Origin of the sequence: Paenibacillus algorifonticola (genome assembly GCF_000971975.1) — a bacterium.
Classification (GTDB): Bacteria; Bacillota; Bacilli; order Paenibacillales; family Paenibacillaceae; genus Pristimantibacillus; species Pristimantibacillus algorifonticola.
The window spans coordinates 64082-121752 of record NZ_KQ040782.1 but is presented as its reverse complement, the minus strand read 5'-3'; the positions used below and the strand labels follow the sequence as shown (position 1 = coordinate 121752).

At 49.8% G+C, this 57671-nt stretch carries 55 protein-coding genes, 1 tRNA gene, 1 riboswitch and 1 other annotated feature (1 of these 58 cut by a window edge); of the genes, 53 read left to right on the top strand and 3 right to left on the bottom strand.

Going from position 1 to position 57671, the window contains the following annotated elements; translation table 11 throughout:
* Positions 1–712, bottom strand: the 5' portion of a protein-coding gene (gene asnB / locus WH37_RS04725) for an asparagine synthase (glutamine-hydrolyzing) (RefSeq protein WP_046229412.1). It extends 1136 nt beyond the left edge of the window; the window shows 712 of its 1848 coding nt (coding positions 1–712); it begins with the start codon at positions 710–712; its stop codon lies beyond the left edge, outside the window.
* Between the two features lie 160 nt (positions 713–872).
* On the opposite strand from asnB, the gene WH37_RS04720 reads away from it, so the two are divergent.
* The 5 genes from WH37_RS04720 (at position 873) to WH37_RS33350 (ending at position 4839) form a co-directional block, all read left to right on the top strand.
* Positions 873–1253, top strand: a complete 381-nt coding sequence (locus WH37_RS04720) for a hypothetical protein (protein ID WP_046229411.1) — start codon at positions 873–875, stop codon at positions 1251–1253.
* A complete protein-coding gene (locus WH37_RS36990) occupies positions 1237–1371 on the top strand; it encodes a hypothetical protein (RefSeq protein WP_269431271.1) in 135 nt (44 codons plus the stop codon). The genes WH37_RS04720 and WH37_RS36990 overlap by 17 nt, the downstream gene beginning before the upstream one ends.
* Before the next feature lie 261 nt (positions 1372–1632).
* Positions 1633–1755, top strand: coding sequence for a hypothetical protein (locus tag WH37_RS36985; protein ID WP_269431270.1), 123 nt, complete (start codon positions 1633–1635; stop codon positions 1753–1755).
* Between the two features lie 16 nt (positions 1756–1771).
* On the top strand, positions 1772–3031 hold the full coding sequence (locus WH37_RS04715; protein ID WP_046229410.1) for a TraB/GumN family protein: 1260 nt from the start codon (positions 1772–1774) through the stop codon (positions 3029–3031).
* A 215-nt stretch (positions 3032–3246) separates the two neighbouring features.
* On the top strand, positions 3247–4839 hold the full coding sequence (locus WH37_RS33350) for a stalk domain-containing protein (RefSeq protein WP_197091340.1): 1593 nt from the start codon (positions 3247–3249) through the stop codon (positions 4837–4839).
* 46 nt (positions 4840–4885) lie between these two features.
* Positions 4886–4985: riboswitch (guanidine-I (ykkC/yxkD leader) on the top strand.
* A 188-nt stretch (positions 4986–5173) separates the two neighbouring features.
* Here WH37_RS33350 and WH37_RS04705 read toward each other — a convergent pair.
* A tRNA-Arg gene (locus WH37_RS04705) sits at positions 5174–5247 on the bottom strand.
* Between the two features lie 291 nt (positions 5248–5538).
* Here WH37_RS04705 and WH37_RS04695 point away from each other — a divergent pair.
* The 37 genes from WH37_RS04695 to WH37_RS04515 all read left to right on the top strand — a co-directional run bounded on the left by WH37_RS04695 (position 5539) and on the right by WH37_RS04515 (position 46925).
* Positions 5539–6447: a hypothetical protein gene (locus WH37_RS04695; protein ID WP_414811811.1), complete on the top strand. Its 909-nt coding sequence runs from the start codon at positions 5539–5541 to the stop codon at positions 6445–6447.
* A gap of 88 nt (positions 6448–6535) precedes the next feature.
* Entirely contained in the window at positions 6536–7843 is a 1308-nt protein-coding gene (gene tig, locus WH37_RS04690) for a trigger factor (RefSeq protein ID WP_046229407.1), read from the top strand.
* Between the two features lie 217 nt (positions 7844–8060).
* Positions 8061–8645 carry an ATP-dependent Clp endopeptidase proteolytic subunit ClpP gene (gene clpP / locus WH37_RS04685; protein WP_046229406.1) on the top strand — a complete coding sequence of 195 codons (585 nt, stop codon included), beginning with the start codon at positions 8061–8063 and terminating at the stop codon, positions 8643–8645.
* Positions 8646–8668: 23 nt separating this feature from the next.
* Positions 8669–9925, top strand: coding sequence for an ATP-dependent protease ATP-binding subunit ClpX (gene clpX / locus WH37_RS04680; protein WP_046229405.1), 1257 nt, complete (start codon positions 8669–8671; stop codon positions 9923–9925).
* A gap of 94 nt (positions 9926–10019) precedes the next feature.
* Complete coding sequence (gene ispG / locus WH37_RS04675; RefSeq protein ID WP_046229404.1) at positions 10020–11132, top strand: flavodoxin-dependent (E)-4-hydroxy-3-methylbut-2-enyl-diphosphate synthase; 1113 nt, start codon at positions 10020–10022, stop codon at positions 11130–11132.
* Between the two features lie 233 nt (positions 11133–11365).
* Positions 11366–13069: an ATP-dependent protease LonB gene (gene lonB / locus WH37_RS04670; RefSeq protein ID WP_046229403.1), complete on the top strand. Its 1704-nt coding sequence runs from the start codon at positions 11366–11368 to the stop codon at positions 13067–13069.
* A 37-nt stretch (positions 13070–13106) separates the two neighbouring features.
* A complete protein-coding gene (lon, locus tag WH37_RS04665) occupies positions 13107–15638 on the top strand; it encodes an endopeptidase La (RefSeq protein ID WP_046229402.1) in 2532 nt (843 codons plus the stop codon).
* Entirely contained in the window at positions 15635–16222 is a 588-nt protein-coding gene (gene yihA / locus WH37_RS04660) for a ribosome biogenesis GTP-binding protein YihA/YsxC (RefSeq protein WP_046229401.1), read from the top strand. The genes lon and yihA overlap by 4 nt, the downstream gene beginning before the upstream one ends.
* 275 nt (positions 16223–16497) lie before the next feature.
* Positions 16498–17088, top strand: coding sequence for a hypothetical protein (locus WH37_RS04655; RefSeq protein ID WP_046229400.1), 591 nt, complete (start codon positions 16498–16500; stop codon positions 17086–17088).
* The gene (locus WH37_RS04650; protein WP_046229399.1) at positions 17078–17299 is read left to right on the top strand and encodes a hypothetical protein; all 222 of its coding nucleotides are present in this window, start codon (positions 17078–17080) and stop codon (positions 17297–17299) included. The genes WH37_RS04655 and WH37_RS04650 overlap by 11 nt, the downstream gene beginning before the upstream one ends.
* Before the next feature lie 18 nt (positions 17300–17317).
* Positions 17318–17623, top strand: a complete 306-nt coding sequence (locus tag WH37_RS04645; RefSeq protein WP_231594124.1) for a DUF4309 domain-containing protein — start codon at positions 17318–17320, stop codon at positions 17621–17623.
* Between the two features lie 296 nt (positions 17624–17919).
* Positions 17920–18318: an adenosylmethionine decarboxylase gene (speD, locus tag WH37_RS04640; RefSeq protein WP_046229397.1), complete on the top strand. Its 399-nt coding sequence runs from the start codon at positions 17920–17922 to the stop codon at positions 18316–18318.
* Between the two features lie 189 nt (positions 18319–18507).
* Positions 18508–19890, top strand: coding sequence for a glutamyl-tRNA reductase (gene hemA, locus WH37_RS04635; RefSeq protein ID WP_046229396.1), 1383 nt, complete (start codon positions 18508–18510; stop codon positions 19888–19890).
* A gap of 46 nt (positions 19891–19936) precedes the next feature.
* Entirely contained in the window at positions 19937–20749 is an 813-nt protein-coding gene (gene ccsA / locus WH37_RS04630; RefSeq protein WP_046229395.1) for a cytochrome c biogenesis protein CcsA, read from the top strand.
* A 16-nt stretch (positions 20750–20765) separates the two neighbouring features.
* The gene (locus WH37_RS04625) at positions 20766–21410 is read left to right on the top strand and encodes a precorrin-2 dehydrogenase/sirohydrochlorin ferrochelatase family protein (RefSeq protein WP_052736806.1); all 645 of its coding nucleotides are present in this window, start codon (positions 20766–20768) and stop codon (positions 21408–21410) included.
* A complete protein-coding gene (hemC, locus tag WH37_RS04620; protein ID WP_046229394.1) occupies positions 21411–22382 on the top strand; it encodes a hydroxymethylbilane synthase in 972 nt (323 codons plus the stop codon).
* Between the two features lie 5 nt (positions 22383–22387).
* Positions 22388–23935, top strand: a complete 1548-nt coding sequence (cobA, locus tag WH37_RS04615) for a uroporphyrinogen-III C-methyltransferase (RefSeq protein ID WP_177217927.1) — start codon at positions 22388–22390, stop codon at positions 23933–23935.
* 119 nt (positions 23936–24054) lie between these two features.
* Complete coding sequence (gene hemB / locus WH37_RS04610) at positions 24055–25053, top strand: porphobilinogen synthase (RefSeq protein WP_046229392.1); 999 nt, start codon at positions 24055–24057, stop codon at positions 25051–25053.
* A gap of 3 nt (positions 25054–25056) precedes the next feature.
* Complete coding sequence (gene hemL, locus WH37_RS04605; protein ID WP_046229391.1) at positions 25057–26358, top strand: glutamate-1-semialdehyde 2,1-aminomutase; 1302 nt, start codon at positions 25057–25059, stop codon at positions 26356–26358.
* Positions 26359–26412: 54 nt separating this feature from the next.
* A complete protein-coding gene (locus WH37_RS04600) occupies positions 26413–27387 on the top strand; it encodes an RluA family pseudouridine synthase (protein ID WP_052736805.1) in 975 nt (324 codons plus the stop codon).
* A 117-nt stretch (positions 27388–27504) separates the two neighbouring features.
* Positions 27505–28980 carry a LysM peptidoglycan-binding domain-containing protein gene (locus WH37_RS04595; RefSeq protein ID WP_046229390.1) on the top strand — a complete coding sequence of 492 codons (1476 nt, stop codon included), beginning with the start codon at positions 27505–27507 and terminating at the stop codon, positions 28978–28980.
* A 159-nt stretch (positions 28981–29139) separates the two neighbouring features.
* Positions 29140–29372: a binding site (T-box leader), on the top strand.
* A gap of 76 nt (positions 29373–29448) precedes the next feature.
* Positions 29449–32109: a valine--tRNA ligase gene (locus WH37_RS04590; protein ID WP_046229389.1), complete on the top strand. Its 2661-nt coding sequence runs from the start codon at positions 29449–29451 to the stop codon at positions 32107–32109.
* A gap of 29 nt (positions 32110–32138) precedes the next feature.
* Entirely contained in the window at positions 32139–33512 is a 1374-nt protein-coding gene (locus WH37_RS04585; RefSeq protein ID WP_046229388.1) for a bifunctional folylpolyglutamate synthase/dihydrofolate synthase, read from the top strand.
* A gap of 7 nt (positions 33513–33519) precedes the next feature.
* Entirely contained in the window at positions 33520–34920 is a 1401-nt protein-coding gene (murC, locus tag WH37_RS04580) for a UDP-N-acetylmuramate--L-alanine ligase (protein ID WP_046229387.1), read from the top strand.
* A 335-nt stretch (positions 34921–35255) separates the two neighbouring features.
* Positions 35256–36731, top strand: coding sequence for a hypothetical protein (locus WH37_RS04575; protein WP_046229386.1), 1476 nt, complete (start codon positions 35256–35258; stop codon positions 36729–36731).
* 63 nt (positions 36732–36794) lie between these two features.
* The gene (locus WH37_RS04570; protein ID WP_046229385.1) at positions 36795–37037 is read left to right on the top strand and encodes a DUF4321 domain-containing protein; all 243 of its coding nucleotides are present in this window, start codon (positions 36795–36797) and stop codon (positions 37035–37037) included.
* 25 nt (positions 37038–37062) lie between these two features.
* The gene (locus WH37_RS04565; protein WP_046229384.1) at positions 37063–37671 is read left to right on the top strand and encodes a Maf family protein; all 609 of its coding nucleotides are present in this window, start codon (positions 37063–37065) and stop codon (positions 37669–37671) included.
* Between the two features lie 40 nt (positions 37672–37711).
* A complete protein-coding gene (gene radC / locus WH37_RS04560; protein WP_046229383.1) occupies positions 37712–38401 on the top strand; it encodes a RadC family protein in 690 nt (229 codons plus the stop codon).
* 42 nt (positions 38402–38443) lie between these two features.
* The gene (locus WH37_RS04555) at positions 38444–39478 is read left to right on the top strand and encodes a rod shape-determining protein (RefSeq protein WP_046229382.1); all 1035 of its coding nucleotides are present in this window, start codon (positions 38444–38446) and stop codon (positions 39476–39478) included.
* 99 nt (positions 39479–39577) lie between these two features.
* The gene (gene mreC, locus WH37_RS04550; protein ID WP_231594123.1) at positions 39578–40411 is read left to right on the top strand and encodes a rod shape-determining protein MreC; all 834 of its coding nucleotides are present in this window, start codon (positions 39578–39580) and stop codon (positions 40409–40411) included.
* Positions 40408–40941 carry a rod shape-determining protein MreD gene (mreD, locus tag WH37_RS04545; protein WP_231594122.1) on the top strand — a complete coding sequence of 178 codons (534 nt, stop codon included), beginning with the start codon at positions 40408–40410 and terminating at the stop codon, positions 40939–40941. Before mreC ends, mreD begins: the two co-directional genes overlap by 4 nt.
* Before the next feature lie 62 nt (positions 40942–41003).
* The gene (locus tag WH37_RS04540) at positions 41004–41672 is read left to right on the top strand and encodes a septum site-determining protein MinC (protein ID WP_414811812.1); all 669 of its coding nucleotides are present in this window, start codon (positions 41004–41006) and stop codon (positions 41670–41672) included.
* A gap of 3 nt (positions 41673–41675) precedes the next feature.
* Positions 41676–42467: a septum site-determining protein MinD gene (minD, locus tag WH37_RS04535; RefSeq protein WP_046229380.1), complete on the top strand. Its 792-nt coding sequence runs from the start codon at positions 41676–41678 to the stop codon at positions 42465–42467.
* 7 nt (positions 42468–42474) lie between these two features.
* The gene (locus WH37_RS04530) at positions 42475–43620 is read left to right on the top strand and encodes an FtsW/RodA/SpoVE family cell cycle protein (protein ID WP_046229379.1); all 1146 of its coding nucleotides are present in this window, start codon (positions 42475–42477) and stop codon (positions 43618–43620) included.
* 158 nt (positions 43621–43778) lie between these two features.
* Positions 43779–44717, top strand: coding sequence for a M23 family metallopeptidase (locus tag WH37_RS04525; protein WP_046229378.1), 939 nt, complete (start codon positions 43779–43781; stop codon positions 44715–44717).
* A complete protein-coding gene (locus WH37_RS04520) occupies positions 44710–45591 on the top strand; it encodes a M50 family metallopeptidase (RefSeq protein WP_046229377.1) in 882 nt (293 codons plus the stop codon). Before WH37_RS04525 ends, WH37_RS04520 begins: the two co-directional genes overlap by 8 nt.
* An 86-nt stretch (positions 45592–45677) precedes the next feature.
* Positions 45678–46925 (top strand): Rne/Rng family ribonuclease, encoded by a 1248-nt coding sequence (locus WH37_RS04515; protein WP_046229376.1) that lies wholly within the window; start codon positions 45678–45680, stop codon positions 46923–46925.
* A 188-nt stretch (positions 46926–47113) separates the two neighbouring features.
* Here WH37_RS04515 and WH37_RS04510 read toward each other — a convergent pair whose 3' ends face one another.
* Entirely contained in the window at positions 47114–47989 is an 876-nt protein-coding gene (locus WH37_RS04510) for an AraC family transcriptional regulator (protein WP_046229375.1), read from the bottom strand.
* 363 nt (positions 47990–48352) lie between these two features.
* Here WH37_RS04510 and rplU point away from each other — a divergent pair, with 363 nt between their 5' ends.
* The 11 genes from rplU to WH37_RS35340 form a co-directional block, all read left to right on the top strand.
* On the top strand, positions 48353–48664 hold the full coding sequence (rplU, locus tag WH37_RS04505; RefSeq protein WP_046229374.1) for a 50S ribosomal protein L21: 312 nt from the start codon (positions 48353–48355) through the stop codon (positions 48662–48664).
* 10 nt (positions 48665–48674) lie between these two features.
* Positions 48675–49010: a ribosomal-processing cysteine protease Prp gene (locus WH37_RS04500; protein ID WP_046229373.1), complete on the top strand. Its 336-nt coding sequence runs from the start codon at positions 48675–48677 to the stop codon at positions 49008–49010.
* Positions 49011–49024: 14 nt separating this feature from the next.
* The gene (gene rpmA / locus WH37_RS04495; RefSeq protein WP_046229372.1) at positions 49025–49336 is read left to right on the top strand and encodes a 50S ribosomal protein L27; all 312 of its coding nucleotides are present in this window, start codon (positions 49025–49027) and stop codon (positions 49334–49336) included.
* Between the two features lie 126 nt (positions 49337–49462).
* Complete coding sequence (locus WH37_RS04490; protein ID WP_046229371.1) at positions 49463–50200, top strand: Spo0B domain-containing protein; 738 nt, start codon at positions 49463–49465, stop codon at positions 50198–50200.
* A gap of 13 nt (positions 50201–50213) precedes the next feature.
* Positions 50214–51533, top strand: coding sequence for a GTPase ObgE (gene obgE, locus WH37_RS04485; protein ID WP_046229370.1), 1320 nt, complete (start codon positions 50214–50216; stop codon positions 51531–51533).
* Between the two features lie 398 nt (positions 51534–51931).
* Positions 51932–52393 (top strand): hypothetical protein, encoded by a 462-nt coding sequence (locus WH37_RS04475; protein ID WP_046229368.1) that lies wholly within the window; start codon positions 51932–51934, stop codon positions 52391–52393.
* Between the two features lie 216 nt (positions 52394–52609).
* Complete coding sequence (locus WH37_RS04470) at positions 52610–53047, top strand: ACT domain-containing protein (RefSeq protein ID WP_046229367.1); 438 nt, start codon at positions 52610–52612, stop codon at positions 53045–53047.
* 45 nt (positions 53048–53092) lie between these two features.
* Positions 53093–54379 (top strand): homoserine dehydrogenase, encoded by a 1287-nt coding sequence (locus WH37_RS04465; RefSeq protein WP_046229366.1) that lies wholly within the window; start codon positions 53093–53095, stop codon positions 54377–54379.
* A 35-nt stretch (positions 54380–54414) separates the two neighbouring features.
* Positions 54415–55392, top strand: a complete 978-nt coding sequence (gene thrB, locus WH37_RS04460; protein WP_046229365.1) for a homoserine kinase — start codon at positions 54415–54417, stop codon at positions 55390–55392.
* The gene (gene pheA, locus WH37_RS04455; protein WP_046229364.1) at positions 55389–56282 is read left to right on the top strand and encodes a prephenate dehydratase; all 894 of its coding nucleotides are present in this window, start codon (positions 55389–55391) and stop codon (positions 56280–56282) included. Before thrB ends, pheA begins: the two co-directional genes overlap by 4 nt.
* A gap of 265 nt (positions 56283–56547) precedes the next feature.
* Positions 56548–57671 (top strand): LysM peptidoglycan-binding domain-containing protein (locus WH37_RS35340; protein ID WP_156182225.1); only part of this gene is annotated, 1124 nt, incomplete at its 3' end.

Below are 57671 nucleotides of genomic sequence, written 5' to 3'. Positions count from 1 at the left end.
CTTGAACGTTTTCCGTATGGGGCGAGCTTTCCAGACTCCAATATTTCGTTCGGCGAATGCCCGCTTGCGAAACGGTCATACATTCGGCTGGCAGCAGCTCGGAAATATGCTTGTATACGCCTTGGCCCGGTGTTCTTGCCGGTCCCAAAATAAACAGCTCGGCAAGTCCCTCGGCGCCAACCTCCGGCTTTACAGCAGGATGGGCCAAAATCGCTTTGGGCTCGGAGCCGAACAGGAATAGTCCATTAGCAAAGCTAATAAACAATGGCTTGACGCCAAGTCTGTCGCGAGCCAAAAAAAGCTCCTGCTCTTCCACATTCCATATCGCAAAGGCGAAAATGCCATTAAAACGCTCCACGCAAGCTTTGCCCCATTCCATGAAAGCAAGGAGCAGCACCTCTGTATCGCAGGTCGTCGTAAATTTGCTTCCAGCAGCCTCCAATTCCTTGCGCAGCTCGGCTGCGTTGTATAACTCGCCATTATAGACGATGACAAATAGATCATCGTCTTCGGTGCGCCGAATCATCGGCTGGGCGCCATTTTCCGGATCGATGACGCTAAGCCGCCGGTGTCCAAGCGCACAATGCGCTGATATCCATGTGCCTGAGGCGTCAGGGCCGCGAAGCTCAAGTGTTTTTGTCATTTTTTCCAAACTGTTGCTGTCCTGGGTCAGATCGCGCGTCCAATCAATCCAGCCGGTTATTCCACACATTGCCCTCATCCCTCTCTTCTGCAGGACTCCAGTCGCGATAATAATAGTCATATGCTGAAAAAAGGCATAAAATGTCTGTCCATCTGGGGAAGCTAGGGATGGCGGCGTGGCAAGCAGCTGTGTTTGCGGCATAAATTCGGAAGGGAGTGTCAGCTTGCAAATGAGACAAGGCGATGGATTGGATCAAACCCGCCGAAAATATTATGTATCCGTCCAGGCTGGGCAAATTCTTGAAGATCAAGGAGCTGCGGCCTATGAGCTGGAAATTATGGCAAACGAGCATGAGTTTATTCGGCTGCAGGAGCTTTTCGAGGAGCTTTCGAGCATGGATGAATTGCAGACGTTCCATTTTGCCAAAACGCCGTTCAGCCCAGCCAGCGATGAAGAAATGAACTATGGGTACGATTCTTTAATCGTCCAAATTTATCGGCTGCTGCATGAGTACGGCACAGAATCAACGAAACGCCATATTGAGCAGATGGGGCTACCGCTTCACGAGGCGACGATGGGAGGAGGAGCAGAAGATGAGTCAATCACCTAAGGATAAAAGCCTGAAATTTGACGTAGACCCGAAGTTTGCCGAGCAGGTCGTCGATAAAAATCCCCAGCAAGATGCGCAAAATAACCCGACTGGCAAACGTCGCGGCAATCAAAGATAAGCCATTTTTTTGATGTTAGCTGGCCCAAGGCTGTATGCGACTATTTTAATAACCTGATAGCGAATGCTTTACTGCTTCGCCTTACGGATTCGTCAATAAGCGAACCGATAAGGCGCTTACAATGCGGTAAGCATTCGCTTTTTATTTTATAAAGAAGACCATGTACTTTCATTTGTTTGAATTTGGAATTAATTTACAAATGGAGCGGGGCGGGTATTGAAACCTGTGGGTGAAGAGGGTAAACTTACCAAGAGGGATTGAATGATTGCATACATCCATGCAGCAAAGCGATTGATCGTGGCAGCTTTGTTGCTGATCGTTCGCAGAGTATGGAAGGGGGAGTTTTTACAACGAGCAAGCAGCATTCTTCTCTACTACTACTGATTTATAAGGAGTCCAAATGAAAAAAATTAGCGCTTTACTCATGTCATTATTTGTAGCTTTTTCCCTGTTTACTCCTGTACATGCGGCTGAGAAGCCAATAAGCGTCGTAATTAATGGCAGCGAAGTCAAATTTGACAATTTCGAGCCTGTTATTGAGAAGGGCAGCACGCTCGTTCCTATGCGTCCGATTTTGGAAGAGCTTGATGCGAAGGTCGTGTGGAACAAAAGCACGCAAACGGTAACCGCTACCAAAGAAGGCGTAGACCTGTCGCTGCAAATTGGCAACAAAACAGCTACGGTCAATGGCGAGAAAAAACAGCTTGGGATTGCTCCAAAAACAATCAAAAACGTAACGTATATCCCGCTTCGTTTCATTGGCGAGGCAACTGGCTATCAAGTAGATTGGAGCAAAGCGCTTCGCACGATTACCTTCACGGTTAAGGTAAATGCTGAAGGCAGCAAAGGCTTCCTGTGGAAAGTAGAAAAGAATGGCAACACGGTTTACCTGCTTGGTTCGATTCATGTGGCGAAAGACAGCATGTATCCGCTTCGACCGGAAATTGAAGAGGCATTCAAAGAAGCACAACATCTGGCGGTAGAAGTAGACTTGACGAAGCTGGATGCAACAGCATTGCAAGCTTATGCAAACAAGCTGGGCACTTACTCGGATGGCACGACGCTGAAGGATCATGTGTCGGCTGACACGTATGCGAAAATCGTTGCCTTGTTGAAGGCTAACAAATTACCAGAAAATGCGTTTGATCCTTACAAGCCTTGGGCGGTGACACAAGCCATTTCTGCGCTGCAAATGCAGGGCACTGGTTATGATAGCAGCAATGGCATAGATCTTTATTTTACAGAAAAAGCGAATAAAGCGAATGTCCCTGTCATTTCCCTTGAGACAGCAGAAGGCCAACTGTCCATGTTTGATGGTTTCTCAAAAGAATTGCAGGAGAAACAATTGGTTCAAGCTCTTGATGCAGTAAGCCAGCAAGCACCTTCGGAGCCTACTGGTATTGATGCTTTAACCGATATGTGGGTCAATGGCAGCGACGATGTGCTTGTTGCTCTGACAGATGAATTGGCGAAAGAGCCTGAATATTACGATGGCCTGATTAAAGACCGCAACAAAGGCATGACGGATCAAGTGAAGGGCTTTTTGAACGGAACTGACAAATCGACATATTTTGTAGTCGTTGGCGCCTTGCATATGCTGGGACCTGACGGTATCGTGACTCAGCTTGAAAAGGATGGCTTTACAGCTGAAAGGCTGTAATAAATCGTTGCTATAATTGGATGATTAGGGATTATAGACATCTCTTCGCCCGATAATTCGGGATGAAGGGGTGTCTTTTTCATTCTCTGATTGCAAAATGAATGCTATAATTCGTAAAATTTATTTTAAAGCAGAAAATTAATCTTTTACTTGGATGGTATTGTTGTAATATACTTCAATAAGCAGGAAGCATATAAACTGAAGGGATGTTGAAAGTGAAGAAAATAGTATTTTTTATCCTTATGATTTCGTTATTAATTCCAAGTGCTACAACAAGTTATGCAGCAGAAGGAAAATGGAAAGTATATTTGGATGGTACAGAGCTGACATTTAGCAATTCTCCATTTGTTAGTGAAGGCACAACGCTAGTTCCCTTCCGTAACTTGTTTGAAGCGTTAGGGGCAACGATCAGCTACAATGGCAAAACGAAAACGATCAATGCCAAGAAAGATAATACGGAAATTATTTTAACTATTAATAATCCGGTAGCCTATTCGAACGGGGCATCCTTTAAATTAAATGTGGCACCTAAGGCGATATCGGGTGTAACTTATGTGCCACTGCGTTTTGTAAGTGAAACGTTAGGCTATGGTATTGAAGTGAAAAGCAAAAAAATATATTTGAATGCTGGTAGTACAACGACGGCAACTCCTGCTCCGACTACTACGCCAGCACCTACGTCTACCCCTACACCTACCCCAACAGATCCTACTAAGACTCAGGATTTAACGATTGAGCAAATAGGCGAGCTGTCCGACCGGGTTGTGTATATTGAGGTAGTCGATCAGAATAATAAGGCGATTGCAAGCGGCAGCGGCGTAATTGTCGGTGCAAAGGGCGAAATTATAACCAATTATCATGTTATTGAAGGTGCTCATAATGCTGTCATTTATACAAGTGATGAAGCGAAGTATGTATCCAGCACCGTTTTGAATGTGGATAAGGATAGAGATCTGGCTTTGATCAAAATAGACTCGGCTAGTTTGAACTTGCCAACCGTTACGATTGGCGATTCTTCCAAGCTGAAATTGGGCGAATCTGTCGTGGCAATTGGCTCACCGCTTGGTTTTACCAATTCCCTTACTTCCGGCGTTGTTAGTACGAAGAGCAGAGTCGTTGATGGCCAAAATTATATCCAAATTTCAACACCTATCGATCATGGAAGCAGCGGCGGAGCCTTGTTTAATTTAAGAGGCGAGCTGGTAGGCATTACAACTGCGCTTGTAGAAAGCTCTGCAGCTATCAATTTAGCTATTCCTTCTACAGATGTAAGCACTTTTCTGAAGAAGCCTCAGCAATCCAAAACCTATGCAGCCGCAGCTCCAGGTGAAACAGCGTCTGAAACAACGTCGCTAGCTGCAAAAGCGGAAGCAATAGAGGATTATTTAAATGAGGAGTATAGCTATTTTACCTTTGAGGGCTTGGAATTGGAATTTGAATGGTTTACTACGCTTTCCAAGGATAAACAAGATATTTTAATTGGTGGGGCCATGACTGATGCTGCGTCTTACTCGAGTTTGATGAAGCTTCAGAAAAAGGATGATACGAATATACCGTATATTGTTCAATATATTGCTGAAGACCTATATGATACCCTGGATGTCGATAATGCGATATTCGGCTTATATTTTGATACCTATTCCCAAAGCTACCCTAGCAGCTACCCAGCTGATTCTATTGAACGGGAAGGATCAGGTTATCGCGTATTCCACAATTTTATGCTTGCAATCGTTGATTATAATGAGGGGGAAATGTATTATACTTTAGACCCTTATGGAGATGATGACCTTATAACCATCCAGATTTAATGGGCACCATCTAGCTGCAAATGGTAATTTTATGAGAAGAATACCTGTTGAAATTTTCTAGGGTTCCGCGATATCTATAGCGGCTGGTCCGAGAGAAAACGCACAGCCTAAAGGTTGTGTCACGGAGGGATAAAAGCCTGGGAGAAAACTTGAAAAACAGTTTGTTTCCCAGGCTTTTTTATATTTTTGCTACATGTAGTAAATACTTCATATATATTGATCTGTATTCTCGAAAGACTACTCGTAATGCAAAAATCCCCCTGCAAACGCTGGTATATCAACGTCTGCGGGGGGTTCTGATTTATCAAAATGATTGTTTTTTTGTTTTAGGGAACGTCCCAGGAGAGATTCGAACTCCCGACCGACGCCTTAGAAGGGCGTTGCTCTATCCAGCTGAGCTACTGGGACACGTAAGAATGAGTATAGCATGGCAGCCTGTATTTACGCAATAGGCAATTTTATGTTTCTGCCTGAAAAAACTTGGGTAAAAAAGCCACATGAATTAATATACACATTTTCAATGTGCAGGGCAAGCTTTTTTATAAAATTGCTGCTGGATAAACGTATATTTTTATATTGCTCGCTTCCATGGTATAATCTATCGCAAGCAATGGACAGACGAAGCTGGAGCTTGACCGACAAGGTGGTGGTACCATTACAACTCCCAATGACTCGCATAATGAAGGCACAGGAAAAAACGTGTATTTGTTCCCGCGAATGTTGGATCAGTATCAAATTCAATTGACCCGGATGCTTGAAGCCGAGCAATACGGTGAAGCCAAGCGACTGCTGCAGTTCCTGCTTTCCTGCAAAGGTGAGGACGAGCGTCATTATGAGGAATGGGAAAGCTTGCTTTCCTGGCTCGACATGGCTTTTCCGGAATATCGCATTCCAGGTGAAGAGGAAGCTTTAAATCCAGCAGAGCAGGAAGCGGATGAGCAAGCGATACGGGAAGATCTGCTCAATCCTGCTGAACAAGATGAAGGCTATGTGAAACAGGTGCTCTACATTATGAAGCATCACCCGATGATTGATCAGCAGATATTGGCGCTGGAGCGGGCGGTATTCATCCGGGCAACCGAGGTGGATGACATCATTTCACAGTGGCTCACTACGGCGTCAGACGTTCATCCTATCGTGCAGTTCAAGGCGCTGCAATGCTTGCGCAAGCGAGGGGCGACCGGACGGCTCGTTATGGAGCGGCTAGGCGAGCAGGCAGAGCTGGAGATCGAGGCAACACCGCTTGCAATGGATGATTTTCCGCAGCCCGTCAATCGCATTTTGGAGCGCGTGGAGAGCATTACGGAGGCGGATGATCCAACGCTTCCACATTTTGCAAGAGAGCTGTGGAAAGATAGCCTGCAATTTTTATACGGCACGACCGCTTACACTTGGATGCTGCGGGATGATGAGGAGACGGTGGATTGCTACGCAGGAGCGCTGCACCAGACTTTGTTAATTACCGTATACGGCACCGTCAATGATGATGATATTCGAGATACATACGGCATTACAGAAGCACTTAGATTCCGTTACGAACAGGCCTGCCGGACGCTTCGTCAGGTAGCCGTTGTACAGCAGCCAGGGGATGAAGATCCCGAGCCTTGATTAAAAAGCTCAATACTATTATAATAGAATGGTTTATGAAACGTGAAATCTACGGATGTATGCGTATTTTTGGAGGGGAAAGCATAAAATGAAAGCAACTTGGGAAAAAATAGACAAGAACATCATCTCCATCGATGTTGAGGTTGGTGCTGAGAAAGTAGCAGTAGCACTGGATGAAGCGTTTAAGAAAGTCGTTCAAAAGGTTAACGTTCCTGGATTCCGTAAAGGTAAAGTTCCACGGGGCATGTTTGAATCGCGCTTTGGCGTAGAGAGCCTTTATCAGGATGCAATCGACATTTTGCTGCCTGAAGCTTACACAAACGCAATCGAAGAAAACGATCTTCAGCCGGTTGACCGTCCTGAAATCGATGTTGAGCAATTTGGCAAAGGCCAAACGTTCAAATTCAAAGCTAAAGTTATCGTTAAGCCAGAAGTTGAGCTTGGCGAGTACAAAGGCCTTGAAGTTACAGCTGCAAGCACAGAAGTTAGCGAAGAAGAAATCGCTGCTGAACTGGAACGCCTGCAGCAACGCCATGCTGAGCTGACTGTTCTTGATGAAGGTCCAGCTGAGAACGGCGATACAACTGTCATTGATTTTGACGGTTATGTAGATGGCGAGCCATTCGAAGGCGGCAAAAGCGAAGGTTATTCGCTAGAGCTCGGCTCGAACTCGTTCATTCCAGGCTTTGAAGATCAAGTAGTCGGCATGCAAATCGGCGACTTCAAAGATGTTGAAGTGACGTTCCCGGAAGCATACCATGCTGAAAACCTTGCTGGTAAGCAAGCTGTTTTCAAAGTGAAGCTGCACGAAATCAAACGCAAAAGCCTGCCTGCTCTTGACGATGAGTTCGCTAAGGATGTCAGCGAATTTGATACGCTTGAAGAGTACAAGCAAGATCTTGCTGGCAAGCTGAAAGAAAAGAAAGCTAAAGATGCAGAGCAAGCGCTTGAAGTTCAAATCGTTGAAAAAGCAAGCGAAGCTTCGCAAGTGGAAATTCCACAGCCGATGGTTGATACGGAAGTGGATTTCATGCTTCGCGATTTCGAAAACCGTCTTCGCATGCAAGGCATGACGCTGGACCTGTACTACCAGTTCTCTGGCCAAGACGAGTCCGTGCTTCGTGAGCAAATGGCAAGCGATGCGGCAAAACGCGTTCGCAACAACCTGGTTCTTGAAGCGATTGCTAAAGCTGAAGGCATCGAAATTACAGACGAGGATTTGACAGCTGAGCTTGAAACACTGTCGACTTCGTACAACCGTCCGGTTGAAGAGCTGCGTGAACTTTTCACGAAGAACGGCAACATCGACAGCCTGAAGCAAGATGTTCAACTGCGTAAAACAATCAAGTTCCTGAATGACAACAGCAAGATCGTTGAAGCGGCAGAGGAAGCTTAATCAATCAACTGAATATAAGCATTAACCTGAGAATAAGGCACGTCTACCCACGTGCCTTATTTTCAAACTACATATTGGTACATGAAGGCGCGGGGCAGTTCTCCGTACATATCAAGCATCGCCGTTCGCATAAGGTAGTAGTGAAAAATGACAGTGAGCTTTTGGCGTGTTACAATAAAGTTGGAAATTAAGCCATAAACGAAAAGAGGTTGGTCGGATGAATCTGGTACCTATCGTAGTCGAACAAACGAATCGCGGGGAGAGGTCTTACGATATTTACTCGCGTTTGCTCAAGGACAGAATTATATTTCTCGGAAGTGCGATTGATGACGATGTTGCAAACTCTATCATTGCACAGCTGCTTTTTCTAACGGCCGACGATCCTGAGAAAGACATCCATCTGTACATTAATTCCCCTGGCGGTTCCGTAACGGCTGGCATGGGCATTTTTGATACGATGCAATATATTAAGCCCGACGTCTCCACGATTTGTGTGGGTATGGCTGCGAGCATGGGTTCCCTTCTGCTGACAGCGGGAGCCAAGGGCAAGCGTTTTGCGCTGCCTAACAGTGAAGTTATGATTCATCAGCCGCTCGGCGGTGTAAGAGGTCAGGCAACGGATATTAAAATTCATGCCGACTGGATTCTTAAAACCAAGCATAAGCTGAATAATATTTATGTGGAGCGTACCGGCCAGCCTTATGAGAAAATCGACCGCGATACAGATCGCGATTATTTTCTTAGTGCGCAGGAAGCGCTGGAATACGGCTTGATTGACAAGGTTATTACCACGCCGGTATAAGATTTTGATGAAGGGGTGATTCCATGTTTAAATTCAACGATGAGAAGGGCCAGCTGAAATGCTCATTCTGCGGTAAATCGCAGGAGCAAGTGCGTAAATTGGTTGCCGGTCCTGGCGTCTATATATGCGATGAATGTATCGAGCTCTGCACGGAGATTGTAGAGGAAGAGCTAGGTCATGAAGAAGAGCTGGACCTGAAAGACATTCCGAAGCCGCAAGATATTCGCGGTATTCTTGATTCCTATGTTATTGGACAGGAGTTTGCGAAGAAGTCGCTTGCAGTTGCGGTTTACAACCACTATAAGCGGGTAAATTCGCAAAGCAAAATTGAAGATGTTGAGCTGCAAAAGAGCAACATTTTGCTGGTTGGCCCTACAGGCTCCGGTAAAACGCTGCTGGCGCAGACGATGGCTAAAATTTTGAACGTTCCTTTCGCAATTGCTGATGCAACTTCGCTTACTGAAGCGGGTTATGTAGGCGAGGACGTAGAGAACATTTTGCTCAAGCTTATTCAGGCGGCAGATTATGATGTTGAGAAAGCAGAACGCGGCATTATTTATATCGACGAAATTGATAAGGTTGCTCGTAAATCCGAGAACCCTTCGATTACACGCGATGTATCGGGTGAAGGCGTGCAGCAAGCCTTGCTGAAAATTCTTGAAGGTACGGTTGCATCTGTACCGCCACAAGGCGGACGCAAGCATCCACATCAAGAGTTTATCCAAATTGATACGACGAACATCTTGTTTATTTGCGGCGGCGCCTTCGATGGCCTGGAGCAGTTAATCAAACGTCGTATCGGCAAAAAAGTGATCGGCTTCAATTCCACTGGGGAAGTACAGAAGGACTTGAAAGCAGGCGAATACTTGTCGATGGTTTTGCCGGAAGATTTGCTCAAATTCGGTCTTATCCCCGAGTTTGTCGGCCGTCTTCCTGTTATCTCGACTTTGGAGCCGCTTGATGAGCCAGCTTTGGTACGGATTTTGTCCGAACCGAAAAACGCGCTCGTTAAGCAATACCAGAAGCTGCTTGAGATGGACAATGTAAAATTGGACTTCGAAGAAGGCGCTCTGGAGGCGATCGCTAAGGAAGCAATCAAGCGCAATACGGGTGCTCGCGGCCTTCGTGCCATTATTGAGGGCATTATGCTTGATGTGATGTATGAAATTCCATCGCGCGATGATGTCAATACTTGCCTTGTTACGGAGCAAGCGGTTCGGGACAAAATTATGCCTGAGCTGACTGCGAAGAAGGGTAAGAAGAAGGAAGAAAGCGCCTAAATAATATTCATCACCGTCACTGTTCCACCCGCTGGGCGGCTTCATAGCTCGCATCAAGAGGGTGGACTTTGACGTTCATGGGAGAGATCACTGTATGTATACACGTAAAGATACGGTGCCTGTCAAAGTCGGAAACTTGACGATTGGCGGCAGCGACGAAGTCATCATTCAAAGTATGTGCACGACCAAAACGGCAGACGTTGAGGCAACTGTTGCGGAAATACTTCGGCTCGAGGAAGCGGGCTGTCAGGTCGTTCGCGTGACCGTCAACAATAAGGAAGCGGCGGAAGCGATTAAGGAAATAAAGAAGCGGATTCATATTCCTCTTGTTGCCGATATCCATTTTGATTATAGGCTCGCGCTTGCTGCAATTGAAAACGGCATTGACAAGGTTAGAATCAATCCCGGCAATATCGGCCGCCGCGAGCGTGTTGAAGCGGTTGTGAAGGCTTGTAAGGAAAAAGGCATTCCCATTCGTATCGGCGTAAATGCAGGCTCCTTGGAAAATCATTTGCTGGAGAAATACGGCTATCCGACGCCAGAAGCAATGGTTGAGAGTGCTTTATTCCACATTGGTATTTTGGAGGAGCTTGATTTCCACGATATTATTGTGTCGCTCAAAGCATCTGATGTACCAATGGCCATTGCCGCTTACAAAATGGCTGCTGAGAAAATTCGTTATCCGCTGCACCTTGGCATCACGGAAGCCGGAACCCTGCATACCGGAACGATCAAAAGTGCTGCCGGTATTGGCGCGCTGCTGACGCTCGGTATTGGCAACACGGTGCGTATTAGTCTAAGTGCTGATCCAGTGGAAGAAGTAAAGGTAGCTCGTGAGCTGCTGAAAACGTTTGGACTTATTACGAATGCGGCAACGCTCGTCTCATGTCCAACTTGCGGTCGGCTTGATATTGACTTGTTCACCATCGCTAACGAGGTGGAGGAATATATTTCGAAAATCAAGGTGCCGATCAAGGTGTCTGTGCTTGGTTGCGCCGTCAACGGTCCTGGCGAAGCGCGGGAAGCAGATATTGGTATTGCTGGAGCAAGAGGCGAAGGGATGCTGTTCCGTTATGGAGAGCTGGTTCGCAAAGTACCGGAAGCTGAGCTGCTCAGCGAGCTTAAGAAGGAAATTGATATTATTGTTCGAGCTTTTGAAGAGACGGGAGAAATTCCTGGCCGCAAGCATCATACGCCTGCCTTATAAACATGGCCGTGCTGTTGTTCATGTGAACGACGGCACGGTTTTTTTGAAAATATAAGTAGTTATAAGTTTTTTTATAAATATGCTTTTATTTCACCACGAAACAGGCGCTGCCTTCGAAGGACGGCAGCGCCGTTTACGCTTATATCGACGGTTATTTTTCTTCTGATGAGGCAATACTACCAGTTATGAACTTTATTGCCGGATAGTGTGCCTTTGAGAGGAGCGGGTAACGAATGAGTTTAAGTATTATTTTGATGCTGATTCAAGTGTTTTTTGCGGTGGTTATCGGTTTGTACTTCTGGAATTTGCTGCGCAATCAAAAAACGAATCGATCTGCGGTTGACCGAGAGTCCCGCAAGGAGATGGATAAGCTGCGCAAGCTGCGTTCCATCTCGCTGACGAAGCCGCTGGCCGAGAAGACGAGGCCACAGGCGATGCAGGATATCGTTGGCCAACTGGATGGCCTGCGTGCGCTGAAAGCTGCGCTGTGCAGCGCAAATCCGCAGCATGTCATTATTTATGGCCCGCCGGGCGTTGGCAAAACAGCGGCCGCTCGCGTCGTGCTCGAGGAAGCGAAGAAAAACGCAGCCTCCCCGTTTTTGCCTGAAGCGAAGTTTACGGAAATTGACGCGACAACCGCGAGATTCGATGAGCGCGGAATTGCTGATCCTTTGATTGGTTCTGTTCATGATCCGATTTATCAAGGCGCGGGGGCGATGGGCGTTGCCGGTATTCCTCAGCCGAAGGCTGGCGCAGTAACGAAGGCGCATGGCGGTATTTTGTTCATTGACGAAATCGGGGAATTGCATCCCGTCCAAATGAATAAGCTGTTAAAAGTACTCGAGGATCGCAAAGTATATTTGGAGAGTGCCTATTATAATTCCGAGGACGTTAACATTCCTTCGTATATCCATGATATTTTTCAAAATGGGCTGCCTGCCGATTTCCGTCTTGTCGGTGCAACGACACGTTCGCCGCAGGAACTGCCGCCCGCGATTCGCTCGCGCTGCATGGAAATTTTCTTTCGTCCGCTGCTGGCGGGTGAAATTGCTTCCATTGCCGAAAATGCGATTCGGAAAATTGGTTTTTCCCCTTGCCCTGAGGCTGTTGAGGTCGTACAGCGATATGCGACAAATGGCCGTGAAGCGGTAAACGTCATTCAGCTGGCAGCAGGCGTTGCTTTATCCGAGAAGCGGGATCGCATTACAGCTGCCGATGTAGAATGGGTTGTGAACAGCAGCCAAATTCCACCGCGTCCAGAGCGGAAGGTGCCAGATGCGCCGCAAGTGGGAATCGTTAACGGTCTTGCTGTCTATGGCCCAAATATGGGCATGCTGCTCGAAGTCGAGGTCAGCGCTATTCCCGCTGCAAGCGGTAAAGGACAATATACGATTACCGGAGTAGTCGAGGAGGAAGAGCTGGGCGGAGGCTCGCGTACGCTGCGCCGCAAAAGCATGGCGAAGGGCTCTGTCGAAAACGTCCTGACGATGCTGCGCCGGTATGGTCTCAATCCGCAGGATTATGACTTGCATATCAACTTCCCAGGCGGAACGCCGATCGATGGCCCGTCTGCTGGAGTTGCGATGGCGACGGCAATTGCTTCAGCGATCAAAAACGAGACAATCGACAACAAGCTGGCGATGACTGGAGAAGTGGGCATCCATGGCGACGTCAAGCCTGTAGGCGGCGTGCTGGCGAAGGTCGAGGCCGCTTTTCAGGCAGGAGCGGATACGGTCATTATCCCGCGTGAAAATTGGCAGGCCATCTTTGCCGATCTGAAAGGCTTGAAGGTCATTCCTGTGGAACGTGTAGATGAAGTGTTTAATCTTGTGTTCCCTCTAGGAAATACCGTCGTAAATGAAGTGGAAAACCACGTTGCAAACGAGCGATATATGGGGGCAGCTGTTCCCTATTTGCAGGCTGATTCCGCAGAATGATAAAATAAGGGAGAATTAATCATTTGGAGGTGCTGGTGTGGGACCCGGAAAAACGAAAAGCCGTCGGCTGCCCTTGCTTCCACTCAGGGGGCTACTGGTATATCCCAGCATGGTGCTACACCTTGATGTGGGTAGGGACAAATCGGTTCGCGCGTTAGAACGCGCGATGGTTGACGATCATATGATATTGCTTTGTTCGCAATCGGAAGTGAATATAGAGGAGCCGACTGAGGAAGATATATACAGAGTCGGTACGATTGCGAAGGTACGGCAGATGCTAAAGCTGCCGAATGGAACGATCCGCGTGCTGGTGGAAGGCGTCCTGCGCGCGGAAATAATGGATTATTTGCCGACTGAAGAATTTTATGAGGTTATGGTTAAGGAATTCCCGGAAGAGGAAACGACCGACCCTGAGGTTGATGCGCTCATGCGCTCGGTACTCAGCCAATTCGAGCATTATACTTCCTTGTCCAAAAAAATTACGCCAGAGACGCACGCTGCTGTCTCGGATATCGATGACCCAGGCCGTTTGGCCGATGTCATTACGAGCCATCTCTCGCTCAAGATTAAAGACAAGCAGGATATTTTGGAGACGATCGATGTCCGCCAGCGGCTTGAGCGGCTGCTCGATATTTTAAACAATGAGCGGGAAGTGCTGGAGCTGGAGCGCAAAATCAGCCAGCGCGTCAAGAAGCAGATGGAAAAAACGCAGAAGGAATATTATTTGCGTGAGCAGATGAAAGCGATCCAGAAGGAGCTTGGCGAGAAAGAAGGACGCGCTGGCGAGGTAGAGGAGCTGCGCAGCCAGCTGGAGCAGGCCGGCGTTCCTGACCAAGTGAAAGAAAAGATTGAGAAAGAAATTGACCGTCTGGAAAAAATGCCGACCACCTCGGCTGAAGGCGGCGTTATACGCAATTATATTGATTGGCTCTTATCGTTGCCGTGGAGCAAGGAGACTGAAGATGATCTCAGTCTGTCCAAGGCGGAAGACATACTTGACCAGGATCATTATGGACTTGAAAAGCCGAAGGAGCGGGTACTTGAATACCTTGCGGTCCAGCAGCTGGTGAAAAAGCTTAAAGGACCGATTCTTTGTCTAGTCGGCCCTCCAGGCGTCGGTAAAACGTCGCTTGCCCGTTCCATTGCGAAGTCGCTGGGACGAAAATTCGTCCGCATATCGCTTGGCGGGGTGCGTGACGAGGCAGAAATTCGTGGACATCGCCGCACATACGTGGGTGCTATGCCAGGCCGTATTATTCAAGGCATGAAGACGGCTGGTTCAATTAACCCGGTATTTCTGCTCGATGAAATCGACAAGATGGCAATGGATTTTCGTGGCGATCCGGCTTCTGCACTGCTTGAGGTACTGGATCCAGAGCAAAACAATACGTTCAGCGATCATTTTGTGGAGGTTCCATTCGACTTGTCAAACGTCATGTTCGTGACGACGGCGAATGCGATGCATAACATTCCGCGTCCGCTGCTGGACCGGATGGAAGTGCTGTACATTCCCGGCTATACCGAGCTTGAGAAGCTGAAAATCGCTGAGCGCTATTTGCTGCCGAAGCAGAAGCGGGAGCATGGACTGACGGATGAGCAGCTGCAGGTGAGTGAGGAAACTTTGCTCCAGCTTATTCGCGATTACACGCGCGAATCCGGCGTGCGGAATTTGGAGCAGCAAATGGCTGCGATTTGCCGCAAGGCAGCGAAGCAAATTGTTGCATCAGGCACTGTGCCGATCAGGCAGGAGGAAGCTGCTGAGCAGGATGAGCCTGCCTTGAATGTGCTTGAAGCAGCATTTGGCTCAGACGGAGAAGCTGCATCCATATCCGGGCAGCTGGAGAAGCAGCAAGAAGCTTCCTTGCAGTCTGAGCAAAGTATGGGGACAGAGCAGCTTACTGAGGTGAAGGCGCTCAACGTTGATCTGGAGCTGCTTAAGGAATGGCTTGGACCTGCGAAGTTCCGCTACGGCATGGCTGAGGCTGAGAATCAGATTGGCGCAGTGACGGGCCTTGCCTGGACAGAGGTCGGCGGCGATACGCTCGTTATCGAAGTGACCGTTATGCCAGGCAGCGGCAAGCTGACGCTCACGGGACAGCTCGGTGATGTCATGAAGGAATCGGCGCAGGCCGCATTCAGCTATACGCGTTCGAAGGCGCTGGAGCTCGGTATTGACCCGCAGTTCCATGAGAAAAACGATATTCACATTCATATTCCGGAAGGTGCCATTCCGAAGGATGGTCCGTCCGCGGGCATAACGATTGCCACTGCGCTCATTTCGGCTTTGACTGGACGCTATGTGTCCAAAGAGGTCGCAATGACCGGAGAGATCACGCTTCGTGGACGCGTACTGCCAATCGGAGGACTCAAGGAGAAATCGCTTGCCGCCCACCGTGCAGGCATTAAGAAAATATTGCTGCCGAAGGATAATGTTCGCGATCTGCGCGACATTCCAGACAGTGTGCGGAGCGAGATAACGTTTGTCCCGGTCGGACATATTGATGAAGTCCTCCTGCATGCGCTGCTTCCGGCCAAGACAGAAGAGAAAGCAGGAACACCTCTATTATGAAGATTACACAAGCAGATTTTATTATAAGTGCGGTTCAGCCGCATCAATACCCTGAGGATGCCTTGCCAGAGATTGCTCTGGCAGGGCGTTCGAATGTTGGGAAGTCCTCATTAATTAATAAAATGATTATGCGTAAAAACTTGGCAAGAACAAGCTCGCAGCCTGGTAAAACCCAGCAGCTTAATTATTACCGCGTCAATGACAGCATCTATTTCGTCGATTTTCCCGGTTATGGCTATGCCAAGGTTTCCAAAACCCAGCGCGAGGCTTTTGGTCAAATGATTGAAAGATACATTCGTGATCGCAAGGAGCTCAAGCTGCAGCTGCTTATAATCGATATTCGCCATGAGCCATCGAAGGATGATCAGCTTATGTACAACTGGCTCAAGCATTACAACATTCCAACATGTATTGTTGCCACCAAGGCGGATAAAATCCCTAAAGGCAAATGGGACAAGCATATTAAAATGATCAAGACGACGCTGCAAGCGGACCCTCGTGATAAAGTGGTGCTCTATTCCTCGGAGACCGGCCAAGGTCGCGATGAATTGTGGAGCGTTATTACGGAGACGATATCCACATAAGGGAGCAAGTACGGCAACTTTTCACATAAAGAAGAGAATACAGGAAGATATGTGGGGCTCCTCGCATAATTTTCCCGTTTTTTCTGAAATATGCGAGAATTTCGGGACTGAGCGGCAGGAATAAATGGATGCAATCACGTATAATATAGGTAAGCGAGCGGGAAAGGGAGAATGGTCATTGGACCAATTCGTTGCAAATTCGCGTAAAGCGGGTACAGAAGAATAGAAATGATTGTAGCATCCAATTGCAAGTTTAAAGAATTGAGGAGATTTTTATGGCTCAGCGGCTAGCCACAGAGTATGTAAATGCCAAACTGCAGTTAACGAATGAAGAGATGACCCAATTTGTCCGTTTTTTTGATGATCAGCAGCTTCACCTACAAGTGATGGTGCTCGATAACGGCAATCAGGAGCTGGTTCTCGAAGACGTAGCAGGGAGGGAAGAGATCAGACTGATCTTTGAGCGTCAACAAGACCGTTACGTTTGTGTGCTCACCTGCCGCCTTGTTCACCAGAAGCTAACCAATGCTATGCGCAAAGCTGTTTCAGCTTTCCATGGGGACGCCGTTGTTAATCGCATTTACAGCCATTATACAATGACCTACCACTATATACAGGGAGCCGTTCGTAAAATCGTTGAAACAACGAAGAGCGGCGCACGTGTTGTGTTCGAATACAAGGATACGATCGGGCAACTGGAGCGGGTATTCCGCAGCCGTTTGATTGAACGCGAGATTTCGATGGTGAATAATGCCATTAATGAGTTGCTTGATCTTCGGAATCAGACGAAAAATCAGACTGAAATCGCCGCTATTGATGAGCGTTTGGCCTTGCATACGCACAAGCTGTTTGTACTTGAAGCGTAAATATGCATGGCATGCAGACAGTAAACATAAGCTTAAGGGAATCGCTGCTGCGGTTTCTTTTTTTTATTTTCAGGAAAAGGCTGCTCTGAAGCAGTGTTTTGATGTGGTAATTTATGGTGACATTTTACAAGTAAAAGAAGCAGGGAGCTTCATAAGAATGTGGAAGTTTATTGCATATTTAAAACAACTGCATTCAAAGCAGTTCGCCTAATAGCGCAAAATGCCGGAAATGCATCAAATAGCCAGGAATCATCCGCTAACGGTCAGGAAACAGCGCCAGGCTAGCTCACCTGCTGCTGGACAAGCAGGTCAGACGGGGCAAGCCAGTCAAGTGAGCGAAACGCCCAGCATAGGCCAGCTTGTTGATTTGGCGAAGGAAGGTAAAATTCTCGAGGTGAAATATGCAGCGCATATTGCGCTGTTCGACGAGATTGAGCAGGATTGGGGAAAGGCTGACAGCACCGAGGCTGCCGGAAAAGGAATTTATGCAGCGTATACAAAGAGGGCGTCACGATCGGCTTCAGCAACGGCATGAAGGTGTTCGATATGCGTTCTTATCCCGAAGGCAACCGAAAAGGTCGACCATATTTCCGTATTTAGTCCGCAGGATGCAAAAAATAATATGGCCGGCTGAAAAAAAAGGTTGCAATTCTTACGGATAGATGTTATTTTTAATCTCGTTGAAAACATCGTTTAACACAATAATAGGAACCAGGATTCACTCAGGACATGGTTATGTTGCGAGAGATTATTCCCTCGGGAAGTGAATGACGTAGGTCCTAGCGGATGAAATTTTTAAACATTTTATTCCTAGGAAGGGGGAACCGGAAGATGGAATACTCAACTTTCGGAAGACACGTTGCTGTTGATACTTGGGGAGTAGATTTCGATCTACTGAACAACGCTGAATTTTTGCAAGCCCAAATGGTGGAGGCTGCTGAAAGCTGCGGCGCTACTGTAATGTCGGTGCAATCCAAACAATTTGAGCCTCAAGGAGCAACCGTACTCGTGCTGCTGTCGGAGAGTCATCTCTCCATTCACACGTATCCTGAGAGAGGATTTGCCGCGCTTGACTGTTATACTTGCGGTGAAACCGTGGATCCGCAGCTGGCAATCGATTATATGATTGCTGTGCTGAAGCCAACAACAACTCATGCGAAAAAGCTGATACGTGGTATGGGCGAATTGCAAGTTGAAGAACCGAAAATGAAACAAATCGAGCTCGTTTAAGGCTCTCACATGTATGATACAGAAATAACCATGGAAGCTTCCATGGTTATTTCTTTGTATGATTAGGGAATAATGGATTTGTGGTTCAAACTTTATTCATAAATGAAGGAAGTATGAATGTCGAACTGTGCTATAATGGCGTAGAAAGAACGAAACGCGGCAATTTGATAAGGGAGGCAGGTGACACACATGCACATCATTACAGTAGGTCTTAACTACCGTACAGCTCCAGTAGAAGTGAGAGAACGTTTTGCGTTTTCGGAAAAAGAGCTGCCGGAGGCTGTCAAACAGCTTATGAATACAGACAGCATTTTGGAATGTGTCATTGTGGCGACCTGCAATCGGACAGAATTGTATGCGGTGGTGGACAGGCATCAATTGTGCGGGCACCATATCCGCGGCTTTATGGAGCAGTGGTTCAACCTGCCGAGGAAAGAATTTACGAATCATTTATATATGTATGAGGATGAGAAGGCCATTGAGCATCTTTTCCACGTAACGAGCGGTCTGGATTCGATGATTATCGGCGAGACGCAAATTCTTGGACAAGTGAAGGATGCTTTCGCACTGGCCCAGCAGCAGAAAGCGACGGGAACGTTGTTTAATACGTTGTTCAAGCAGGCGATTACGATGGCAAAACGGGCGCATTCCGAGACGACAATTGGCGAATCCGCCGTATCGGTCAGCTATGCAGCTGTAGAGCTCGGCAAACGGATATTCGGTCAATTTGCGAAGAAGACGGTTATGCTGATTGGCGCTGGCGAGACGGGCGAGCTGACAGCGAAGCATCTGTACGCGAATGGTGCTGATCGGGTCATCGTCGTGAATCGGACGTATGAACGAGCCGTTCAATTGGCAGACAAGTTTAACGGAATAGCCTGCTCTATGGACGAAGCGACGAATAGGCTGCATGAAGCCGATATCGTTATTAGTTCGACTGGAGCAGACAGCTTCGTGCTTACGCGTCAGGTTGTCGCAAGCGCCATGCAGCGCCGGAGATCAAAGCCGCTGTTCATGATTGATATCGCCGTTCCAAGGGATATTGATCCAACGATTGCTGCGGTGGACAACGTCTTTTTATATGACATTGACGATTTGGAGGGCATTGTGGAAAGTAACTTAGAACAGCGCCGCAAGGAAGCCGCCAAAATCGAAACGATGATCGCTCAGGAAATGGATCTGTTTGAGCAATGGTACAAAACGCTAGGTGTCGTGCCGCTCATTCGGGCGCTGCAGACGAAAGCAGCAGAGATTCATGAGGAGACGTTCAACAGCTTGACGAACAAGCTTCCGGATCTGGACGAGCATGAGCTTAAAGTAATTAGAAAGCTGACGAAGAGCATTGTCAATCAAATGATGCAGGACCCTATTTTGCGGATCAAGGAAATGGCCGGAGAAAGACGTGCTGACGAAGCGATGGACATGTTTGTAAAGCTTTTTGCACTGGAAGAGCAATTGGACAAGTCGCAGCAGGCTGAGCTTAAAGCGGAAGCTGCCGAGGCGGCTGCAGTAAAAATGAAAAATGTGCAATCACCTGCAGCTACGGCAGCATTGGCTTCTGCCCTTCGGTAGAAGCACGCTCTTGACAGACGCATAGGGCGGCGATGTGGAGGCATTTATGGCAACGCTAAACTGGTTGTATGACGCGATACTTTATGTATACGCCCTGAGCCTTCTGTTTTATTTCTCCGATTTTATGGACGCAAGCCGGAGAGCGAAACGGATGGGTACAGGGCTACTTATTTTTGTATGGATTTTACAGACGCTATTTCTAATTTCGCGAATCGTGTCGCATTTTGAAGTGGCCACGATATCAACCTTTGAATATTGGCTGGGGTTTTGCTGGCTCTTGGTTTCTATATCGCTTGTAATCAGCCGATTTTTCAAAATAGAGTTTATTGTGTTTCTCGTAAACGTCGTTGGTTTTTCCGTGCTGGCGCTTAATCTTTACAGCAAGCCGGGCAATGAGGCGATGTTCGCGATTTCCACAACAGCAAGAGAGCTGCTGATTGTGCATATTAGCCTCGTGCTTGTTTCCTATGTGTCACTGACAATAGGCGTTATTTTCGCCGGCATGTATATTTTCCTTCATCGGGAGCTGAAGGAGAAACGCTGGTCCAAATATGTGAGAAGGCTCCCAAGCCTTGATAAAATTGAAAGATATTCTGATCGCGCTGTCATTATCGGCGTTCCACTGCTTGCTTTGTCGCTGTCGCTTGCAGTGACGCTGCTGCTCATTGAAGGACGTTCGACGCTGTTATTAGATTGGAAAGTAATCACTTCTTTCCTCGCTTTAATTGTATATATTATTTTTGTTGTAAACCGGTCGTTGCTTAACCGCACGAGTACGCAGCTTGCGAAGCTGCATATTGTGGCGTTCAGCTTCCTAGTTCTCAATTTGCTGGCAAGCTACGTATCTAATTTTCATTAGAAGTTAGGTGAAGTTTATGAACGGCTATTATCCGGTAATGCTAAAGCTTCAAGGTATCCGCTGTATCGTCGTGGGCGGCGGCCCGATTGCCGAGCGCAAGGTGCTAGGGCTGCTTGAGGCAGGAGCGGATCAGGTGACGGTCATTGCGCTTGTCTTCACGCCCCAGCTGGAGGAGCTTGCGCATGCCGGTCACATTGAGACGGAAGCAAGAGCTTATGCGAGCGAGGATGCGCTGGCAGCGAGGTTGCTGTTTGCCGCTACGGATCAGGCGGAGCTGAATCGCCAAATTGCGCTGGATGGCGAGCAGGCAGGCATCTGGGTTAATCGTGCAGATGAGGCCGAGGCTGGAACTTTTATTAATCCGTCGGTTGTGCGGCGCGGCGAGCTGGTCGTTACCGTGTCGGCATCCGGAGCGAGCCCGGCGTTGTCCTCTCGTATTCGGGAGGAGCTTGCGCAGCGGTACGGTCCGGAATATATCGGCATTACAGCTAGGCTGAAGGAGCTTCGTGAACGGGTGAAGCTCACAATTGGCGATCGCGGGCTGCGGCGTGAAGTGTTGAAGCTTGCGGCGCATGAAGCGCCATGGCAAGGCGAGGAAGACGGCGATATAGATGCCTGGATTAAGCGGCTCATCGCAGCAACTGACAGGAGGAATACATAAATGGCAGCAAACAATAAGGAAAAGCGTACCATAATCGTCGGAACCCGCCAGAGTGCATTGGCGCTTACGCAAACGGGACAAGTAATTGACGAGCTGAAACGAATCAGCGAGCAGCATGGCTTCGACTATGCGTTTGAAATTCGGAAAATCGTCACAAAAGGCGATCAAATTCTCGATGTGACGTTATCGAAGGTTGGCGGGAAAGGGTTATTCGTAAAGGAAATCGAGCAAGCGCTGCTGGATGGCGAAATCGATATGGCGGTTCACAGCATGAAGGACATGCCGTACGAGCTGCCTGAGGGCTTAATGAACGGTGCGGTTCCGAAGCGTGTTGATCCGCGGGATTGCCTCATTATGAAGCAAGGAGGGAGTCTGGCTGATTTGCCGCATGGTGCTAAAGTAGGCACCAGCAGCTTGCGACGCTCCTGCCAGCTCAAAAACCTGCGCCCTGACCTTGTAGTGGAATCGATCAGGGGAAACATTGATTCGCGTATCCGCAAGCTGGAGACGGAAGGCTACGATGCAGTCGTTCTAGCTGCAGCTGGACTTAATCGTATGGGATGGGAAAACCGCATATCCGCCTTTCTGCCGGAGGACGTATCGGTGCCTGCAGTTGGACAAGGGGCGCTTGGCATTGAATGCCGGGAAAATGATGAGCAGATCCGTGGGCTGCTTGATTTATTTAATGACGGTGAAACGGCCTACGCGGTACGTGCCGAGCGGAGCTTTCTTGGCGCACTCAATGGCGGCTGCCAAATTCCGATTGGCGCCCATGCTGTTGTGCGTAAAGGTGCAGACGGAACGCTGGAAGGCGCTGAGCTTACGCTGACGGGAATTGTAGGATCGGCGGATGGAGAAGTGCTGCTGAAGGAAATCAAGACGGGCAGCGATCCAGAGGCGCTGGGCAAGGAAGTTGCCGCAGCACTCATTGCAAGAGGAGCGGACCGCATTTTAGCGGAAATCGGGGGATAGTAGTGATGGGGAAAGGTATCGTTTATTTGGTTGGTGCGGGTCCGGGAGACGCCAAGCTGATTACGCTGCGCGGCTTGGAATATTTGAAGAAAAGCGATGTTGTCGTCTATGACCGCTTGGCAAGCCCTAGGCTGCTTGCGCATATGAAGCCAGGTGCCGAGAAGGTATACGTAGGCAAGCTTCCCGACCGCCACACGATGAAGCAGGAGGAAATTAACCAGCTGCTTGTTGACCTTGCTTTGCAAGGCAAGGTGGTGACGCGGCTTAAGGGCGGCGATCCGACGATTTTTGGCCGCGTAGGCGAGGAAGCAGGGCTGCTTAAGGAAAACGGCATAGGCTTTGAAATCGTGCCGGGCATTACTTCCGCGATTGCTGTGCCTGCTTACGCTGGAATTCCGGTGACGCATCGTGATTTTGCGTCCTCGCTTTCGATCATAACGGGACATGAAAGCCCTGATAAGCTGGACCGCTCGATTTATTGGGACAAGGTAACCAATGCTACAGGAACGCTTATTTTTCTGATGGGCGTAGCCAAAATTGGCTATATCGCCGATCAGTTAATGAAATATGGCAAGCCTGGCACAACGCCTGTTGCACTGGTGCGTTGGGGCACCAGAGTCGAGCAGCAGACGATTGTCGGCACGCTGGCTACGATTGAGCAAATGGTGCGCGAGGCGAATTTTCAGCCGCCGGCTGTCATTGTCGTTGGCGATGTCGTGCTGCAGCGCGAGCAATTGCAGTGGTACGAAAGCAAGCCGCTGTTCGGCACGCGCGTGCTGGTGACGAGAGCGAGAGCACAAGCAAGCGAGCTGGCTGACCTTGTAGATGAGCTGGGCGGTGAGCCATGCGAATACCCTGTCATTGATATCCGCGAGCCTGAGGAGGCCGCAGCGGTCGCTACACTGCGCGCTGCGCTGGAGGAAGCGGAGCATTATGGCTGGCTGATGTTCACGAGCGTAAACGGCGTGGACTATTTCTATCGTTGGCTGAGACGGTTCGGCATTGATATCCGGCGTTTCCATAAGGCTAGAATTGCTGCCGTTGGCCCGAGGACAGCCGAAGCGCTGGAAAATCGCGGGCTGACTGCCGAGCTGCTGCCGGCAAAGTTTCAGGCAGAAGGGCTGCTGGAGCAGCTTGCAGGAGAGCTGCAAGCTGGCGAGCGGGTACTGCTGCCGCGCGGTGATTTGGCACGCGAGGTGCTGCCGCGCGAATTGGCAGCCAAAGGACTGCTGCCAACGGAAATCGACGTATACGAGACCGTGCTTGCCGATACGCAGGATGATCAGGTGCTGGAATGGATCGACGAGAAGCAGATTCACATGATTACGTTCACCAGCTCTTCGACGGTGACGAACTTGCTGGAGAAGCTGCGCCGCAGTGGCATAAGCGATCCTGTGCAGGCGATTTTGGACATTCCGGCTATCAGCATTGGGCCGCTGACGTCAGCAAAGATGAGAGAAGCGGGCTTGCGCGTAGCTGCTGAGGCTGAACAGGCGACGATATCATCGCTTATTGATGCGATGATTAAGTACCGCAGCGCGGAACGGGAATAAGGCATTATTTTTCTAATAGATGGATGGGCAAGTATTTCGTTTAGATAACAAAAGAGGCAAGGGCCAGCCATAATTGGCGCGACATAGGCTTCACAAAACAGTTGGAGGAGGAATGGAAGATGGCATTTCCTGTCGTAAGACATCGGAGATTGCGGCAATCCGCCGCTCTTCGCAGCATGGTGAGGGAAACGGCGCTTTCTGCTAATGATTTTATTTATCCGATTTTTGTGACGGTGGGCACGAATGTGAAGGAAGAGATCACATCGATGCCGGGCGTTTATCATTTTTCATTAGATCGATTGGAAGCGGAAATCAGGGAAGTTACGGCTCTGGGCATTCCATCCGTCATGCTGTTTGGCGTTCCAGATGACAAGGATAGCGAAGGTACTTCTGCATTTGCTCCTGACGGTATTGTGCAAGAGGCTATTCGTGCTGTAAAGGGCTGGGCGCCTGAGCTGCTCGTTGTAGCGGATACTTGCCTTTGCCAGTTTACAGATCACGGTCATTGCGGCCTTATCCATGTGCATGAGCGTACAGGCAACGCAGAGGTCGATAACGATGCTTCACTGACACAGCTCGTTCGTACAGCGGTTTCGCAAGCTGAGGCAGGCGCGGATATGATCGCTCCGTCCAACATGATGGACGGCTTCGTTGGCGCCATTCGTGAAGGTCTGGATGAAGCGGGCTTTACGCATATACCGATTTTGTCCTACTCGGTCAAATATGCTTCCGCCTTTTACGGCCCGTTCCGTGAAGCGGCGCATTCAACGCCGCAATTCGGCGACCGCAAGACGTATCAGATGGACCCTGCCAATGCGCGCGAGGCGCTGCGGGAAGCGGAGTCCGACGTCATTGAAGGCGCGGATATGCTGATGGTTAAGCCTGCGCTTGCGTATATGGACGTCATTCGCCTGCTGAAGGAGCATTTTGATCTGCCAGTGGCGGCGTACAATGTGAGCGGCGAATATGCAATGGTAAAAGCGGCGGCGGCAAATGGCTGGATTGACGAGCGCGCTGTCGTATTGGAGACGCTGACCGGAATGAAGCGCGCGGGCGCGGACATTCTGATTACGTACCACGCGAAGGATGCGGCACGTTGGTTGAAGGGGGATGAATAGTCGATGAGTCATTCATCTACAGGCAGAAGCGATATTCGCTCACGCGAGGCATTCGCACGGGCCAAGCAAGTGATTCCAGGCGGCGTCAACAGCCCGGTTCGCGCTTTTAAATCCGTAGGTTTGAATCCGGTTTATATGGAGCGCGGCCAAGGCAGCCGCGTATTTGATATCGACGGCAACAGCTACATCGATTACGTCGCTTCATGGGGGCCGCTCATTATGGGTCATGCGCATCCAGAGGTCGTTGAAGCGATCAAGCGTACCGCGGAAAAAGGCACCAGCTTTGGGGCGCCAACGGAACTGGAGACGCTTATGGCGGAGCTTGTATGCGAGCGCGTGCCTTCGGTTGATGTGGTCCGGATGGTCAACTCCGGCACCGAAGCGACGATGAGTGCTTTGCGTCTCGCTCGTGGATTTACGAAGCGCAGCAAAATCGTCAAATTTGAAGGCTCTTACCACGGCCATGCCGACAGCCTGCTCATTAAAGCGGGTTCTGGTGTAGCGACGCTTGGCTTGCCCGACAGTCCCGGCGTGCCGGAAAGCATTGCCTCGCAGACGATTACCGTGCCTTACAATGATATAGAGTCGATCAAGCTCGTATTTGAAAAATACGGCGAGGAAATTGCCTGCGTCATCGTCGAGCCGATTGCCGGAAACATGGGCGTAGTCCCGCCGCTTCCGGGCTTTCTGCAAGGACTGCGCGACATAACGGAGCAATATGGCAGCCTGCTTATTTTTGATGAAGTGATGACGGGCTTTCGCGTCCACTACAGCAGTGCGCAAGGTCTTTATGGCATTAAGCCAGATATCACTTGCTTCGGCAAGGTGATCGGGGGCGGCTTGCCAGTCGGCGCTTATGGCGGCAGACGCGATCTGATGGAGCTTATGGCGCCGAGCGGTCCGATTTATCAGGCGGGTACGCTGTCAGGCAATCCGCTGGCGATGGCTGCTGGTTATACGACGCTCAAGCTGCTGACGCCGGAAACGTATGAGCTGCTGGAGCGTCAAGCGGTCCGTTTGCAGCACGGCTTTGAAGCGAATGCGAAGGCGGCTGGCGTTGCTTCCACGATCAACCGTGTCGGCTCGATGGTATGCCCGTTTTTCACCGAAACGCATGTCATCAATTACGATACAGCCAAAACAGCAGATCTAGATCGCTTCAAGGCGTATTTTGCTGCTATGCTGGAGCTTGGCGTAAGCGTCGCTCCATCGCAGTTTGAAGGCATGTTCGTGTCGGCTGTCCATACTGATGAAGATATTGATGCAACGATTGCCGCCAACGCAACTGCTTTGAGCAGGTTGTAGTTGCCGCGAGCAGCAATTTGGGCGATTGCATTCGACAATAGGAGGTTTCATTCCATGCCAATGCTTCACTATAAGCGGGCGGGGGAGTGGCTTGAGCTTGATTGGCAGGAGCTGTCAGAAGGCTCATGGTCTGCACCAAATTATGACGGGCAGCCTGGAGAACACACCGGAACACTAGAGGCCGGCAGTCATCCGCACCAAGTGCGGCAGTGGCTGCTGGCCCGTTCTCTTTTTCCGGAAAAATGGATCAATCGGCTGTTCTCCGTCGGCGGCATCCGCTTTGATGGGCAGCGTATCCGTTTGCTCGCGTTTCCCGCTGTGGACCTGATTAGTGATCCACTGTACCGTCAAGCGAAGCTATCGCAAGGCAGTCCCCGTCCTATTGTTCTTTTCGAGGATGATTTTTGCCTTGTGCTATACAAGGAGGCAGGCATGGCTGTGCATGGCACAGGTGCTAATCAGGCAGGAACGCTGGATGAAGCGGCGGCGCGTCATATGCTGCTGCGAGAAGATCCGCTGCCTGTTCGCCACATCCACCGTCTCGATGACGATACATCGGGCCCCGTACTTTATTCCAAAAATGATTTCGCCCAGTGGAAGCTGGACGAAGCGATGCGCCGCAAGGCGATTGACCGCCGCTATATCGCGTTTGTTCAAGGTCGTCCGCGTCCACCTGCAGGCACCATTGACGCTCCGATTGGCAAAGACCGCCACCATCGCTCCAGACGGCGTGTTGCGCTGGGCGGCGATTCCGCTGTAACCCACTATGAAACGGCCGAGAACTATGCAGGGGCGACGCTGGTCCGTTTGCAGCTGGAGACGGGACGAACGCATCAAATTCGTGTCCATATGAGCCACTTGGGTCATCCGTTGCTCGGCGATTCGCTTTATGGCGGCTCTGTGCAGCTGATGAAGACGCAGGCGCTGCATGGCGAACGGCTTATTTTTGCGCATCCTTGGACAGATTTGCCTGTCGAAGTTGCAGCGCCTGAGCCCGATTGGCTTACTAAATTGCGCGCTAAATTGTAGCTGCTGCAAAAGATAGTCATGCTCTCCCCCCTATGCCCATATAGATAATTAGTGAGAGTAGCATTTTTAGCCCAAGCATTGTCTAAATGGGTCAGTATAGGGAGGGAGGACTTGAGCGTGACGGATCAAACGAAAGGCTTGCGCTTTGACGTGTATGAACGCGTGCATCTGTCGGATGAAGTTGCCGATATCGATGAGCTGGAAGAAATTGAGCTTGTACCTCGCATTCAGGTTGTTGAGCAGGGGGAGCACGCAGTACTGAAAGGCCAGCTGCTGCTGAGCGGGGTATATCGCAGTACGAACGAAGCGGTTCCGCTACAGGCGCTGGAGCATTTTATTCCCGTCGAAATTACGATGCCGCTGAACCGAATTTCACGGCTGGACGATGTAACGGTAGAAATTGATAACTTCGACGTCGATTTGCTATCATCGCGAACGCTTAACATTACTGGGGTGCTGTCGCTTCGCGGCATTCTCGTGGAGCCGCAGCAGGAGCCGGAGGAAGCGTGGCGCGAGGAGCCATTCACCGTCGTCCATGATCGCGTAGATACCAATCAGGCTTCGTTCGAAGATGAGTTTCAGCGGGGGAGTGGCGAATCATTCGCCGCTGACGAGGCTGCTGAGGCCGCCCAGACTGCCCAGGCCGCTTTGGGGGCGCAAGCCGAGCCTTATTTTGCTGGACAGGAAGGGCAATTGCCTTTCAGGGTGGAGCAGGAAGAAGCTCAAGAGTTCATTGAGGCTGCATCCGAGATTGATGCTTACAATGCTTATGATGAGCGGGTATATGAGGCGGCTGGCGAAAGCGGGGAAGTAGCAGAGCTGGAGGCTGGCGTCACGATCTCTTCGTCGCCTCGTGATGCAGGCTGGTCGGCAGCAGAGTGGTTTCAGGAGCAGGATCAGTCTCAAGCGCAGCCTAGCTTTAATGCTAACTTTAATTCACCGCCTGCTTTTGCGCAGCAGCCAGCAGTGACTGGGCTTGGTCATGGTATCGCGCAGGAGAGGCAGCAGGGAGCTTCTGCCAACCAACAGGAGGAGGACTTTGGCTGGAGTCCGGGGGGACAACCGCTTCAGGAAGAGGAGTCTTTCGTCCCGGCGGCAGCGGAGCAGAATAGTTATGACACATCTCCGTGGCAGGAGAACGAGCTGGAGCGTTTAAGCGATTGGCAGGAGGCGGAGGAAGCAAGTGCGGAACAGCAAGCGGAGCCTGAGAAGCAGGAGATGCGCATAGCCTTTGGCAGCAAGGCGCCGGAAGCGGCCGCATCCCCTGCATCAGGCGTTGGGCTTGTGACGCTGCTGCAAACGAGCAAGCGGGAGCAATTAGCGCGGCAAGCAGCGGAGCAGGAGGCGGCGGAGTATGCGCTGGAGCAGACGAAGGCTCAGCAGCCCGCAGGGGATGAAATCGAGTGGCGCAATTTGTTTTTGAAGCAATCCGACGAGCGGGAATTCCGTAAAATTCGGGTATGCATCGTGCAGCGCGACGAGACGCTTGATTCTATTGCGGTGCGCTACAACTTGAACCCGCGAGAGATTCTACTATACAACGGCTTGAATGAGTCGACGGTAGAGGAAGGACAGCTGCTTTATATTCCGTAGCGGAAGGACGTTAAATAGAAGGAGCTTTGACCTGTGAAATAACGGTCAAAGCTCTTTTTTATTTGCGCACAGCATGAAATACAGGAACATGTATAGGTCTTGTAGTTTGACTTTTTTTCACAAAGAGAGTATTATTAAATAAATATGTCTTAAAGTCAACGAACGACGTTGAAGGGGAAGAGTACGCAGCCAAGCCTTCAGAGAGCGGAGCCGTTAGTGCTGAAAGTTCCGCAGGATTTTACTCGTACAAGTCGCCCTGGAGTTGCTTGAATCAAGCGGATCGCTATTTGCTAATTCAAGCCGGCCACAGCCGTTATCTGTTTGAGTGCCGTGCAGCTGCAAGACGCGCGGAACAAAGGTGGTACCACGGAAGCTAACCTTTCGTCCTTTGCTATAAGGGCGGAAGGTTTTTTTGTATTCAAAATTAAAGTAATGATGCCATTATGCGATATGTGGAGGATGGAGCTTATGTCTGAAAATCAAACGACGCCGGCGATGCCGACGACCTACGACCCGAAAGCCGCTGAACTGAAGTGGTATGACTTCTGGATGGATGGAAAATTTTTTGAAGCGGGCAAGCGCCCAGAGGCCCCGACCTATACGATCGTTATTCCCCCGCCGAACGTAACGGGAATTTTGCACATTGGGCATGCGCTCGATTTCACTTTGCAGGATATTCTCATACGCTTTAAGCGGATGCAGGGCTTTGATGCTTTGTGGCTGCCGGGAACGGACCACGCAGGAATAGCTACACAGACGAAAGTGGAGCAGAAGCTGCGCGAGCAAGGACAATCCCGCTACGATCTCGGCCGCGAGGCTTTTTTGGAGCAGGTATGGGATTGGAAGGAGCAATACGCGGGAACGATTCGCGGCCAATGGGCAAAAATGGGGCTGTCGCTCGATTATTCACGCGAACGCTTCACGCTTGACGAGGGGCTGTCTAAGGCTGTACGCGAGGTGTTTGTACAGCTGTACAAGAAGGGCCTCATTTACCGCGGCAAAAAAATCATCAACTGGGACCCGGCTGCGAGAACCGCTTTGTCCGATATTGAGGTTGAGCATAAAGAGCTGAACGGTCATTTATACCATTTGCAATATCCGCTGAAGGACGGCTCAGGGCATATTACAGTTGCGACAACGCGTCCGGAAACGATGCTGGGCGATAGCGCGGTTGCGGTTCACCCTGAAGATGAGCGTTACCAGCACCTCATTGGACAAATGATCGTATTGCCGGTCATTGGACGTGAAATTCCGATTATTGGCGACGAATACGTTGACAAGGAATTTGGCTCCGGTGCTGTGAAAATTACGCCAGCCCATGATCCAAATGACTTCGAGGTAGGCCTGCGTCATGACCTGCCGCAAATTATCGTCATGGACGAGTCCGGCAAGATGAATGCGGAGGCTGGTCCTTATGCGGGACTGGACCGTTTCGACTGCCGCAAGCAGCTCGTGAAGGATTTGCAGGAGCAGGGCGTATGCGTTCAAGTCGAGGATCACGTGCATCAGGTTGGCCACAGCGAGCGCAGCGGTGCGGTCGTAGAGCCCTACTTGTCGACGCAATGGTTTGTCGAAATGAAGTCGCTGGCTGAGCAGGCGATAAAAGCGCAAAAATCCAGCGACGGTGTAACTTTCGTTCCGGACCGTTTTGAGAAAATTTATTTGCACTGGATTGAAAATGTACACGACTGGTGTATTTCCCGTCAGCTGTGGTGGGGACATCGTATTCCTGCCTGGTATTGCGACGCCTGCGGTGAAATGCATGTAGCCCACGAAGAAGTAACGAGCTGTTCGTTATGTGGGGGCACGGAGCTGCGCCAGGATGAGGATGTCTTGGATACATGGTTCAGCTCGGGTCTGTGGCCGTTCTCGACGCTTGGCTGGCCGGAGCAGACCGAGGACTTAAAACGCTTCTACCCGACGAATGTTTTGGTGACGGGCTACGATATTATTTTCTTCTGGGTATCCCGGATGATTTTTACCGCGCTGGAGTTTACAGAGCAAAAGCCGTTCAAGGACGTGCTGATTCACGGTCTCGTACGCGATGCAAACGGCAATAAAATGTCCAAGTCGCTTGGCAACGGCGTCGATCCGCTTGAAGTCATTGAACAGTACGGCGCAGATGCGATGCGCTATATGCTTTCGACGGGCAGCACACCGGGACAGGATTTGCGCTTCCGCTATGAAAAGGTTGAGCAGGCACGGAACTTTGCCAATAAAATTTGGAATGCGTCGCGCTTTGCGCTGATGAATCTGGAAGGCTTCGCAGCGAGCGACATTAATATTAGCGGCAAGTTGGGTACGGCGGATCGCTGGATTTTGCACCGTCTGAACGAAACGGTTCGCGAAGTAACCCGTTTGATGGACAACTATGAGTTTGGGGAAACTGGACGCCAGCTGTACAATTTCATCTGGGATGACCTTTGCGACTGGTATATCGAGTTTGCGAAGCTTAACTTGTATGGCAACGATGAAGAAGCAAAACAAGCGACAAAATCGGTGCTTGCTTATGTGCTTGACCGCACGCAGCGCTTGATTCATCCGTTTATGCCTTACATCAGTGAGGAAATTTGGCAGCATCTGCCGCATGAAGGCGAGTCGATTACGCTTGCAGCTTGGCCGGAGTACGATGCTGCGCTGGAAGCGCCTGAAGCAGTGAAGGAAATGGAGCTGCTGATGGATATCATCCGTTCGGTGCGAAATGTTCGCGCGGAAGTAAACGTGCCGATGAGCAAAAAAATCGAGCTGATGATTAAGCCAACGAGCGAAGCTGAAGCGGTCATTTTGACCCGTAATGAAGAGTTTGTCCGCCGCTTCTGCGGAACCTCGAAGCTGGAGACTGGTCTTGGATTGTCTGCTCCGGATAAGGCGATGAGCAGTATTGTAACGGGTGCGGAGCTTTATTTCCCGCTTGCAGGGCTGATTGATATTTCGCAGGAAATTGCCCGTCTGGAGAAGGAGCTTGCGACGCTGAACGGCGAAGTAACCCGCATTGAGAAGAAGCTCGGCAATGAGGGCTTTGTAGCGAAGGCGCCTGCGAAGGTCATTGAAGAGGAACGCTCCAAAATGAAGGATTATGCGGACAAACGCGATAAGGTTCAAGCTAGAATCGCGGATTTGCGCGGATAGACACCGGGAAGAAAGAAGGCGTTTCTACGATGACGAATCAGCTCTCAGGCCAGCCGGAAATCGGCGGGCTGCAGTCGTACAAGGAAGCAGTAGATTGGATCAATGGCCTTATTCCCTTCGGAATAAGGCCTGGTCTTGAACGGGTTGAGCTTTTGATGGAGCGGTTGAAAAACCCGCATCGAAGGCTGAAATTTATTCATGTGGCCGGAACGAATGGCAAAGGCTCGACATGCGCGTTTTTATCGAGCACGCTGCTTAAATGCGGCTACGATGTTGGTACGTTTACATCGCCGTACATAACGAAGTTTACGAACCGTTTTCAATATAACGGTATGGATATCGAAGAGCAGACGCTGCTTGAGCTTTCGAATGTGTTAAAGCCGGTCGTTGAGGAAATAGCGGAAACCGAGCTGGGCTCTCCAACGATGTTCGAGGTGGCAACGGCACTGGCGATTTTATATTTCGCTACGGTAACCTATCCGGATTATGTCGTATGGGAGACTGGCCTTGGCGGACGAATGGACGTTACGAACATCGTGACGCCGGTCCTCTCCATCATTACGAATGTTGGGCATGATCATATGGATCGCCTCGGCGATACGCTGGAGAAGGTAGCGGCAGAGAAAGCCGGTATTATTAAGCCGGGCGTTCCTGTAGTAAGCGCCGTTACGCAGCCGGAAGTCATCGAAGTCATTCGTCAAAAAGCAATCGCCAGCAAAAGCTCGCTGTATTTGCTGGGCGAGCAGTTCAGTGAAACCGCTCTGTCGGTGCGCGAGGATGAGCAGACGTTCCGCTTTGACGGCTTGTTCCGTCCGATTCATCCGCTGACGATAACGCTGAACGGCGCCCATCAGCGCACGAATGCAGCGGTTGCAGTGATGGCACTTGAGGTGCTTCGCCAGTATGCGGCCCTTATCGTGGAGGATGATGCGCTGGAGGAGGGGCTGCGCCTTGCTGCATGGCCTGGGCGTCTGGAAATGGTGTCGCGTTCCCCGCGTATTCTCATTGATGGCGCGCATAATCCTGAGGGAGCACAGACGCTGGCTGCTGCATTAAAATCGACCTATCGCTATGATCGTTTAATCCTGATGATGGGTATGCTGGATAATAAGAATCATCGCGAGGTTATGAAGCATATACTGCCAATAGTAGATACGCTAATTGTGACCGAGCCTGATTTTCGTAATAAAAAGGATGCGCAGGCGCTGGCTGATCTAGTACGTGCTGTGCAGGGGAATGAGTCTTTTGAGCTGATTGTGGAGCCTGACTGGAAAGCAGGGCTTCAGCAGCTGCAGCATTTGACCGGGGAAACAGACCTTGGGGTTGTGACCGGGACGCTTTATTTAATAGCGGACGTTCGCGCCCGTTTATTGTACAACTCGGATTCTGAAAAAGGTTGGTGAACCGTCTTTGAATACAGCAAAACATGTTCATTTCATCGGAATAGGCGGTTACGGGATGAGTGCTATCGCCCGCGTCATGCTGGAGAAGGGCTATACGGTAACTGGTTCTGATGTCGCTCGTCAGGAACTCACAGAGAAGCTGGTGGCGAAAGGCGCAAAAATCTATATCGGTCATGAACCGGAAAATATTAAAGGTGCGGAGCTTGTTGTATACTCCACAGCACTTACAAAGGACAATGTAGAGCGGCGCGCAGCGGAGGCGCTAAATATTCCGGTGCTGCATCGTTCCCAAATGCTTGCCCAGCTGATGAATGAAGGCAAGGGTGTTGCTGTTGCAGGTGCTCATGGCAAGACGACGACTTCGTCGATGATTGCGCTTGTGATGGAAAATTGCGGAACGGATCCGACCTACATTATTGGCGGCGAGATCGTTAACGTTGGTACGAATGCAAAAGCTGGAAGCGGCGAATACGTAGTAGCGGAAGCAGATGAGAGCGATGGCTCTTTCCTGCATTACCATCCGTCGATTGCGATTGTAACTAATATTGAACCGGATCATCTGGAAAACTATGACGGTGATTTTGGCAAGCTGAAGGCTGCCTACGTTCAATTCTTGTCACAGGTGAAGCCAGATGGCAAGGCCATCGTATGTGCTGACGATGACAATATTGACGAGATCGTGAGCAAGCTGTATGCAAGCCAATCGCTCGATCCCTCACAGCTCGTCACTTACGGCATTGATCGTGAGGCCCAGTACAAAGCCGAGCAAGTCGTATTAGGTGACCGCAAAGTATCGTTCCAACTGACCCACCAAGGGAAGCTGCTGGGCGAGGTCGAACTGTCTGTACCAGGTAAACATAATGTATATAACGCGATGGCTACTATTATTACGTGCCTGGAAGCAGGGCTGCCATTTGCGCAAATTGCGAACGCCATTCGTGATTTCATTGGGGCGAAGCGTCGTTTCCAAGTGCTCGGCGAAGTGGAGGACATTCTCGTTATTGACGATTATGCCCATCATCCTACCGAGATCAGCGCGACGATCAGTGCCGCGAAAGCGACGGGCAAACGAATTGTAGCTGTGTTTCAACCGCAGCGCTACACGCGTACCTATTTCCTTCTTGACCAGTTCAGCCGGGCGTTTCCAGAAGCGGACGAGGTCATCATTACCGATATTTATTCGCCAGCGGGCGAACAGCAAATTGAAGGCGTCAACTCGCAGAAGCTGGTTGAGCTGATCAAGACGAACAGCAATGCGAATACGACGTTTATTGCAACTAAGGAAGAAGTGCTGGAGTATTTGAAGTCAGCTGCTTCGGCTGGCGATCTTGTCATAACGATGGGCGCCGGCGATATTTGGAAAACAGCGGATGCTTTGGCTAAATGGCTGAAGGCAGGCCGTAAATAAAAGCAGGTTACCCTTGCACAAGGGCACTGCACCTCTATTAAACGCTGGAAAACGTGAAAATCGTTTTCCAGCGTTTTTAGTTCATTGCGAAAAGGAGCTGCTCCAAATAATAGGCAAAACTGTATCGCTTGCTGAATCAAGCATTCAAACGAGCGGGCACTACAATTGTACGTTGGATAAAATTCCCTGAGAATTTTATAGCGAAAAGGGTTGGCGACTGTACGAAACTTGAGGTATGCTGCGAATGTTATTTACGTATCCTTTTGTTCATAATCATAAATCTCTTAATTGTCTCATAGAGTAGGAATAGAAGAATGAGACAAGGAGAGAATGACATGAACTCAAAAAACCGCATTACGTACCGTTTCGACCAAGCCGGACAAGCTTCGCGCACCGAAAACAAGCAGATGGCTGCGGTGCAGACTGCTGTGGAAACCCCGGCTGCTTCTGCGCAGCAAGGCGCTTCGGAGCAGGGAGATTTTGCTGAAGTCATCCCCTTATATAAAAATACAGCCCCTTATTCGGATACGCAGTTCAGCCCATGGAGCAGCCATGTCGAGGAGGATATGGATCAGCTGGAGCAGTTGATTCGCGAGTCGGATAGTCTCTCGTCTGCCGAATCTAAGACAAAGCCGGCTAATCGTATCCGTTCGCATGACGATTCGCCCATTTCGTTGAAAACGCCAAGGCAGATGGTAGACAAAGAGCTGCTTGCAGGGGATTCTGAAGAGCAGCATCAGTTGGATGAGAAGCTAGCAGTCCCGCTATATAATGACTATCCTCAGCAGCAGGTCCCTTTCTCCGGCGACTTAAATCGGACTAGCGAGGCAACGGAGCAAGGGCCAGAAAATGCCCGCTATGGATGGGCAAATGACAGTGAGCGGCATTCACCTGAGCTTGAGCTGGGCAACCGTCCGGTTCGCTCTATTCGCAGGCTCGGACATTCGCCATCGTGGATCAATGTGTTTTTATCTGTAGCAGGGGCGCTGGCAACCGGGGCATTATTCGGTTATTTGCTGTTGTCTTTATTTTTGGATTCCTCCTCGCTAAGCTCTTCTCATTCAGGAGGCGGGCAGTCGAGCGCGGTTAGCGGAAATCCAGCATCGCAAAATGCGGAAAATGGTTTGGGCACGGGAGCAGGAGTGGGGAATAGCGGAAGTGCAGAAGCACCGCTAGAAACGGTGGAGCTGGCCATCCAGCCACAGGCCTATCATTTGCTGCAATATGGCGTATTCAGCAACTCTGAGGGCAGGGAGGCTGCGATGGAGGAGCTGGCTAGCAAGGGACTTGCAGCTGCTGCTGCGACAACAGCAGACGACTACAGGGTATATGCGGGGATGGCGGGCGACCGCAGCAGGGCAATTGCGCTGAGCAAAATGCTGCCTGGTACCGAGGTATATGTCAAGGAGCTTATCATTCAGGCGCCACAGCAGTTTCCTTTTACGGGAAAGGCGACAGATGCAAACAGCTTTTTTGAGCAGACGAATGCCTTGGTGAGCATGCTGGATGATTTGGCGCTGGCACAGCTAGAACAGCCAGTACTTGCGCCACTTGGCGAGACTGCGGCGAAGGGTTGGAGGGCGGAGCATCAAAAATGGACGCTCAGCATAAAGGCAATGGAGTCGGGCATTCAAGGCGAGGCGGGTAAAGCGTCGATGGGGGCGGTTGTCCAAGCAGTAAATACGGCGGCTTCATCGCTTACGGAATATGATAAAAATCCTTCTCAGGCGCACTTGTGGTCGGTGCAGCGAGCGCTAATGGAAGCGATCCTGGCACAAAAAACATGGTTTGAGACTATCCGCGCATTGTAAACGGAAATCATACTAAGGTATAATAGAGAGCAGTTGTCATTACTTGGCGAGAGGCGTTGAACAATGAAGAAAAACGGCTGGATGTTATTGCTTTTCCTAGTGCTCGGTTTGCTTGCGGGGGCCTTGGTGGCACGCTGGCTGGAGTCGATTCCGGGAATAACCTTCTTGACCAAAGCGATTGAGGCTACGTGGTCTCCTGCCGTTGATTTATATGTGCTGAGCTTTACAATGACGATTAACTTCCAAATTAGCTTATTCAGCATTATTGGTGTTATAGTGGCTATATGGCTTTATCGCAAAATGTAAGTTTAAACGAAGGAGAGCTATACCTATGAATCCGATCAGCCAGTTTGTGCTGGCATCGTCGTCTCCGCGCCGGAAGGAACTGGTCGCCTCTCTTGACCTTTCCTTGCCGGTTTATATTTTGTCCTCAGAAGCGGATGAAAGTGTGCCATCCGATTGGAGCCCCGAGCAAATTGTTGAACAGCTGTCCTTGCGCAAGGCGCGGGCAACTGCTGAGCTTTTGCGGAAACAGGGCAATACGGAACCCTCTATCGTCGTAGGCGCGGACACTATTGTCGTTGTGGATGGCCTTGTACTGGGCAAACCAGTGGATGAGGCAGATGCTTTTGCTATGTTGAGCAGCCTACAAGGCAGAGCTCATGAAGTATATACAGGTGTAGCTTGTGTTTTAACGCATAATGGTGAACAAACTTCGGCCCATCGTATGACGAAGGTGCACATGAGGCCGCTTAAGAATGAACAGATTAATCGTTATATAGCTACCGGGGAACCGCATGACAAGGCTGGAGCCTATGGCATTCAAGGTTATGGGGCCACACTTGTTGAGCGGATCGAGGGCTGTTATTTCAACGTTGTCGGTTTGCCACTGTCACTGCTGTCAGATATGCTGGCGGCGTATCGCATACATGTATTTTGATCCACGTACTTCAAGCTAACTTACGAAAGCAGGGATGGGCATGGAGCCGCAGCGCCAATTCATTCGTGATGTCCCACAGGAAGAACGTCCAAGAGAGCGATTAATTAAATATGGGGCCGAAGCGCTCAGTCACACGGAATTGCTGGCCATTCTTTTGCGAACAGGTACGAAAAAGGAATCAGTTGTCCATCTTGCGGGTAATATCATGAAGGAATGTGGCAATTTGCGCAACTTGATGGATATGAGTCTGGAGGAATTGACAGCGATTCGCGGCATTGGCCCGGCGAAAGCGATTCAATTGCGTGCGGGACTGGAGCTCGGACGCAGAGTGTCTCGTACAGGCAATGGCGAGGTTGTTACGGTGCAGAGGCCAGAGGATGCGGCGAATTATGTCATGGATGAGCTTCGTCATTTGAAAAAGGAGCATTTCGTCTGTCTTTTTCTGAATACGAAAAATCACATTATCGCCCAAGAGACGCTATCGATGGGCACGCTGAATGCCTCGCTCGTTCATCCGAGAGAAGTATTTCGTGCGGCTATTAAATGCAGCAGCGCCTCGCTCATTTGTGTGCATAATCATCCGAGCGGCGATCCTACGCCAAGCGCTGAAGACATTGCGCTGACGAAGCGGCTCGTTTCTGCTGGAGAGTTGGTAGGCATTGAAGTGCTGGATCATCTGGTCATTGGTGATGGAAGGTTTATTAGTTTGAAGGAACAAGGCTACATGTAATATAATAAGAAGGATTGTGGCATTTCAGAAGGGAGCACTAACATGTTTGGTGGTTTATCGAAAGATCTGGGCATTGACTTGGGAACAGCTAATACGCTTGTGTACGTAAAAGGAAAAGGAATTGTCGTGAGGGAGCCGTCTGTGGTAGCCCTGCGTACCGATACGAAAACGATAGAAGCAGTTGGTGAGCAAGCGAAAAAAATGATCGGCAGAACGCCGGGCAATATTCGCGCCGTACGTCCAATGAAGGATGGCGTAATTGCCGACTTTGAAACGACAGCAACGATGATTAAATATTTTATTCGTTCAGCGCAAAAGCAGAGATCTTTGTTTCCGCGCCATCCGAACGTAATGATTTGCGTACCGTCTGGCATTACTGCAGTTGAGAAGCGTGCTGTTGAAGATGCCGCGAAGCAAGCAGGTGCTCGTGAAGCCTATACGATTGAAGAACCGTTCGCAGCAGCGATTGGCGCCGATCTGCCAGTTTGGGAGCCGACGGGCAGCATGGTCGTTGATATTGGCGGCGGAACGACAGAGGTTGCAGTGATCTCGCTGGGTGGTATTGTAACAAGCCGTTCGATTCGCGTCGCTGGGGATGAAATGGATGAATCCATCATTCAATATATTAAACGCTTTTACAATTTGATGATTGGGGAGCGTACGGCGGAGCAGCTTAAGATGGATCTGGGTACAGCACTGCCGCTTGATCCGCCGGAATCGGTGGAAATTAGAGGCCGTGATCTCGTATCCGGCTTGCCTAAGACGTTGGCGATAACATCTGATGAAGTGAGTGAAGCGCTTGCGGATACGGTGACCGCTATTGTTGATGCCGTTAAAATTACACTTGAAAAATGCCCGCCAGAGCTATCTGCGGATATTATGGATCGCGGTATTGTACTAACAGGCGGTGGAGCACTGCTTCGCAATCTGGACAAGCTGCTGCAGCGCGAGACAGGTATGCCGGTCATTGTGGCGGACAACCCGCTTGACTGTGTAGCTATAGGTACCGGCCGTTCGCTTGACCATATTCATTTGTTCAAGAGCAGAGGCGGCTCAGGCGGTCGTTCGAAACGCTAAGAGAGCTTCCTGCCAATTAGGCAAAAATGAAAATGTGATTAGAACAGGCAGGTGATCGAGCTGTTTAAGCTGTTTAGAAATAAGCGCATGTTTATGCTTATGTTCGGGTTTATTCTGTTCATTGTGGTCATCGGCTTCTCGCTAAGTGACCGTAAGGAGCTGAGTATGCCGGAGAAGTTTATCGGAGATTCAGTCGGATTCGTTCAGCAATGGTTTTATGTGCCCGCTGCTTCAATAGCGGGTTTCTTTGAGGATATTGGCAAGCTCCGGACGATTTATGAGGAGAATGAGTACCTTAGACTGACAGCGGCGGCTTATGCCCGCGACAAAATCGGCTATAACTTTTTGCAGGAAGAGAATGAACGCTTGCAGAAAGAGCTGAATTTTACAGAGCAGCAGAAAAAAATAAACAAATACAACTACCGGATTGCCCATGTCATTGCCATTGACAATAATCCATACAGCAAGACGCTGGAAATTAATTTGGGCTCGCTTAATGGCATAAAGCAGGATATGGCGGTTACGACAATTGATGGCATTATCGGTATCGTCAGCCAAGTAAGACCGAATACGGCAACCGTAATGCCGATTACGGAGCTGGATGATAAGTCGCCAACTTCAAATGCGATTGCGGCGACGATTCTTGGCAAAAGCGACTCTTTCGGAATGGTTACCAGCTATGATGATGAGACGGAACGTTTGATTATGACGAGAATCGGCGAGAACGACAAAATGATAGTTGATGACCTGGTCGTTACTTCTGGGAGCGACAGCGTTTATCCGCGTGGTCTTGTTATTGGAACAGTAGAGACGAAGGAAGTAGGCAATTTTGGCTTGACGTATACGGCTTCTATTAAGATGGCGGCTAATTTGAACCAGCTTAAAGAAGTGTTTGTCGTCGAGGTGTCTGCATCGGAGGATGCGGGGAAATGAGTATGATGAGCACGAATCGGCTTATCCTGCTGTTGTTTTTGCTCTTCGTTATCGAAGGAAGCGTTATGCCTTGGATCATTCCCGCAGATTATGCCGGCAAAATTATCCCGCATTTCAGTTTTGTCTTTGTATTATATGCCGCTTTGTATAGCGGCCGCCATCGCGCACTGATGTTTGGTTTAGGTATCGGACTTATTCAGGATATCGTCTATTACGGTCATTTGCTCGGCGTTCATACGTTTATGATGGGACTAATTGGTTATATTGCCGGACTGCTGTTCGATCGCCGCCGCAGCACGCTGCTGACTTGCCTGTCCGTAATTGGCTTTGCGTGCATCGCTTATGATTCAGCCGTGTATTTCATTTATTCGCTTTTCCGGTTGACGGAGGAGTCGTATGCTTTCGCATTGCTCGATCATATTTTGCCTAGCTTATTTTTGCAGCTTGCTTTTGCCTTGGTTATTTATGTGCCTGTTCGAAAGCTGTATGAGCAGGATGCGAAGCTTAATCAGGACCAGGATGAGGAATAAATTGGCGGTTAAAGCAGGAATTCGATTGTTTCGAAAAGAATGCAATACGTTGGGGAGGGACAATCGTGGCCGAAAAGCAGCATATTATGATTAAAGGCGTCAAAGAAGGTCTCGTGTTCCTTCTCGACGATAGTTGTGAGCTTGATTTATTACTCGATGAGCTGCACTACAAGCTGGAGAAAACCCATCAGCAGCTGCTCACCGGCCCGCTCGTACACGTCCATGTCAAGCTGGGAGCTAGACAACTCGGCGATGAGGATAAAGAACGGATTCGATCGGTTATTCGCGCGCAGGGCAATCTGATTGTACAATCGGTAGAATCGGAGCCGGCGGCAGGCAGCGAACTGCTGCAACCGCCGCCGGGCATTCAGCTCATTAGCGGAATTATCCGATCGGGCCAAACGATGGAGCGTGAAGGCGATTTGCTGCTGACGGGGGATGTGAACCCGGGAGGAACGATTATAAGCACCGGCGATATTTATGTGATGGGCGCGCTGCGCGGGGTCGCTCATGCTGGTGTTAGCGGCCGAACGGATGTTATTATCGCTGCATCGCTGATGCGGCCTACGCAATTGCGCATAGCGGATATCATTAGCAGGCCTCCGGAGGAATGGATGTCGGGCGATCCAGCGATGGAGTTTGCTTTTTTGAATGAGGGAACGATGCAAATGGATAAAATTTCGCAATTGTACCGTTTACGCAATAATCCGATTATGTTGAGAGGGGTGTAACTTATGGGAGAAGCGATTGTTGTCACATCTGGAAAAGGCGGCGTTGGCAAGACGACTACGTCGGCCAATCTGGGAACGGCACTGGCTCTGCTTGGCAAGAAGGTATGTATGGTTGACACCGACATCGGACTGCGTAATTTGGATGTTGTTATGGGACTTGAGAATCGGATTATTTATGATCTTATCGATGTGGCTGAAGGCCGCTGCCGCTTGAATCAAGCGCTGATCAAGGACAAGCGCTTTGACGAGCTGTACATGCTGCCCGCTGCACAAACGAAGGACAAAAATGATGTATCGCCCGAACAGGTCAAAGATATGGTGCTGGAGCTGAAAAAGGAATTTGATTATGTCATTATTGATTGTCCGGCTGGAATTGAGCAGGGCTTCCGAAATGCGATTGCCGGGGCGGATCGCGCGATTGTCATCACGACGCCAGAAAATGCTGCCGTTCGCGATGCAGACCGAGTAATTGGTCTGCTTGAGAAGGAAGGCATCGCTGCGAAAATCATTATTAACCGTATTCGCCAGAACATGGTGAAAAGCGGAGAAATGCTTGATATTGATGAGATTTGCCAGGTGCTTGCTGTTGATTTGCTCGGTATCGTGCCGGATGATGAGAAGGTTATCAAATCCGCGAACACGGGTGAGCCAACGGTAATGGATCCTTCCTCGCGCGCGGCGATTGCTTATCGCAACATTGCCCGCCGCATTTTGGGTGATATGGTTCCGCTTATGCTGCTTGACGAGAAGGCAGGCGCCTTCAAACGGTTCCGCAAGTTTTTGGGAATAGGATGATTGCCTTGTGCTGAATAAATTCAAAAAAATTGACTGGGGTATTATTGCGATCCTGGTTTGCCTGATGGCTATTAGTTTGCTTATTGTTTATAGTGCGACTTGGGATAATATTCAATATGGCACTTCAACTAAAAAAATGGTTTATTTTTATATTGCCGGATTTTTTATTGCTATTTTTGCTGCACTATTTGATTATCGTATTTTACTTAAATCCTGGCATGTATTGTACGGTTTTGGTGTTGCATTGCTCATGTTGGTCTATTTTTTTGGATCTGTCATCAATGGAGCGAAAGGCTGGTTTAAGCTCGGTAGTTTTTCTTTTCAGCCGGCAGAGATAATGAAAATCTTTTTGATTATCGGTATTGCTTACATTATGGGACGACGAAAAGGCGATAGATTAGGCTTTTCTCAAGATTTATTACCGATAGCGGCCTTTTCCCTGTTGCCGTTTGCGCTTGTAATGATGCAGCCCGATTTAGGAAATGCGATTATTTATCTTGTTATCGTGCTTGGAATGCTTTGGATTGGAAATGTTAAATATAAGCATGTTCTTATAGGGCTTGCTGTCGTTATTGGCGGTTTGATCTTGTTCATGACGCTGTTTAATATGTTCAATACGGAGATATATACTTATTTGAAAGAAAAAGAATTAACGCACTGGTACAACCGGATTAATACGTTCATGCATCCAGAGGAGGCATCTGCTGATGCGAGCTATCAATCCCAAAATGCCAAAATTGCCATAGGCTCCGGTGGACTTACGGGTGATGGCTATCTACAGGGCGAGATGAAAAACGGCAAGTTTATCCCTTACCCGTATTCGGATTCCATTTTTGCGGTCATCGGAGAGGAATTTGGTTTCCAGGGGGCGGCGGTACTGCTGCTGCTGTATTTCCTGCTCATTTACCGCATCATCATAATTGCCTTTAAGTGTCATGATTTACGCGCCGCCTATATGACGATCGGCATTGCTTCGATGTTCGTATTCCAGATTTTCCAAAACATTGGCATGATGATCGGACTAATGCCGATTACCGGCATTACGCTGCCGTTCATCAGCTATGGCGGTACTTCACTGCTGCTGAATATGATTTGTATTGGCATTGTATTCAGTATTAAGGCACATCAGGAAGTTTATGAGCTGGCTGAATAACCACATAAGCTGCTGCTTGGAAGAGCGCTGCAATTCTCTGTGAAGAGAAAGCAGCGTTCTTTTTCTTTTTGCCTGCTGGATTTGCATACTTGTCCGTTTTTCCTCATAAGGATGTAGAAGGAAACAAGCTCTCTGACAAGCGAGAGGGGGAGGAACGGATGATGGATACGAAGGAAGCGGTGCGAAGGCGCCGTGAAGAGAAAATTAGACGATTGATGGAGCAGCCCGTTCGGGATGGATTCATGCAGGAGCGGCTTTCAAGAGCGGAATACAGTGTTCCGGCTGCGCCTCCGTCCTATCCACCGCTGGATAAGGAGGAGCGGGACCCGGAGAAAATGTGGAAGGAAAGCCCGAATCCTTGGGATGGCTGGACGCAGATACAGGATGATCAGCGAAGCCGGACGAGCCGCATGGACTATCGATATGGAAATGAGTCAGGAGAGCCACCGTATAGGGAACCGCCAGAAGGCGGACGCCCAAATTCATTTTTTCGCGAGCTGCGCTGGAAAATGATTGCGGCTGCTGCATTATTTGCCGGCATTTGGGGCTTATACCAGACCGATCAGGATTGGGCGCTGGAGAGCCGGGCTTATGTAGCACAGGCGCTGCATGATGAGCTTGATTTCGCCAGTGCGGCTAAATGGTATAAAGAAACGTTTGCAGGAGCACCGACGTTTATCCCGATTTTTCAAGAGGAGCAGAAGGAGGCGACGGCTGCAGAAGGTACAGTCAAGCTTCCTATCGTTAGCCCTCTTGAGGGCGGTGCAATCGTACGTACATTTGCGGAGCTGCTGAACGGTGTGGAGCTTGCAGGTTCATCGGAGGAAGCGGTAAATGCGGTGGAAACAGGCAGAGTGCTGGTTGTCTCGGAGCCATCGGATAACGGAGTAACCGTCGTAGTCCAGCATGCGGATGAACGGGTCAGCGTATATGGCAAGCTAGGGTATGCATCGGTTAGCGTGAATGATTGGGTGGAAGCGGGCGACCAGGTCGGAAACCTGCGTAGAGCGAGCGGCGAGGAGCCGAGCCTGCTTTATTTCGCGATTAAGCAAAAAGATCGCTATATTGATCCGGTAAGCGTGATTCCGCTTGGTTAAATGGAGGGGCATTCGCTGGTCGGTGCATCCGTTGTTTGTGCTGGTAATGGCGGCCTCCGTATTAACAGGTTATTTTGTCGAGCTGTTTACATTGTTTTTAATCGTTATTGTCCATGAGGCTGGCCACGTGCTGGTGGCGCGTTATTTTGGCTGGCATATTCGCGAAGTTAAGCTGCTGCCTTTCGGCGGTGTGGCCGAGGTGGAGGATGCGGGCAGTCTTCCGGCTGGAGAGGATGCGCTCGTAGCGATAGCCGGACCGCTGCAAAATGTATGGATGGGACTAGCTGCTTGGGGCTTCGGCCAGCTCGGACTATGGGAGCCCGAATGGTCGGCATACGTCGTTCAGGCAAATATGATGATTGGCTTATTTAATTTATTGCCGATTTATCCGCTTGATGGCGGGAAGCTGCTGCAAGCTGGTCTTAGCTACAGCTTGAACTTTTTTAGCGTCATGCGCTGGACGGCACGCATCAGCCTTGTGCTCAGCAGCTTGATGATCAGCGTTTCACTGCTGGGACTGCTGCGTCCTGGCGGCGGTATTCAAATGAATCTGCTCGTCATTGGAACGTTTCTGTTTATGACGAACTGGACCTATAATCGGAGCATCCCGTATTTATTCATTCGGTTTCTCATGCATCGCGACCAGGTTGTTATCCGCAAAATGGCGCAAGGTGTGCTTGCTAGCCCTATCGTTGTAGATGGCAGGCAATCTGCGGTTTATGCCGTTCGTTTGCTGTGGCGCGAGCGGTATCATCTGTTTTATGTTATGGAGCGCGGCTCCAGCATAGCCAGGGTAGCCCCGGAGCAGCGTGTTGTGGATCGTTATTTGCTTGAGCGCAATCCGAACCGCCCTGTTATTGAGCTTCTTCAATAAGGCGCCAAAAAACAGATAAGGAACTCCCGCTGCGACTTGTGTTAATATAAAGGAAAACGTGAGAGCTGGCGGGTGATGTTTGAGAGATGAAGCAAATGTTGATGCACAGTGACGGAGAAATGCTTCAAACAGCTGTTTTGCAGGATGGCCGGCTCATGGAATTTTTTATGGAACGGTCGGAAAAAAGCGGCCTCGTAGGCAATGTCTACAAAGGCCGTGTCATTAACGTGCTGCCTGGCATGCAGGCTGCGTTCGTAGATATTGGCCTTGGTAAAAACGCTTTTCTCTATATAGATGATTTATTGCATCCCAATTTGGAGAAGCAGCCCGCGACGAAGCCTTCAATTGAAGAGCTCGTGAGGCCAGGGCAAGAGCTTATTGTACAGGTGATGAAGGAGCCGCTTGGCGGCAAGGGGGCCAGGGTGACGACCCATTTTACATTGCCAGGGCGCTGGCTGGTGCTTATGCCGCAGGCTGGATATGTAGGCGTTTCACGAAAAATCGCTGCCGACAGCGAGCGCGCCAGACTGCGCGATGTTGGCGAACAACTGCTTCAAGGCGAGGAAGGCATCATCCTTCGTACGGCTGCCTCAGGTGAGTCTGAGCAGTCGCTTGCGGCTGATGTTGCTCAGCTTCGCGCTAGCTGGGAGCGTATATTAAGCCAGGCTGCGGAGGCAAAGGCGCCAACGGGCCTTCATATGGAAGCGGGGCTGCTGCGGCGAATTGTCCGCGATACGCTAGATATGGAAGTGGAAGAGGTATGGATTGATGATGCATCCCGCCTGCAGGAAGCAGCTGCGCTGCTGAGGGAAATGACGCCGCAGCTCGAAAAACGGCTCAAGCTGTATGACCAGGCCGCCTCGCTTGCCCTTTTTGATGCTTTTGACGTAACCCGGCAGGTGCATGAAGCGTTTCAACCGAATATTCGGCTGGCAAGCGGAGGCTCTCTAGTATGGGGGGAGACGGAAGCTTTAACCGTTATTGATGTGAATACAGGCAAATTTACAGGTGCTACGAATCTAGAGGATACTGTTTTTCGCACGAATTTCGAGGCGGCTGATGAAATTGCCCGGCTGCTGCGGCTGCGTGATGTGGGCGGCATTATTATTATTGATTTTATCGATATGGAAAATGAGCCAAACCGCGAGCGGATTATGGCGCGCCTGAATGAATGGGCGAGGCAGGATCGGACAAAATGCTCGGTCGTTGGCTGGACAAGGCTAGGGCTTATGGAAGTGACCCGCAAAAAGGCGCGAGAGGGTGCGGCGGGCCAGCTAACGGAGCGCTGTCCATGCTGCGGAGGAAGCGGCAGGCAGGCGCAAGTTAAAGTCTAGCTTTGCAAACGACATAGCAATTTGGTGCGCGACAAATAAAACGACCGACGGAGGCTCGCCCTTCATCGGTCGTTTTTGCTTAGGTTTGACGAGCAGCCTTTGCTTGCTTCACTGTATTCAGTGTCGGGCAAATAGATGGCAGGCTCAAGCTAGATTACTCGTTCCTTTGCAAGTATGAGGCGAAGCTGCTAGCTGTGTGCTTCTTTTTTCATAATCGGAATCCATACTTCACAGCGGTAATCCTCGGCGCAAGTATCGCCTTCGTAATAAACCTCCAGCTCAGGACCTCCAGCATGCTCATAACCGGTTCCAGGAAACCACTCTTGGAAAATCCGGCGAAATACGTTTTGAATCGAATCAGGCAGCGGGCCAGTTGAGGTGAATATGGCCCAGGTAGCTGCGGGAACGGTACGGACCGTATATATTTCTTCCTTTTCAGCCACATTGGAATGAACGGAGGTAGCAATCATATAGGTGAACGTTTCTTTATCGGGCTGTCCGTCCAGGCAGACGCCAATAATAGCCCCGTCTCCTTTGGCATAGAGCTCGGCGGGCGCTTCGCTTTGGTTAAATGCCTCCCACAGCTTAGGGATATCGATGAAATTTTGTCCGTCCTTACAGCTCACTTCATAGGACAAGCCTGCAATTTGAAAAGCTTCTTTTTCCTCTATCCGATAATCCATGTCCTTGTCTCCCTTCAATGATAGCTGGAATGAAATGCGGGGGAATGCTTTCAATGAAACGCCGGGTGCTCTCGCTTCCGAAGGTGAAATGCCATGAATGCGGCGAAACGCCTTGGAAAATGATTCTGGGGAATCATAACCGTATTTAAAAGCAACATCTACTACCTTAATGGCGCTTGACGTCAGCTCCTGTGCCGCAAGTGTCAGCTTGCGCTTGCGGATATATTCCGCGACTGTCATTCCAGTAAGCATGTGGAACATGCGCTGGAAATGAAATGGCGACACATAGGCGGCTTTGGCAATTTCGGCGATGTCGAGGCGTTCCTCCATTTTTTGCTCCATCAGGTCAAGTGCATCCTTCATTCGAAGAATAGCTTCCATGCCGCATCAACTTCCTTTGCTCTTAAATAGTAGCATCATCTAACATGAGGCTGCCTGTCATTGCGTGCTGACTTCAGACAGATTAAATGGTGATCGTCGTAATCCGTTCCTTAAGACTGGCCTTATTATACAAAATTAAAAATATGGAGACAATGGAACGTACTGCAAGAAGGCATGCCATAGGCATTTGTGGAGAAAAGAGGTTGCTTGATTCGATTTTGTATGCTAAAATGTTCAAGTATGTCTGATTGTTATATACAGCGGACTTGCAGATACCGCTCCGATCGGGTACAAGCAATGGCAGCCCATGCTGCAATTCACCTGGATTAGGCGAGTCTTCGACAATAAGGAGGTGCACTCACAATGTTCGCAATTATCGAAACTGGCGGCAAGCAATACAAAGTTCAGGAAGGCGATGTACTTTTCATCGAAAAACTGAACGCCAATGCAGGCGAAAGCGTAACGTTTGATCGCGTGTTGGCTGTATCCGGTGCAGACGGTCTTGTAACTGGTACTCCAGTTCTTTCCGGCGCTACTGTTTCTGCTACTGTTGAAAAACAAGGCAGAGGCCAAAAGATCATCGTTTACAAATACAAAGCCAAAAAGAACTACCGTCGTAAGCAAGGTCATCGTCAACCGTACACAAAAGTAACGATCGGCAAAATCCAAGCATAAGAGGATTATTATGATCACGGTTACGATTGTACGAAATGCTGACAAGCGGATTACATCGTTTAAGATTAAAGGACATGCGAAGTATGCGAAGCTCGGCAAAGACATTGTCTGTGCTGGCGTGTCGGCTATATCTGTCGGTACGGTCAACTCGGTTGAGGCTTTGGCAGATGTGAAGCTTCCTTATGTAATGGACAATGGATGGTTATCATCGGATATTCCGGTTTTAGCTGATCAGGAAACCGATCATAAGGTGCAGCTGCTGCTGGAGTCGATGATCGTGATGCTTACTACAATCGCGCAGTCCTACGGAAAATATGTTGTGATTAAACAACAATCTCTTGAATGAGGGAGGGAAATCTCATGTTGAAACTGAATCTTCAGCTTTTCGCTTCGAAGAAAGGTGTAGGTTCCACAAAGAACGGACGTGACAGTCAATCGAAGCGTCTTGGCGCTAAACGTGCTGACGGTCAAACCGTATCTGCTGGAAGCATCTTGTTCCGTCAACGCGGAACGAAAATTCACCCAGGAACTAACGTAGGCATCGGCAAAGACGATACGCTTTATGCGAAAGTCGAAGGCGTTGTGAAGTTTGAGCGTTGGGGACGCGATCGCAAAAAAGTGAGCGTGTATCCAGTGGACCTGGCTCCAGTAGCCGCAGCAGTAGAAGCATAATAGCAGCAAATGCCCCGGCCTCGCGTGTAGGCCGGGGCATTTGCTGCTTAAAGACCTATCGGCTAATGCAGCGACATGTTATACTGAATTAGCTGGGAAACATGCGGAAGAAAGTGGGATCAATGAATGGATCGCATTAAATCGGCAAAGCACATCGCGGCTTTTTCTATTGTGCTCCCGGCTGTGGCTATGCTTGTATGGCCTTCGTCAGTCTGGCTGCTTGTGCTTTTCATGCTTTGGTTTGCGGCTGCTGCAGCCATCTGGATTCGCTCGGAGCGGCGTGAGCATGCGAAGCAGCTTGCGCTTACGATACACAGCCTGCAGGCTGCGGGGATGAGGACGCTTAACCATCATCGGCATGACTGGATGAACGACCTGCAAGTGCTATATGGCTACACACGGATGCAGAAACCGGATAAAACGGTGGAATATGTGGAGAAAATAAGGGCAAAGATGCTTATAGAGAGCCAAATTTCAAAGCTAGGGGAGCCAGCGCTCGTCAGCTACATTCAGGGCTTCCGTACACTGACAAGCTCGCTTGAGCTAAAGGTGGATATTGAGCAGGACTTGAATTTAAATGAGCTGCCGCTTGCCAGCACTGAAATCGCCGAAGCATTAATTGGCATAATGAATAGCTATCGTCTGGCGGTTAAGCCTGGTTTTGGCGAAGTCGCCGTGCTTACGCTGGTGCTGGATTGGGACGGGCAGCAGCTTCACGTTGCTTTCGAACTGGAAGGCGAGCTAATTGACGAGCAACAATTGAAGGATCAAATAAATCAGCAGTTGAAAGGCGCGGCTCTGCAGGCGGTCGATATTGAACATCCGCAGGAGGAAATACGGCTTAAGGCGGAAAAGCGCGCTTGAACGGGGGCACAGCATGTTTGTCGATAAAGCGAAAATATTTGTAAAAGGCGGCAATGGCGGCGACGGAATCGTCTCCTATCGTCGTGAGAAATACGTACCGGAGGGCGGACCTGCCGGCGGCGATGGCGGTAAAGGCGGAAATATTATTTTTCGCGTAGATGAAGGCTTGCGTACGCTGATGGATTTCCGCTATCAGAAGCATTTTAAAGGCGAGCGCGGCGAGCGCGGCAAAGTGAAGAGCATGCATGGTGCGGGTGCGGATGATATGATTGTACGCATTCCTCCAGGCACGATCATTATTGACGATGACTCGCAGGAAATCATTGCCGACATGACACGTCATGGCCAGGAAATTATAGTAGCAAAGGGCGGACGCGGCGGACGCGGCAATACCCGATTTGCAACGATTAACAACCCGGCTCCGGATATTGCCGAGACTGGTGAAGAAGGCGAAGAACGCTGGATTGTGCTTGAGCTTAAGGTAATGGCAGACGTAGGTCTAGTCGGATTCCCAAGCGTGGGCAAATCCACCTTGCTGTCGGTCGTATCCGGGGCCAAGCCGAAAATTGGCGCGTATCATTTTACAACGTTAACGCCGAATTTAGGGGTTGTAGACGTTGGCGATGACCGCAGCTTCGTGATGGCGGACTTACCGGGATTAATCGAAGGCGCGCATGAAGGCGTTGGTCTGGGACATGAGTTTTTACGCCATGTCGAGCGTACTCGCGTCATCATCCATGTGCTGGATATGTCCGGCTCCGAGGGTCGCGATCCATTTGAGGATTGGCTGCAAATCAATGAAGAGCTGGTGCTCTACAATGAGAAGCTGGCTGATCGTCCGCAAATTATTGCGGCTAACAAGATGGATATGCCGGAAGCGGCAGAGCATTTGGAGAAGTTCAAGCAGCAGCTGGAGGAAGTGCGCGGCGAGAAGGAATACCTCATTGTGCCAATGTCTTCATTGACGAAGCAGGGTGTTCAGGAGCTGTTGTATAAAGCAATGGATACGCTGGAGTCGGTTCCAGACGAGCTGGAAATCGAAGAAGTGAAGGATGTTACAGAGCGTAAGGTGTATACGTTCGAGAAACGCGAAGAGTCCAGCTATACGATTCGCAAGGAGAACGAGCTGTATGTTGTCGAGAGCGAAAGCATCGAGAAATATTTGAAGCGCATGAAGGTTACTTCGTATGACTCGGTCATGCGTTTTGCCCAAATTATGCGGAAAATGGGTGTTGATGCAGCGCTGCGTAAGCATGGCGCTAAAGATGGCGATACGGTGCAAATCGGCGATTTCACCTTTGAATTTTTCGAAGGCAGCGACTATATGGCTTAATCGAATATTTGGCACAAGGAGACGGCGCAAGCCGTCTTTTTTATGTGCTCCATCATCCATATTTTCAGAAAATGGTGCTAAAGCTGTTACAGCCTGCTGAAAAAGGTGTAATAGCTTTCAAGCTTATACGATAAACAAGAAGCTGGAAGACGGCGGCCTGACGTTTGCGGATTCGAAGCTTATGATTGAAGGCGCGATCGAGAAAAAGCATTCCTTTTGGCTGCTGGGTGCCGTTGATAGATTTGGAAATGGAGGATGCTGGCCGTTTCCTTCTTTATGTGGTAATATTGCTTTTGCTCGCCATTATTAGGCTTAGCGATTTTATCACGATGCTTGTTCTAAACAGGAAGCTGCTGCTGTCATGATGATTTTTATTTTGAATGAGAGGATGTTTAAACATGAAAAAAAATAGATGGTTTTCTTTATTGTCGGTCGTTATTATAGCGGGTGTCGTGAGCGCCTGCGGCAATAATGCTGTGGGTGGGGCCAATACAGCTCCCCAGGAAACAACAAGTGTAGCGCCAGGGAATACAGAGGAAAGCGCGAGACCCGACTATTTGCCTGCCGATTTCCCGATTCCAGATGATGCGGTTATTATAAATTCGACGGAAAACATCGATGACGGCAAAAAATCGGTTTTGCTTGTTTTCAAGACGAAGGAAAGCTTCGACAAGCTAGGCCAATCGTATAAAGATTATGTAAATGAAAAGAAGCTGGAGGGCGGCGCCCAGACGATAGATGATAAAAATATTATTATTCAGGGGACGATTTCCGGCTCCGAATTTATTTCGATCATCGGCGGCAAGCTGGCTTCTGAAGAAGGCGTTTCCGAGCTTACTGTCAGTTGGATAGAGCAGTAGACTGCGCTGCTCGCGAGGCAGACGATTTGCCGCGATAATCAGACAGTTATATGGAAGTGAATCCGTTCCCTGCAAAGCTTGACTTTGCAGGGAACGCTTTTTTGAGAACTATTCCAGTTAAAAAGCGGATTATCATTTAAACCTATTGCCCCAGTCGTATGATTCCGCTATAATGTCCTTTATAGAAGAACAAATGTCTTTTTAGGGGGGACGGAAGTGACGCAGCGGTATTTTGCTGTACGGGAGGATATGCTGCCGGAAGCCATTCTCAAGACATTGCAGGTGAAGGAAATGCTTGCCAGAGGCGAAGCGGCAACGGTGCATGAGGCAGCCGAGAAGGCGAACCTGAGCAGAAGCGCTTTTTATAAGTATAAAGATGGCGTTTATGCGATGCATCAGCTCAATCGCGAACGGCTGGTGACGATTTCCATGGAGCTGGAGCATCGTTCCGGCGTGCTGTCGAAGGTGTTGTCGCTCGTGGCGGCGCATGAAGGCAATGTGCTGACGATGAATCAAAGCATTCCCCTGCAAGGGCTTGCCCATGTGGTCATTTCAGTTGACGTTTCCCAGCTCAGCGGGGATTTGGATTCTTTAATGGATGTTATTCGCAGCCAGCAGGGCGTGCGTAAAGCCGCCGTAATCGGGCAGGGCTGATGAAATAGAACGTTATATTATTGAAGTATAAATGGAGGGAATCATATGAAACCAATTAAAGTAGGCTTGCTAGGGCTTGGAACAGTAGGAACAGGTGTTGTCCGCATCGTGGAAGGACATCAGGAGGATTTGCAAAGCCAGACTGGTTCGGCGATTGAAATTGCGAAGGTGCTGGTCAGCAATAAAAGCAAAGCGCGCGATATTTCGATCGATGCGTCCAAGCTGACAGAGGACCCTTGGGAAATTATTCACCACCCGGACATCGATGTGATCGTCGAAGTAATGGGCGGCATTGAACAAACGAAACAGTATATTATTGAAGCTTTATCACGCGGCAAGCATGTCGTGACAGCTAATAAAGATTTGATGGCGCTGCATGGACCAGAAATTTTGGCTGTTGCACAGGAGCATGGCTGCGATGTACTTTATGAAGCGAGTGTAGCTGGCGGAATTCCGATTATTCGGACGTTGATTGAAGGTTTCTCCTCTGACCGGATTACTAAAATTATGGGTATTGTGAACGGTACGACAAACTACATTTTGACAAAAATGAGCCAAGAAGGCGCTTCATACTCTGATGTGCTGAAGGAAGCCCAGGCGCTCGGCTATGCGGAGGCTGATCCTACCTCTGACGTTGAGGGACTGGATGCTGCGCGCAAAATGACGATTTTGGCGACGCTTGGCTTCCGTGCCAATGTGGCCCTAGATGATGTATCCGTTCAAGGGATTTCATCGGTGAGCCGTGAAGACATCCAATATGCGAAGCGTCTCGGCTATGAGCTTAAGCTGCTTGGCATCGCAGAGCGTCAGGATGATGAGTTCAGCATCAGCGTACAGCCAACGATGGTGAAGCAAACGCACCCTATCGCTTCGGTTAATGGCGTATTCAACGCAGTTTATGTACACGGCGAAGCGGTTGGAGAGACGATGTTTTATGGCCCAGGCGCTGGCGGCATGCCTACGGCTACATCGATTGTTGCCGATCTCGTTGCGGTTGTGAAAAACCTGAAGCTTGGCGTTAACGGCAAGCAAGGCATTATGACGTATAAGGAGAAGAAGCTCAAGACCGATGAGCAAATTTCCTCAAAATATTTCCTGCTCCTCCATGTAGCAGATCGCGCAGGCGTGCTTGCCCGCATTACTCAAGTATTTGCGGACTTTGAGGTAAGCTTGGAATCGGTGCTGCAGCAGCCGAATCCGGTCAATCCCGAAGCGGAAATTATCGTAATTACGCATGATGCGAATAAAGCAGCGATGCAGAAGGTATTGCAAACCTTTGAAGAGCTGGATGTTATCCGCAAGGTGAAAAGCGTGTATCGCGTTGAAGGTTAAGCCAACACTAGCAATCGAAGGAGCTTTATAACGTTATGAATAACCGTCGTGTAATCGTAAAGGTGCCTGCGAGCACCGCTAATCTGGGTCCAGGCTTCGATACGCTGGGCATGGCGCTTTCCCTCTATGCTTGGGTTGAAATGTCAGTTGCCGAGCGTACGGTTTTGCGCCTATACGGAGACGAAATGACAGGTATCCCCGAGGATAAATCGAACTTGATCTATAAAGTGGCGCAGCTTGTGTTCAAGGAAGCGGGCGTACAGGTACCGGAGCTGGACATTGCGATGTACAGCAATATTCCGCTTACGCGCGGACTGGGTAGCAGCGCCTCCGCTATCGTTGGCGCGTTGGTAGCTGCCAATGCGTTAATCGGCAGTCCGCTGAGCGATGACAAGCTGTTTCAGATGGCGACAGCGCTCGAAGGACATCCGGACAATGTCGGCGCGTCGCTGTTTGGCGGCATTGTCGTGTCCGCTTGGGATGGAGAGCGGGCAGATTATGTCCGTCTGGCGCCGCATGAGAAGCTGGAGGCGCTTGTCGCGATTCCCGCATTCCAGCTGTCAACGGAGAAGGCGCGCCATGCGCTGCCGAAACAAATCAGCATGCAGGATGCGGTATTTAATGTGAGCCGCAGCTCGCTGCTAGTTGCGGCGCTTGCTAGCGGCGAGCTTGGGCTCATTAAACATGCGATGCGGGATCGCCTGCACCAGCCATACCGGGCAGCGCTCATTCCCGGCATGGCGGAAATTTTGGCCAAAGCTGCCGATTATGGCGCGCTTGGGGCAGCTTTAAGCGGCGCAGGCCCGACGCTGATCGCTTTTGTAGAGTCGGACAGCCCTCGCAAGCAGGAGCTGGAGCATTTTCTGCTGGATACGTTGAAGCAGGAAGGAATTGAAGCGCAGACGCTATGGCTGAAGCCATGTGCGGAAGGGCCGGTAGTAACTATAGAGCAGGCAGAGGCTGGCACAGAATCGCTAGGCCTGCTTGAGCGGATTAGAGGAGAGGCCGTATGAGTGCGACGAAATCGGTAGCGTTGCTGCCAGCAGGTTCTGTATCTGATGAAGCGGCACGGCAGTTTTTTGCTGGAGAAGAAGTATCGTGGAAGCATCATCGGCTCATTGCCGATGTGTTCCTGTCGACGGTTAAAGGGGAAAGCGGCTACAGCATTATTCCAATCGAGAATACAATTGAAGGCTCGGTTAGCCTGCATATGGACTGGATGGTCCATGAAGTGGACTTGCCGATTCAGGCCGAATGGGTATATCCTTCTATTCAAAATTTAATCGGCAGGCGCTCTGAGCTGAAGGACGAGCATGGCGTCGTAGATTATTCCCGTGTGAAAAAGGTGATCAGCCACCCGGTTGCAATGGCGCAATGCTTGCAGTTTCTTAGAAGCGAAATCCCTCATGCTGAGACGGAGCATGTTGGCAGTACGTCTGAAGCGGTGCGAATCGTACGCGACAACCCGGGAGCGGGCTGGCTGGCGATTGGTACTTCAAGAGCAGCGGCGAACAATGAACTGGATATTTTGCAGGCGAGTATTACCGACCACAGCAACAACTATACGCGGTTTTTGCTCGTTGGCGAGCAGCCTTATACGGTGCGGCACTCGGATTTCAAGAAGACGAGTATTTTGGTGAATTTGCCGGATGACTATCCAGGTGCGCTGCATCAGGTGTTGTCGGCGTTCGCTTGGCGCCGAATCAATCTGTCGCGTATTGAATCGCGTCCGACGAAGAAGAAGCTGGGCAATTCCTATTTTTATATCGACATTGAGATGTCGCTTGATACCGTGCTGCTGCCAGCTGCGATTTCTGAAATTGAAGCAATCGGTTGTCAGGTGCGCGTGCTTGGCTGTTATCCAAGTTTTACGTATGAGCAGCTTCAGCAGTCGAATGGGTAACAGATGTGGGGATGCGGCAAGTTACCGCATGTCTTACTGGCTGTAAGGATAGTTTAAATGGCTGGATTAGGCCGATTGGATTGAATTTTGCTAAATAGCGAGACGCACAGCTTTCTGGGAAGCTGGCTGCGTCTCGCTATTTTTTTTGCAAAATGGGGGACACCTGCCCATATGCTGCATAGAATATAAAGATTGATAGCAAGCAAACATGCACGGCAGCATTTATGCTTGTTATTTAAAGAACGTGACAGGAGGTTGTCGGCAAGTGAAAATTTATGTAGTGAAGAAAGGCGATTCCCTCTACTTAATCGGTCAGAAGCATCATGTTACGGTTGAGGAGATTTTGAAGCTGAACCCTTCCATTACGAATCCAGACGTCATTGAGGTGGGCATGAAAATTAAAATCCCATCTACTTCCCACGGAACTGGTGGAATGGAAATTATGCACCAATATGTGGTGAAGCAGGAGGATACGCTATGGAAGCTGTCCAAAGCATGGGGAGTTCCGCTCGCCGATATGATCAAAGCGAATCCTCAACTTAAAAATCCCAATGTACTCATGACGGGTGAAATTGTCAATGTGCCTAAAGCGGGCCATACGACGACTACGCCTGATACGGGTACGGGAACTGCAATTGGAACAACGGCGGCGGGCACAAATGGCCACACAGGGCATCACGCTCTGCATCCACTGTCGGTCATGCAAGGCGTACAGCAATGGGTAGGCGGTAAAAAGCCGACAGGGCAAATGCCAGGCAAAACGTCAACAGCACCAGCAGAGGTAAAAACGCCGACCGCTCCAATTCCGACAACGAAAGCGCCAACGGCAACGATCCCGACGACGAAAGCTCCAACGGCGCCAATCCCGACGACGAAAGCTCCAACGGCGCCAATCCCGACGACGAAAGCTCCAACGGCGCCAATCCCGACGACGAAAGCGCCAACAGCACCAATCGTGACGCCTGTCGCTCCGTTGGCAACACCTGCCCCGCAGCCTAAGCCGCTGCCGATTGAGAAGCCAGTCGAGAAAAAGACATACCCGGTTTATTCGCATCATCAGCAAAGCGTAGACTTGTTTATGCAATACGGTACGCCTGCGGTAGAAGCTTCCTCGACTTACCCTACTACAGTTGTATCTCCCGCTGCAACTACTCCTGCTTGGCCGCAATACGGAGGCTACGGCATGCCTACGACGGTATCGCCCGCACAGACAGGCGGCTACGGACATTGGCAGCAGCCGACCATGGTTAGCCCTGTGAGCCAGGGAGAAGGCTATAATCCATGTCCTCCAGGCATGTATCCGATAGGCGGTATGGGTGGTGGCTACGGCTATGGCGGTCAAGTGTCGCCAGCGGAGACGCAAGGTTACGGCTATGGCGGAATGGTGTC

What these genes read in the sequence shown, in the direction of transcription:
- WH37_RS04525 (WP_046229378.1), top strand. Translation starts at nt 43,779, where the DNA reads ATGATGGATACGAAGGAAGCGGTGCGAAGGCGCCGTGAAGAGAAAATT.
- thrB (WP_046229365.1), top strand. Translation starts at nt 54,415, where the DNA reads ATGAATAACCGTCGTGTAATCGTAAAGGTGCCTGCGAGCACCGCTAAT.
- minD (WP_046229380.1), top strand. Translation starts at nt 41,676, where the DNA reads ATGGGAGAAGCGATTGTTGTCACATCTGGAAAAGGCGGCGTTGGCAAG.
- hemL (WP_046229391.1), top strand. Translation starts at nt 25,057, where the DNA reads ATGAGTCATTCATCTACAGGCAGAAGCGATATTCGCTCACGCGAGGCA.
- WH37_RS04515 (WP_046229376.1), top strand. Translation starts at nt 45,678, where the DNA reads ATGAAGCAAATGTTGATGCACAGTGACGGAGAAATGCTTCAAACAGCT.
- WH37_RS04490 (WP_046229371.1), top strand. Translation starts at nt 49,463, where the DNA reads ATGGATCGCATTAAATCGGCAAAGCACATCGCGGCTTTTTCTATTGTG.
- pheA (WP_046229364.1), top strand. Translation starts at nt 55,389, where the DNA reads ATGAGTGCGACGAAATCGGTAGCGTTGCTGCCAGCAGGTTCTGTATCT.
- WH37_RS04575 (WP_046229386.1), top strand. Translation starts at nt 35,256, where the DNA reads ATGAACTCAAAAAACCGCATTACGTACCGTTTCGACCAAGCCGGACAA.
- rplU (WP_046229374.1), top strand. Translation starts at nt 48,353, where the DNA reads ATGTTCGCAATTATCGAAACTGGCGGCAAGCAATACAAAGTTCAGGAA.
- cobA (WP_177217927.1), top strand. Translation starts at nt 22,388, where the DNA reads ATGGGGAAAGGTATCGTTTATTTGGTTGGTGCGGGTCCGGGAGACGCC.
- radC (WP_046229383.1), top strand. Translation starts at nt 37,712, where the DNA reads ATGGAGCCGCAGCGCCAATTCATTCGTGATGTCCCACAGGAAGAACGT.
- WH37_RS04565 (WP_046229384.1), top strand. Translation starts at nt 37,063, where the DNA reads ATGAATCCGATCAGCCAGTTTGTGCTGGCATCGTCGTCTCCGCGCCGG.
- hemC (WP_046229394.1), top strand. Translation starts at nt 21,411, where the DNA reads ATGGCAGCAAACAATAAGGAAAAGCGTACCATAATCGTCGGAACCCGC.
- WH37_RS04645 (WP_231594124.1), top strand. Translation starts at nt 17,318, where the DNA reads ATGCATCAAATAGCCAGGAATCATCCGCTAACGGTCAGGAAACAGCGC.
- WH37_RS04570 (WP_046229385.1), top strand. Translation starts at nt 36,795, where the DNA reads ATGAAGAAAAACGGCTGGATGTTATTGCTTTTCCTAGTGCTCGGTTTG.
- clpX (WP_046229405.1), top strand. Translation starts at nt 8,669, where the DNA reads ATGTTTAAATTCAACGATGAGAAGGGCCAGCTGAAATGCTCATTCTGC.
- rpmA (WP_046229372.1), top strand. Translation starts at nt 49,025, where the DNA reads ATGTTGAAACTGAATCTTCAGCTTTTCGCTTCGAAGAAAGGTGTAGGT.
- mreC (WP_231594123.1), top strand. Translation starts at nt 39,578, where the DNA reads ATGTTCGGGTTTATTCTGTTCATTGTGGTCATCGGCTTCTCGCTAAGT.
- WH37_RS36990 (WP_269431271.1), top strand. Translation starts at nt 1,237, where the DNA reads ATGAGTCAATCACCTAAGGATAAAAGCCTGAAATTTGACGTAGACCCG.
- ispG (WP_046229404.1), top strand. Translation starts at nt 10,020, where the DNA reads ATGTATACACGTAAAGATACGGTGCCTGTCAAAGTCGGAAACTTGACG.
- WH37_RS04475 (WP_046229368.1), top strand. Translation starts at nt 51,932, where the DNA reads ATGAAAAAAAATAGATGGTTTTCTTTATTGTCGGTCGTTATTATAGCG.
- hemA (WP_046229396.1), top strand. Translation starts at nt 18,508, where the DNA reads ATGCACATCATTACAGTAGGTCTTAACTACCGTACAGCTCCAGTAGAA.
- WH37_RS04625 (WP_052736806.1), top strand. Translation starts at nt 20,766, where the DNA reads ATGAACGGCTATTATCCGGTAATGCTAAAGCTTCAAGGTATCCGCTGT.
- WH37_RS04510 (WP_046229375.1), bottom strand. Translation starts at nt 47,989, where the DNA reads ATGGAAGCTATTCTTCGAATGAAGGATGCACTTGACCTGATGGAGCAA.
- lonB (WP_046229403.1), top strand. Translation starts at nt 11,366, where the DNA reads ATGAGTTTAAGTATTATTTTGATGCTGATTCAAGTGTTTTTTGCGGTG.
- ccsA (WP_046229395.1), top strand. Translation starts at nt 19,937, where the DNA reads ATGGCAACGCTAAACTGGTTGTATGACGCGATACTTTATGTATACGCC.
- WH37_RS04655 (WP_046229400.1), top strand. Translation starts at nt 16,498, where the DNA reads ATGGCTCAGCGGCTAGCCACAGAGTATGTAAATGCCAAACTGCAGTTA.
- WH37_RS04465 (WP_046229366.1), top strand. Translation starts at nt 53,093, where the DNA reads ATGAAACCAATTAAAGTAGGCTTGCTAGGGCTTGGAACAGTAGGAACA.
- WH37_RS04590 (WP_046229389.1), top strand. Translation starts at nt 29,449, where the DNA reads ATGTCTGAAAATCAAACGACGCCGGCGATGCCGACGACCTACGACCCG.
- WH37_RS04720 (WP_046229411.1), top strand. Translation starts at nt 873, where the DNA reads ATGAGACAAGGCGATGGATTGGATCAAACCCGCCGAAAATATTATGTA.
- yihA (WP_046229401.1), top strand. Translation starts at nt 15,635, where the DNA reads ATGAAGATTACACAAGCAGATTTTATTATAAGTGCGGTTCAGCCGCAT.
- WH37_RS04600 (WP_052736805.1), top strand. Translation starts at nt 26,413, where the DNA reads ATGCCAATGCTTCACTATAAGCGGGCGGGGGAGTGGCTTGAGCTTGAT.
- WH37_RS04500 (WP_046229373.1), top strand. Translation starts at nt 48,675, where the DNA reads ATGATCACGGTTACGATTGTACGAAATGCTGACAAGCGGATTACATCG.
- clpP (WP_046229406.1), top strand. Translation starts at nt 8,061, where the DNA reads ATGAATCTGGTACCTATCGTAGTCGAACAAACGAATCGCGGGGAGAGG.
- hemB (WP_046229392.1), top strand. Translation starts at nt 24,055, where the DNA reads ATGGCATTTCCTGTCGTAAGACATCGGAGATTGCGGCAATCCGCCGCT.
- tig (WP_046229407.1), top strand. Translation starts at nt 6,536, where the DNA reads ATGAAAGCAACTTGGGAAAAAATAGACAAGAACATCATCTCCATCGAT.
- WH37_RS04585 (WP_046229388.1), top strand. Translation starts at nt 32,139, where the DNA reads ATGACGAATCAGCTCTCAGGCCAGCCGGAAATCGGCGGGCTGCAGTCG.
- speD (WP_046229397.1), top strand. Translation starts at nt 17,920, where the DNA reads ATGGAATACTCAACTTTCGGAAGACACGTTGCTGTTGATACTTGGGGA.
- WH37_RS36985 (WP_269431270.1), top strand. Translation starts at nt 1,633, where the DNA reads ATGATTGCATACATCCATGCAGCAAAGCGATTGATCGTGGCAGCTTTG.
- obgE (WP_046229370.1), top strand. Translation starts at nt 50,214, where the DNA reads ATGTTTGTCGATAAAGCGAAAATATTTGTAAAAGGCGGCAATGGCGGC.
- WH37_RS04555 (WP_046229382.1), top strand. Translation starts at nt 38,444, where the DNA reads ATGTTTGGTGGTTTATCGAAAGATCTGGGCATTGACTTGGGAACAGCT.
- WH37_RS04715 (WP_046229410.1), top strand. Translation starts at nt 1,772, where the DNA reads ATGAAAAAAATTAGCGCTTTACTCATGTCATTATTTGTAGCTTTTTCC.
- mreD (WP_231594122.1), top strand. Translation starts at nt 40,408, where the DNA reads ATGAGTATGATGAGCACGAATCGGCTTATCCTGCTGTTGTTTTTGCTC.